Origin of the sequence: Aeromonas sp. R2-2 (genome assembly GCF_040908355.1) — a bacterium.
In the GTDB taxonomy this organism is placed as follows: Bacteria; Pseudomonadota; Gammaproteobacteria; order Enterobacterales; family Aeromonadaceae; genus Aeromonas; species Aeromonas veronii.
Genome location: NZ_JBFODQ010000002.1, coordinates 55,873 through 108,663, shown reverse-complemented (window position 1 = coordinate 108,663; position 52,791 = coordinate 55,873). Strand labels below are relative to the sequence as shown.

General features: G+C 59.0%; 51 protein-coding genes and 4 tRNA genes (1 of these 55 only partly in view). 20 read left to right on the top strand and 35 right to left on the bottom strand.

Annotated features, from left to right (window positions below):
* Positions 1–18 precede the first annotated feature (18 nt).
* The 5 genes from AB5Z09_RS00580 to orn all read right to left on the bottom strand — a co-directional run bounded on the left by AB5Z09_RS00580 (position 19) and on the right by orn (position 1,141).
* Positions 19–94: transfer RNA gene (locus AB5Z09_RS00580), tRNA-Gly, on the bottom strand.
* 25 nt (positions 95–119) lie between these two features.
* Positions 120–195: transfer RNA gene (locus tag AB5Z09_RS00575), tRNA-Gly, on the bottom strand.
* 33 nt (positions 196–228) lie between these two features.
* A tRNA-Gly gene (locus tag AB5Z09_RS00570) sits at positions 229–304 on the bottom strand.
* A 37-nt stretch (positions 305–341) separates the two neighbouring features.
* Positions 342–417: transfer RNA gene (locus AB5Z09_RS00565), tRNA-Gly, on the bottom strand.
* Positions 418–595: 178 nt separating this feature from the next.
* Complete coding sequence (gene orn / locus AB5Z09_RS00560) at positions 596–1,141, bottom strand: oligoribonuclease (RefSeq protein ID WP_368194373.1); 546 nt, start codon at positions 1,139–1,141, stop codon at positions 596–598.
* 91 nt (positions 1,142–1,232) lie between these two features.
* On the opposite strand from orn, the gene rsgA reads away from it, so the two are divergent.
* Genes rsgA through AB5Z09_RS00535 form a run of 5 tightly spaced genes read left to right on the top strand, consistent with a single transcriptional unit; the run spans position 1,233 to position 4,077 of the window.
* The gene (rsgA, locus tag AB5Z09_RS00555) at positions 1,233–2,267 is read left to right on the top strand and encodes a small ribosomal subunit biogenesis GTPase RsgA (protein WP_236293712.1); all 1,035 of its coding nucleotides are present in this window, start codon (positions 1,233–1,235) and stop codon (positions 2,265–2,267) included.
* A gap of 29 nt (positions 2,268–2,296) precedes the next feature.
* The gene (gene asd / locus AB5Z09_RS00550) at positions 2,297–3,169 is read left to right on the top strand and encodes an archaetidylserine decarboxylase (protein WP_041234352.1); all 873 of its coding nucleotides are present in this window, start codon (positions 2,297–2,299) and stop codon (positions 3,167–3,169) included.
* Positions 3,166–3,417, top strand: a complete 252-nt coding sequence (locus tag AB5Z09_RS00545) for a VF530 family DNA-binding protein (RefSeq protein ID WP_104015615.1) — start codon at positions 3,166–3,168, stop codon at positions 3,415–3,417. Before asd ends, AB5Z09_RS00545 begins: the two co-directional genes overlap by 4 nt.
* A 4-nt stretch (positions 3,418–3,421) precedes the next feature.
* A complete protein-coding gene (locus tag AB5Z09_RS00540; protein WP_033114870.1) occupies positions 3,422–3,685 on the top strand; it encodes a DUF2960 domain-containing protein in 264 nt (87 codons plus the stop codon).
* 2 nt (positions 3,686–3,687) lie between these two features.
* Positions 3,688–4,077 (top strand): hypothetical protein, encoded by a 390-nt coding sequence (locus tag AB5Z09_RS00535; protein ID WP_236293711.1) that lies wholly within the window; start codon positions 3,688–3,690, stop codon positions 4,075–4,077.
* 85 nt (positions 4,078–4,162) lie between these two features.
* Here the strand turns inward: AB5Z09_RS00535 and AB5Z09_RS00530 are convergent, their stop codons facing one another.
* The 5 genes from AB5Z09_RS00530 to gpt form a co-directional block, all read right to left on the bottom strand.
* The gene (locus AB5Z09_RS00530) at positions 4,163–5,452 is read right to left on the bottom strand and encodes a glutamate-5-semialdehyde dehydrogenase (RefSeq protein WP_368194379.1); all 1,290 of its coding nucleotides are present in this window, start codon (positions 5,450–5,452) and stop codon (positions 4,163–4,165) included.
* Complete coding sequence (gene proB / locus AB5Z09_RS00525; protein WP_139432509.1) at positions 5,452–6,555, bottom strand: glutamate 5-kinase; 1,104 nt, start codon at positions 6,553–6,555, stop codon at positions 5,452–5,454. The genes AB5Z09_RS00530 and proB overlap by 1 nt, the downstream gene beginning before the upstream one ends.
* A gap of 180 nt (positions 6,556–6,735) precedes the next feature.
* Positions 6,736–7,128, bottom strand: a complete 393-nt coding sequence (crl, locus tag AB5Z09_RS00520; RefSeq protein WP_005339003.1) for a sigma factor-binding protein Crl — start codon at positions 7,126–7,128, stop codon at positions 6,736–6,738.
* Positions 7,129–7,190: 62 nt separating this feature from the next.
* Entirely contained in the window at positions 7,191–8,459 is a 1,269-nt protein-coding gene (gene frsA, locus AB5Z09_RS00515; RefSeq protein ID WP_005349360.1) for an esterase FrsA, read from the bottom strand.
* Between the two features lie 172 nt (positions 8,460–8,631).
* Positions 8,632–9,099, bottom strand: coding sequence for a xanthine phosphoribosyltransferase (gene gpt, locus AB5Z09_RS00510; protein WP_005339007.1), 468 nt, complete (start codon positions 9,097–9,099; stop codon positions 8,632–8,634).
* 947 nt (positions 9,100–10,046) lie between these two features.
* On the opposite strand from gpt, the gene AB5Z09_RS00505 reads away from it, so the two are divergent.
* The gene (locus AB5Z09_RS00505) at positions 10,047–11,498 is read left to right on the top strand and encodes an aminoacyl-histidine dipeptidase (protein WP_265774649.1); all 1,452 of its coding nucleotides are present in this window, start codon (positions 10,047–10,049) and stop codon (positions 11,496–11,498) included.
* Between the two features lie 81 nt (positions 11,499–11,579).
* Here the strand turns inward: AB5Z09_RS00505 and djlA are convergent, their stop codons facing one another.
* From djlA to AB5Z09_RS00490, 3 genes are read right to left on the bottom strand one after another with little or no spacing between them, the layout of a single operon-like run.
* Positions 11,580–12,413: a co-chaperone DjlA gene (gene djlA, locus AB5Z09_RS00500; RefSeq protein ID WP_005358354.1), complete on the bottom strand. Its 834-nt coding sequence runs from the start codon at positions 12,411–12,413 to the stop codon at positions 11,580–11,582.
* A gap of 19 nt (positions 12,414–12,432) precedes the next feature.
* Entirely contained in the window at positions 12,433–13,101 is a 669-nt protein-coding gene (gene murU / locus AB5Z09_RS00495; RefSeq protein WP_368194370.1) for an N-acetylmuramate alpha-1-phosphate uridylyltransferase MurU, read from the bottom strand.
* Positions 13,098–14,108: an aminoglycoside phosphotransferase family protein gene (locus AB5Z09_RS00490; protein WP_368194369.1), complete on the bottom strand. Its 1,011-nt coding sequence runs from the start codon at positions 14,106–14,108 to the stop codon at positions 13,098–13,100. Before AB5Z09_RS00490 ends, murU begins: the two co-directional genes overlap by 4 nt.
* A 174-nt stretch (positions 14,109–14,282) precedes the next feature.
* On the opposite strand from AB5Z09_RS00490, the gene lptD reads away from it, so the two are divergent.
* From lptD to AB5Z09_RS00460, 6 genes are read left to right on the top strand one after another with little or no spacing between them, the layout of a single operon-like run.
* Entirely contained in the window at positions 14,283–16,727 is a 2,445-nt protein-coding gene (gene lptD / locus AB5Z09_RS00485; RefSeq protein ID WP_139428847.1) for an LPS assembly protein LptD, read from the top strand.
* Positions 16,728–16,753: 26 nt separating this feature from the next.
* Positions 16,754–18,052, top strand: coding sequence for a peptidylprolyl isomerase SurA (gene surA, locus AB5Z09_RS00480; protein WP_368194367.1), 1,299 nt, complete (start codon positions 16,754–16,756; stop codon positions 18,050–18,052).
* A complete protein-coding gene (pdxA, locus tag AB5Z09_RS00475; RefSeq protein ID WP_368194366.1) occupies positions 18,052–19,047 on the top strand; it encodes a 4-hydroxythreonine-4-phosphate dehydrogenase PdxA in 996 nt (331 codons plus the stop codon). The genes surA and pdxA overlap by 1 nt, the downstream gene beginning before the upstream one ends.
* Entirely contained in the window at positions 19,037–19,849 is an 813-nt protein-coding gene (rsmA, locus tag AB5Z09_RS00470) for a 16S rRNA (adenine(1518)-N(6)/adenine(1519)-N(6))-dimethyltransferase RsmA (RefSeq protein WP_005339016.1), read from the top strand. The genes pdxA and rsmA overlap by 11 nt, the downstream gene beginning before the upstream one ends.
* Positions 19,850–19,853: 4 nt before the next feature.
* Positions 19,854–20,216 (top strand): Co2+/Mg2+ efflux protein ApaG, encoded by a 363-nt coding sequence (gene apaG, locus AB5Z09_RS00465; RefSeq protein ID WP_204419561.1) that lies wholly within the window; start codon positions 19,854–19,856, stop codon positions 20,214–20,216.
* 6 nt (positions 20,217–20,222) lie between these two features.
* On the top strand, positions 20,223–21,044 hold the full coding sequence (locus AB5Z09_RS00460; protein WP_368194364.1) for a symmetrical bis(5'-nucleosyl)-tetraphosphatase: 822 nt from the start codon (positions 20,223–20,225) through the stop codon (positions 21,042–21,044).
* Positions 21,045–21,163: 119 nt separating this feature from the next.
* On the opposite strand, the gene AB5Z09_RS00455 is transcribed toward AB5Z09_RS00460, so the two are convergent.
* From AB5Z09_RS00455 to AB5Z09_RS00445, 3 genes are all read right to left on the bottom strand, one after another.
* The gene (locus AB5Z09_RS00455; protein WP_368194362.1) at positions 21,164–21,664 is read right to left on the bottom strand and encodes a 2TM domain-containing protein; all 501 of its coding nucleotides are present in this window, start codon (positions 21,662–21,664) and stop codon (positions 21,164–21,166) included.
* Between the two features lie 123 nt (positions 21,665–21,787).
* Positions 21,788–22,234, bottom strand: coding sequence for a bleomycin resistance protein (locus AB5Z09_RS00450; RefSeq protein WP_368194361.1), 447 nt, complete (start codon positions 22,232–22,234; stop codon positions 21,788–21,790).
* Positions 22,235–22,237: 3 nt separating this feature from the next.
* Positions 22,238–23,227 carry an MsnO8 family LLM class oxidoreductase gene (locus AB5Z09_RS00445; RefSeq protein WP_368194359.1) on the bottom strand — a complete coding sequence of 330 codons (990 nt, stop codon included), beginning with the start codon at positions 23,225–23,227 and terminating at the stop codon, positions 22,238–22,240.
* 305 nt (positions 23,228–23,532) lie between these two features.
* Between AB5Z09_RS00445 and AB5Z09_RS00440 the strand changes: the two genes are divergently transcribed.
* Positions 23,533–23,871 carry a hypothetical protein gene (locus tag AB5Z09_RS00440; protein ID WP_100646709.1) on the top strand — a complete coding sequence of 113 codons (339 nt, stop codon included), beginning with the start codon at positions 23,533–23,535 and terminating at the stop codon, positions 23,869–23,871.
* 84 nt (positions 23,872–23,955) lie between these two features.
* On the opposite strand, the gene AB5Z09_RS00435 is transcribed toward AB5Z09_RS00440, so the two are convergent.
* From AB5Z09_RS00435 to rplU, 4 genes are all read right to left on the bottom strand, one after another.
* A complete protein-coding gene (locus AB5Z09_RS00435) occupies positions 23,956–25,326 on the bottom strand; it encodes a YjiH family protein (protein ID WP_064338715.1) in 1,371 nt (456 codons plus the stop codon).
* Positions 25,327–25,692: 366 nt separating this feature from the next.
* Positions 25,693–26,895: an Obg family GTPase CgtA gene (gene cgtA / locus AB5Z09_RS00430; RefSeq protein ID WP_005339026.1), complete on the bottom strand. Its 1,203-nt coding sequence runs from the start codon at positions 26,893–26,895 to the stop codon at positions 25,693–25,695.
* A gap of 200 nt (positions 26,896–27,095) precedes the next feature.
* A complete protein-coding gene (rpmA, locus tag AB5Z09_RS00425; protein WP_005339028.1) occupies positions 27,096–27,353 on the bottom strand; it encodes a 50S ribosomal protein L27 in 258 nt (85 codons plus the stop codon).
* Between the two features lie 17 nt (positions 27,354–27,370).
* On the bottom strand, positions 27,371–27,682 hold the full coding sequence (gene rplU / locus AB5Z09_RS00420; RefSeq protein ID WP_005304210.1) for a 50S ribosomal protein L21: 312 nt from the start codon (positions 27,680–27,682) through the stop codon (positions 27,371–27,373).
* Positions 27,683–27,924: 242 nt separating this feature from the next.
* Here rplU and ispB point away from each other — a divergent pair, with 242 nt between their 5' ends.
* The gene (gene ispB, locus AB5Z09_RS00415; RefSeq protein ID WP_043822979.1) at positions 27,925–28,896 is read left to right on the top strand and encodes an octaprenyl diphosphate synthase; all 972 of its coding nucleotides are present in this window, start codon (positions 27,925–27,927) and stop codon (positions 28,894–28,896) included.
* 81 nt (positions 28,897–28,977) lie between these two features.
* Here the strand turns inward: ispB and AB5Z09_RS00410 are convergent, their stop codons facing one another.
* From AB5Z09_RS00410 to AB5Z09_RS00360, 11 genes are all read right to left on the bottom strand, one after another.
* A complete protein-coding gene (locus tag AB5Z09_RS00410; RefSeq protein WP_127007877.1) occupies positions 28,978–29,166 on the bottom strand; it encodes a DUF2065 family protein in 189 nt (62 codons plus the stop codon).
* Positions 29,167–29,271: 105 nt separating this feature from the next.
* Entirely contained in the window at positions 29,272–30,156 is an 885-nt protein-coding gene (hflC, locus tag AB5Z09_RS00405; protein WP_005339038.1) for a protease modulator HflC, read from the bottom strand.
* Positions 30,157–30,159: 3 nt separating this feature from the next.
* Positions 30,160–31,311 (bottom strand): FtsH protease activity modulator HflK, encoded by a 1,152-nt coding sequence (gene hflK / locus AB5Z09_RS00400; RefSeq protein ID WP_005339041.1) that lies wholly within the window; start codon positions 31,309–31,311, stop codon positions 30,160–30,162.
* A 91-nt stretch (positions 31,312–31,402) separates the two neighbouring features.
* Entirely contained in the window at positions 31,403–32,689 is a 1,287-nt protein-coding gene (hflX, locus tag AB5Z09_RS00395) for a ribosome rescue GTPase HflX (protein ID WP_005339043.1), read from the bottom strand.
* Between the two features lie 63 nt (positions 32,690–32,752).
* The gene (gene hfq, locus AB5Z09_RS00390) at positions 32,753–33,016 is read right to left on the bottom strand and encodes an RNA chaperone Hfq (protein WP_005339045.1); all 264 of its coding nucleotides are present in this window, start codon (positions 33,014–33,016) and stop codon (positions 32,753–32,755) included.
* A gap of 72 nt (positions 33,017–33,088) precedes the next feature.
* Positions 33,089–34,018, bottom strand: a complete 930-nt coding sequence (gene miaA, locus AB5Z09_RS00385; RefSeq protein WP_167570505.1) for a tRNA (adenosine(37)-N6)-dimethylallyltransferase MiaA — start codon at positions 34,016–34,018, stop codon at positions 33,089–33,091.
* The gene (mutL, locus tag AB5Z09_RS00380) at positions 34,008–35,882 is read right to left on the bottom strand and encodes a DNA mismatch repair endonuclease MutL (protein WP_368194377.1); all 1,875 of its coding nucleotides are present in this window, start codon (positions 35,880–35,882) and stop codon (positions 34,008–34,010) included. Before mutL ends, miaA begins: the two co-directional genes overlap by 11 nt.
* A 3-nt stretch (positions 35,883–35,885) precedes the next feature.
* Positions 35,886–36,065 (bottom strand): hypothetical protein, encoded by a 180-nt coding sequence (locus tag AB5Z09_RS00375; RefSeq protein WP_047436150.1) that lies wholly within the window; start codon positions 36,063–36,065, stop codon positions 35,886–35,888.
* Positions 36,066–36,081: 16 nt separating this feature from the next.
* Complete coding sequence (locus tag AB5Z09_RS00370; protein WP_368194356.1) at positions 36,082–37,773, bottom strand: N-acetylmuramoyl-L-alanine amidase; 1,692 nt, start codon at positions 37,771–37,773, stop codon at positions 36,082–36,084.
* Between the two features lie 23 nt (positions 37,774–37,796).
* Entirely contained in the window at positions 37,797–38,270 is a 474-nt protein-coding gene (gene tsaE, locus AB5Z09_RS00365; protein WP_368194355.1) for a tRNA (adenosine(37)-N6)-threonylcarbamoyltransferase complex ATPase subunit type 1 TsaE, read from the bottom strand.
* A gap of 10 nt (positions 38,271–38,280) precedes the next feature.
* The gene (locus tag AB5Z09_RS00360) at positions 38,281–39,792 is read right to left on the bottom strand and encodes an NAD(P)H-hydrate dehydratase (RefSeq protein ID WP_368194353.1); all 1,512 of its coding nucleotides are present in this window, start codon (positions 39,790–39,792) and stop codon (positions 38,281–38,283) included.
* A gap of 60 nt (positions 39,793–39,852) precedes the next feature.
* On the opposite strand from AB5Z09_RS00360, the gene queG reads away from it, so the two are divergent.
* Positions 39,853–41,007 (top strand): tRNA epoxyqueuosine(34) reductase QueG, encoded by a 1,155-nt coding sequence (gene queG / locus AB5Z09_RS00355; protein WP_368194351.1) that lies wholly within the window; start codon positions 39,853–39,855, stop codon positions 41,005–41,007.
* Positions 41,008–41,118: 111 nt separating this feature from the next.
* Positions 41,119–41,859, top strand: a complete 741-nt coding sequence (ppgK, locus tag AB5Z09_RS00350; protein ID WP_005339062.1) for a polyphosphate--glucose phosphotransferase — start codon at positions 41,119–41,121, stop codon at positions 41,857–41,859.
* Positions 41,860–41,963: 104 nt separating this feature from the next.
* Here ppgK and AB5Z09_RS00345 read toward each other — a convergent pair whose 3' ends face one another.
* Positions 41,964–42,419, bottom strand: coding sequence for a hypothetical protein (locus AB5Z09_RS00345; RefSeq protein WP_043822996.1), 456 nt, complete (start codon positions 42,417–42,419; stop codon positions 41,964–41,966).
* A 505-nt stretch (positions 42,420–42,924) separates the two neighbouring features.
* Here AB5Z09_RS00345 and metN point away from each other — a divergent pair.
* The 4 genes from metN (at position 42,925) to rfaH (ending at position 46,025) form a co-directional block, all read left to right on the top strand.
* Positions 42,925–43,968: a methionine ABC transporter ATP-binding protein MetN gene (gene metN, locus AB5Z09_RS00340; protein ID WP_005339067.1), complete on the top strand. Its 1,044-nt coding sequence runs from the start codon at positions 42,925–42,927 to the stop codon at positions 43,966–43,968.
* Complete coding sequence (locus AB5Z09_RS00335; RefSeq protein ID WP_005339070.1) at positions 43,949–44,602, top strand: methionine ABC transporter permease; 654 nt, start codon at positions 43,949–43,951, stop codon at positions 44,600–44,602. Before metN ends, AB5Z09_RS00335 begins: the two co-directional genes overlap by 20 nt.
* Before the next feature lie 25 nt (positions 44,603–44,627).
* A complete protein-coding gene (gene metQ / locus AB5Z09_RS00330) occupies positions 44,628–45,428 on the top strand; it encodes a methionine ABC transporter substrate-binding lipoprotein MetQ (RefSeq protein WP_005339072.1) in 801 nt (266 codons plus the stop codon).
* Between the two features lie 96 nt (positions 45,429–45,524).
* The gene (gene rfaH / locus AB5Z09_RS00325; RefSeq protein ID WP_005339074.1) at positions 45,525–46,025 is read left to right on the top strand and encodes a transcription/translation regulatory transformer protein RfaH; all 501 of its coding nucleotides are present in this window, start codon (positions 45,525–45,527) and stop codon (positions 46,023–46,025) included.
* A gap of 59 nt (positions 46,026–46,084) precedes the next feature.
* On the opposite strand, the gene AB5Z09_RS00320 is transcribed toward rfaH, so the two are convergent.
* The 3 genes in view from AB5Z09_RS00320 to AB5Z09_RS00310 are tightly spaced (at most 39 nt apart) and all read right to left on the bottom strand, a layout consistent with a single transcriptional unit that may run on beyond the window.
* Positions 46,085–48,061, bottom strand: a complete 1,977-nt coding sequence (locus AB5Z09_RS00320; RefSeq protein ID WP_368194349.1) for a methyl-accepting chemotaxis protein — start codon at positions 48,059–48,061, stop codon at positions 46,085–46,087.
* Positions 48,062–48,100: 39 nt separating this feature from the next.
* Positions 48,101–49,312 carry an EAL domain-containing protein gene (locus AB5Z09_RS00315; protein ID WP_368194347.1) on the bottom strand — a complete coding sequence of 404 codons (1,212 nt, stop codon included), beginning with the start codon at positions 49,310–49,312 and terminating at the stop codon, positions 48,101–48,103.
* On the bottom strand, positions 49,293–52,791 hold the 3' portion of the coding sequence (locus AB5Z09_RS00310; RefSeq protein WP_368194346.1) for a transporter substrate-binding domain-containing protein. 743 nt of this gene lie beyond the right edge of the window; 3,499 of the gene's 4,242 nt are visible here — the last part of the coding sequence; its start codon lies beyond the right edge, outside the window — the gene reads right to left on this strand; it ends in the stop codon at positions 49,293–49,295. The genes AB5Z09_RS00315 and AB5Z09_RS00310 overlap by 20 nt, the downstream gene beginning before the upstream one ends.

Sequence of the window (52,791 nt, the reverse complement as noted above, 5' to 3'; positions counted from 1 at the left end):
ATGTCACTTACAAATGTTTGGAGCGGGAAACGAGACTCGAACTCGCGACCCCGACCTTGGCAAGGTCGTGCTCTACCAACTGAGCTATTCCCGCATCGGAATATCACTTACAAATTTTTTGGAGCGGGAAACGAGACTCGAACTCGCGACCCCGACCTTGGCAAGGTCGTGCTCTACCAACTGAGCTATTCCCGCAACAATTTGGTTGTCTTGAGGCTGACTGATGATTGGAGCGGGAAACGAGACTCGAACTCGCGACCCCGACCTTGGCAAGGTCGTGCTCTACCAACTGAGCTATTCCCGCATCGGGCTGGTTTGCACCAGTGTCATCATCAGATTTTTGGAGCGGGAAACGAGACTCGAACTCGCGACCCCGACCTTGGCAAGGTCGTGCTCTACCAACTGAGCTATTCCCGCAACTACCTTAAAACAGGCCGTACAGCATTTGGTTGCTTGCGCTACTGTACGGGAGCCGAATTATAAGAGCAGTCATTCCAATTGCAAGGGCTTTTTTGTCTGGTTGCGCGCGTTCGCTCAAAAGCTGGCCGAACTGTCGATTTTAGCAGCCAGAGTATGACAAACCCTTGCCGGGGAATCAGATCTTGAAGACGTGGCTGCGATAGAACTGCAGCTCGGCGATGGATTCACGGATATCGTCCAGCGCCTGATGGGTGCCGCTCTTCTTGAACTGATCCAGCAGTTCCGGCTGCCATCGGCGTACCAGCTCCTTGATGGTGCTGACGTCGACATTGCGGTAGTGGAAGAAGGCTTCCAGATCGCTCATGTGCTTGACCATGAAGCGGCGATCCTGACCGATGCTGTTGCCGCACAGCGGGCTGGTACGCTCCGGCACCCACTGGCGAATGAACTCGAGGGTCTCGGCAACGGCTTTCGCCTCGTCATGCTGGCTCGCCTTGACCCGGGCCACCAGACCGCTCTTGGTATGGGTGTTGACGTTCCACTCGTCCATCTTGGCCAGCTCTTCATCGCGCTGGTGGATGGCGATCACCGGCCCTTCGGCCAGTACGTTCAGATCCTTGTCGGTGACGATGGTGGCAATCTCCAGTACCACGTTCTCTTCGGGGTCGAGACCCGTCATCTCCATGTCGATCCATACCAGGTTCTGCGCGCTGACTGTCATGATTACTCTCTCTGTTGGGAGGAATGGCGGAATTTTGCCAATTTGCATGTATCATACTGGCTTTGGATCTGTTCATAAACTGGCGAATCGAGTGGCAAAGAAAGCAAAACTCAATCTGGGTCAACAAAGACGCGTCCAGGCCAACCGCGAGCGTCGGCTGCAAAAAGAGCACACCACAGAGGTGGATGACACCCTGTTTGGCCCGGCCATCGAAGGGGTGGTGATCAGCCGTTTCGGTCAGCACGCGGACGTGGAAGCGGTCGATGGCACCATCCACCGCAGCAACCTGCGGCGCAGCAGCATCAGCAGTCTGGTCTGCGGTGACAAAGTGGTGTGGCGTCCCGGCCTCAATGCCGCAACAGCGGGCGTCATCGAAGCGGTGCATCCGCGCCACTCGGTACTGACCCGGCCGGACTTCTACGACGGGGTCAAACCCATCGCCGCCAACATCGACCAGATCATCATCGTCTCGGCGGTGATGCCCGAGTTTTCCACCAACATCGTCGACCGCTATCTGGTGGCCGCCGAGGATGTGGAGATCCAGCCGCTCATCGTGCTGAACAAGGTCGATATGCTTGATGATGTGGCCCGCGCGCGCATCGAGAGCCAGCTCGAAACCTACCGCAAACTCAATTACGAGGTGCTGCTGGTGAGCTGCGAGAGCGGTGAAGGGCTCGATGAGCTGAAAGCCAAGCTCACCGACAAGATCAGCATCTTCGTCGGCCAGTCCGGGGTGGGCAAATCCTCGCTCACCAACGCCCTGATGCCGGGGCTGGATGTATTGACCGGCGAGATCTCCGAAAACTCGGGGCTCGGCCAGCACACCACCACCACGGCGCGGCTCTACCACTTCCCGAGCGGTGGCGATCTCATCGACTCCCCCGGGATCCGCGAGTTCGCCCTCTGGCATCTGGAAGCCGACCGCATCACCTGGTGCTTCGTCGAGTTTCGCGACTATCTGGGTGGCTGCAAGTTCCGTGACTGTACCCACAAGGACGATCCCGGCTGTGCCCTGCGCGCCGCGGTCGACGCGGGCGCTATCAGCGCCGATCGCTTCCACAACTATCACCGCATCCTGGAAACCATGCAGGAAGCCCGTCACGGTCGCCAACAGGCGCGCCTGTGACCCTGTTTTAACCTACGTTGATGATGAACATGAGCATTACTGACAACCTGAAAATTGCCGGTCAATACTGTCTGCCCAAGCACGCCCTCTCCCGTCTGATCGGCAAGTTTGCCGCCGCCGAAGCGGGCAACATCACCACCAGGGTGATCGAGGCTTTTATCAAGCAGTACCAGGTCGACATGAGCGAGGCGCTGCACGAGAGCCCGGCCCACTACAAGAGCTTCAACGAGTTCTTCACCCGCGAGCTCAAGCCCGGTATCCGCCCCGTGGTAGAAGATGCCATGACTCTGGCACTGCCGGTGGATGGCACCGTCAGCCAGCTCGGCCCGATCCAGCAGGGTCGCATCATTCAGGCCAAGGGCCACGACTACAGCGCCCGCGAGCTGCTGGGCGGCTATGAGGATCTTGTGGCGCCGTTCAAGGATGGCGACTTCGCCACCATCTATCTGGCGCCCAAGGATTACCACCGCATCCACATGCCGCTGGACGGCGTGCTGGAGAGCATGGTGTTCGTGCCGGGGGATCTCTTCTCCGTCAACCCGCTCACCGCCGAGAACGTGCCGAACCTGTTTGCCCGCAACGAGCGGGTGGTGGCCACCTTCCGCACCCCGCACGGCCCCATGGCACTGGTGCTGGTCGGTGCCACTATCGTGGCCAGCATCGAGACCATCTGGGCTGGCAACATTGCGCCGACCAAAGAGAAGAAGGTGGTGCGCTGGGACTACACCGGCGACGAGGCCATTACCCTGCAAAAAGGTGCCGAGATGGGGCTGTTCAAACTGGGCAGTACTGTCGTCTGCCTGTTTGGCCCTGGCATGCTTGCCGGTTTCGAGCCGCATCTGGCCAACGGGGTTACCACCCGCATGGGTCAGCCCTTTGCCAAGCTGGCGGAGCAGGCATGAGCGAGCAACCGAACGCCTCGCAGAAGAACAACCCGCTGCACGGGCTGACGCTGGAAGCCATCGTCACCGCGCTGGTCGAATACTACGGCTGGGAAGAGCTGGGGCAACAGATCAATATCCGCTGCTTCACCCATGAGCCCAGCGTCAAATCCAGCCTGAAGTTCTTGCGCAAGACCCCATGGGCCCGGGAGAAGGTCGAAAGCCTCTACCTCTACGTTCAGCGCAAGCAAGCCAAATCAAAGGAATAACGCCATGGCGTTCAAGATTACCTACACCTACAAGAAGCAGGCCAAAACGATCGGCTATGCCAACGACAAGTTCAACAGCATCTATGATGCGGTTGCCGCTGCCGAAGGGATCGATCTCGCCAGCTTCCACGCCATGGAGGCTCAGCTGGCTCAGGTGTGCCGGCGCGACAAGAAGAGCGTGAAGGATTACCGGGAGAACTACTTCAAGGAGCTGGGGTTCTCCAACATCGTCATCGAACGGGACAACCTCGAAGAGGATCAGAAGTAAACATGCGAACCTTGACTCTGATGGCCGCCTCTCTGCTGCTGGCGGCATGCAGTACACCGGAACAACATCTGGTTGGCAGCGATCGCGACAGCCACGGCTGCATCGGCAGTGCGGGCTATCAGTGGTCAGCGCTGACCGGCAAATGCGTGCGCCTGTTCGAGGAGGGCATCCGGCTCAATCCGACCGATGCCAGCCAGACCAGCAGTGCATTCGTGCTGTTCAATACCGATCAGAGCAAGGCCGAGCTGACCCTGCCCACCGGCGAGCAGCACCAGCTTGCCCGTCAGGGCATGGAAGGCAACTGGTCGTGGCAGGGTAGCGGCTACACCCTATTCCCCTGGAAGGGCTATGTGCTCAAATCCGGTGACAAGGTGATCTATCAGGGGGAGTAACCCGAACGCCTGATATCTTCCCGATATCCACCAAATAAAATGCCGACCCAGGGGTCGGCATTTTGGTATCTGGCACAACCGGTTATCAGGCGCGGCTAAGGTAATCGGCCTGCCCCACCCACTTGTAGCTGGTGAGCTCGGTCAGCCCCATGGGGCCACGGGCGTGCAGCATCTGGGTTGAGACCGCCACTTCAGCCCCCAGCCCAAACTGGCCGCCATCGGTGAAGCGGGTCGAGGCGTTGACATAGACAGCCGCCGAACCGGCCCCGTTGACGAAACGCTCGGCGTTGGCCAGATCGTTGGTCAGGATGGCATCGGAGTGGCCGGCGTTATGCTCGCGCATATGGGCCAGCGCCTCGTTCACATCCGCCACCAGCTTGACCCCCAGAGTCAATCCCAGCCACTCGGTATCGAAATCCTCTGGCCCCGCCTCGCACAGGTTGTCGGCGCCCGCCAGCAGCGTCATGGCGTTGGCCGCAGCCACCAGCGTCACCTTGCGCTCGTTCATCAGCGCTACCAGCTGCGGCAGGAAGGTGGTGGCCACCTTCTCGTGTACCAGCAGGGTATCGAGGGCGTTACAGGCTGAGGGGCGCTGCACCTTGGCGTTGTCGATAACCGCCAGAGAGCGCACCAGATCGGCACTCTCGTCGACGAAGATGTGGCTGATGCCAAAGCCGCCGATGATGACCGGAATGGAGCTGTTCTCCTTGCACATCTTGTGCAGGCCGGCACCGCCACGGGGGATGATCATGTCCACGTAACGATCGAGGCGCAGCAGCTCGGCCACCAGCGCCCGATCCGGGTTGTCGATGTACTGTACTGCTGCCTCGGGCAGACCGGAGGCCGCCAAGGCATGCTGAATTACCCGCACCAGCTCCAGATTGGAGTGGAAGGTCTCGCGCCCGCCACGCAATATGCTGGCGTTGCCAGTCTTGAGGCAGAGGCTGGCGATGTCGATGGTGACGTTGGGGCGCGCCTCGTAGATGACGCCGATAACCCCGATGGGCACCCGACGACGGGAGAGCCGCAGGCCATTCTCCAGCACCCGGCTATCCATTTCGGCGCCGACCGGATCATCCAGAGTAATTACCTTGCGCACATCCGCCACGATACCGGCCAGCCGGGCCGGATTGAGTAGCAGGCGATCCAGCATGGCTTCTGACAAGCCAGCCTCACGCCCTGCCGCGATATCCTTGTCGTTGGCCGCGAGGATCTGTTCGCTTCGCGCCTCCAGCTCGTCGGCGATGGCGGCCAGCGCCCGGTTCTTCTGCGCCGTGCTGATGGTGGCCAGCTGATAGGCGGCTTCTCGGGCCGCCTGCCCCATTTTCTCCAGACTCATCTCGGTTCCCTTTTGTGCATGCTGTGCCGCCCTGATTAGAGCAGCACCATATCGTCTCGATGGATGGCTACTGAACCATATCCATAGCCCAGTACCTGCTCAATCTGATCCGAGTGGACGCCGCGCAGCTTCTCCAGCTCCAGATGGTCGTAACGGCAGATACCGCGCGCCAGCTCGGCGCCTTTGGGATCAAGAATGCGCACCACATCGCCCCGAATAAAGTCGCCCTTGACCGCGACGATCCCCTTGGGCAGCAGGCTGGAGCCTTTCTCCTTCATGGCGGCGACAGCCCCCTGATCCACATGCACTTCACCGTGAGGGGGCGGGCCTGCCAGGATCCAGCTCTTGCGCCCTTCCAGCGGGGACGCCAGCGCCGGGAACAGGGTGCCAATCCGCTCGCCCTTGGCAAGACGGCCAATCACCTCCGGCATCTGGCCGGTCGCGATCACCACGTTGACACCAGCTCGACGCGCCACATCGGCGGCCTGCAGCTTGGTAGCCATGCCGCCGGTGCCAAGGCCGCTGACACTGTCACCCGCCAGCGAGCGCAGGGTATCGTCGATGGTCTGCACCTCTTCAATAAGCTGGGCGTCGGGATTGGTGCGCGGATCGGCGGTAAACAGCCCCTTCTGGTCAGTCAGCAGGATCAGCAGATCCGCATCCGCCAGAATGGCGGCCCGTGCGGAGAGGTTGTCGTTGTCGCCGACCTTGATCTCGGCGGTCGCCACCGCATCGTTTTCGTTGATGACCGGAATAATGCGGTGATCGAGCAGGGTGCGCATGGTGTCGCGGGCATTGAGGTAGCGCTCCCGATCTTCCAGATCGGCGCGGGTCAGCAGCATCTGGCCGATATGCACACCGTAGAGGTTGAACAGATCCTGCCATACCCGAATAAGCTGGGTCTGACCAACCGCCGCCAGCATCTGCTTGTTGGGCAGGGTTGGCGCCAGTGGCGGGTGGCCCAGATGTTCACGCCCGGCGGCGATAGCCCCTGATGTGACGACCACGACCCTGTGGCCGTGACGGTGCAAGGCCGCACACTGTCTGACCAGCTCGACCATATGGGCACGATTGAGCTGGGAAGACCCCCCTGTGAGCACGCTGGTGCCCAACTTGACGACTATGGTTCTGTTTTCCATGGGAGCATAAAGGCTAAAAAAGTAAGGAATATCTTTATACCCACGGCCATGGTGCCCTGCAAGGCAATTAACGCCGGGGTGAGGAGATGGGGCAAAGGCCCGGATGATTGCGGTCGGAAGGGGAGATGGCTCACTGATGGCCCGGCAAACAGCGGGATGCTGCTCACCGGGCATCAGGGATCAAGCAGCGGTCACGGTCAACTCATTGGTAACCTGATCCGCTGGCGCTAACTGGCACTCCAGTGCCGTCAGTTTGTCGCTGATGAGCTTGTAGAAACGGTTGAGGGTGCGTTCCACTTCTACCTGGTGCTTCTTGGGGATCGGCTTGTCCAGCCACTCGCCATCAGCATTGTAGAAACCGAGCTGATAGTGGTAACGGAAATGGTGATCGTCCTGCTCCAGCACCAGCCACCAGCCCCAGAACTCCCGCTTGTCCGGCGCCGGCTTGGCACTGACACAGACCGACAGGCAGTCGAAACGATAACGCCCCTCTTCGCAGAGATCTTCGCGCAAATAGGGGCCAATGGCAGCAAACTGCCTCAGCAGTCGCTTGTAGGTCACTCTTTCAGACATGTTAACCTCCCTGTTAAACAAGCCGCGCCACCTCGGGATGGCGTCAGTTCTTTAGCGCAATGTCAGGTACACAAATGCTGTTTCAGCCACTCGACGATTTCGTCCAGTGCCTTGTCATACACCTCCAGCAAAGGCTGTTTGTCGAATACGATGGCCTTGCCGTTACGACTGGCCGCCGCCAATGCCCGTACATCCTGCTCGGGACAAATAAAATCTCGCTTGTGTCCAATACTCAATATCGGCACTGAAGTGCGAGTCCCCAGTAATCCTTGAGTTTTAAGTGAAAAAACCTGGCACTTGGTACGCATGCCGTCCCACTGCGCCGCATCCGCCCCCAACCGGTTGGCCAGACTGTCCCGCATCATGCGCGGGCACTTGGCAAACAGCTCCTGATTGGTAAACACCTGATTGACCCCTGCGCCGACACAAACCACGGTGCGCAGCTTGAACGGCTCGATAAAGGCCAGTCTGGCTGCGATATTACCCGCCAGCCGCATCCCCACCATGGCGATACGCTGATGATCGACCCAGGCCACTTCGGAGAGGTAATGGAGCACCGCCTGATGGAGACGGCTGGTATCCTGCACCAGCGGCCAATGCTCGGCATAGCCGACCCCAGGCATATCGAGGGAGAGCATGCCGATACCGTTGGGCTCGAGCCGTTTGAGATAGAAGTTGAGGAAATCGAGCTGCAGGGAGTCGATCCCGCCACTGATGATCACCAGCGGCACCGGTTTTTCGGTCGTCGGCAGGTGGAGATAACCCTGAATATGCTTGCCGCGAAAAGGCACCTGGATCTCTTTGAGCGGTACCTTGAACAGGCGACCTGCCTCGCGATAGGCCATGTTGCCAAGCAGCTGGGCTTGATCCGCCAGCTCGTCATCCTTGAGATGGGGATAGCTGGCGATGGAGTAGTAGCGCACCGCCTTGAGCAGCTGTTTCAAGGCGCCAGAAGGATCTCCCTTCTCGCGCAGTTCGCGGCCCTGCTTGAAATAGTTGCCAGCCACCTGGCTCCACTCGTAGATCCAGTTGCCAGGCACATAGCCCTTGATGGTATCGAGATAGCAGTCATGGGTGCGCTCGCCGGTCGCCATGGCGATGCGGGCCAGGGTCTGCTCCACTTCGATGGGGTCTGCCCCCTGCCAGGTCCAGGAGGGGCGGCGCAGCAAGCGATACCAGCTCTTTGACATGGAGCCGTCGATAAACATCTCGTCTGACTCGGCTTGCGCCAGATCAGCCGCACTGGAGTTGGAGATCTCGGATGTTTCCAATACCTTCTTGACGCGGGTAAAGAGCTGTTCGGTCAGGTTTAGGTCTTCGTTCAAGTCCAAGATAGTGTCCCATTCATATCAGGCAATAGCTCATCTTAACCACTTTTACTGCCCATCAGCCACCCTGCAACAGATTGATACACAAAAAAACAGGGCTCCAAATTGGAGCCCTGTGAAACCATTATTGCCGGTTGCGACCAATGGACGCAGTGAGCGTCACATCCCGATCCCGTTACTTTTCGTCGCAGATCGGTGTGGCGAACTCCAGCGCCATATCCCACGGCTGTTCGATCCAGGTATCCTGCGGGATCGCCACTTCGAAATCGTCCAGCAGCGCTTCGCCCATCGGCTTGGCGAAAATCGCGATGAACTTGGCTTTCGGGTAGAGCTCGCGGATCGCCTTGGCGGTAGTGCCGGTGTCGACCAGATCTTCCACCACCAGCCAGCCTTCGCCGTCACCAGCGGTGGTGGCAGCCTTCACGACCACCAGCTCGCGCTGGCTGTCATGGTCATAGCTGGAGATGCAGAGGGTTTCCACATTACGAATGCCAAGTTCACGGGCCATCAGGGCTGCGGGCACCAGGCCACCACGGCTGACCGCGATGATACCTTTCCACTGGCTGACAGGCAGCTGACGACGGGCCAGACGGCGAGCTTCACGTTGCAGGTTGTCCCACGACACATAGAACTTTTTCGGCATGTTATCGATCTCGAATAGTTATTTAAAAACAATCACTTAAAATAAAAACACCCGCAATTATCCCTGCGGATGCCAGTAAATGGCGGCCCTTGCCCGACTGAATTCAGATTGCACTTCGGCTGCCTCAGGGCTAAGCCTCGGCAGCAAATCTGATAACAATGGAAGCAAGATGGGCTTATCCGGCGATCGGTTAGATGATGTGTCCAAACCGCGGACAGGCTGTTGGGCCGATATGATAGCACCGTTTGCAGAGAAAATGCCTGGCAAACGTATGCCAAAAACAGGAAAAATCGGCATCACCCTCTCCATTCGGCACATCTAGAGCGCCAAACGACTAACCTGCCGTCCCTGCTGCCGAGTCCAAATGGGCTGTGCGGCAAATCGCAGATAAAAAAATAGCAGGGGGAGGATTTACCTCACGCACCTGCTGCTTTCTCGCCTCTGCCTGGTTGGGCAGCTCGTCTTAGCGACGAGTGACGAAGGGGTTAGGGTAGCTGAAACCCTGGGTATACAAAGAGGGGGCAAACCAATAGGTTGAGTTGCTGCCTGGCATATTGAAACTCCTGATTGCTTAACAAGTTACGTACCTTTAATGCGGGCTCAAATCCTTGAACGAACACTCGGTTCCATGGAGGCGCACTTGCTTTGCTTCGGTTCCCTGGAGGCTTTCATCGTCATCCTGACGGGTGGCGAGCCACGGGAGCTAATTTACCAGTCGGTGCGTTAAATTCAATATTTTTGTGAGATCGGTCACACATTTTCTTTTCTATCGGTCAGCGTCGTCCGAACCTGACGATCGTACTGCCTGGTTGCCATCAGCCAGCACAAGCTGCCTGCGATTTGCGCTGATTGCTCACATTTTTGTGTGATTGACTGTATTATCGTTATCCTCTTCCTCGGCCCGCTGATGGGGCCCTGTTAATTCCGTGCTGGTAAGGAGTCCCGACGTGGCACAGCTTAGCTCTCTCTCTCCCAAACTGATTTGGCATTTCTTCGAACAGATCTGCTCCATTCCCCACCCTTCCAAACATGAAGCCAAACTGAGCGCCTGGATCATCCAATGGGCTCAAGGGGAAGGTCTGGCGGTCAAGCAGGACAAGGTCGGCAACATCATCATCAAGAAACCGGCCACCCCGGGGATGGAAAACCGCAAAGCCGTGGTACTGCAGGCCCACATCGACATGGTGCCGCAGGCCAACGCCGACACCAAACACGACTTCGCGACCGATCCCATCGATGCCTATATAGATGGCGAGTGGGTCACTGCCCGTGGCACCACCCTGGGTGCCGACAACGGCATCGGTATGGCCGGTTGCCTGGCTGTGCTGGCTGACAAGACCATCAAGCACGGTCCGCTGGAAGTGCTGCTGACCACAGACGAAGAGACCGGTATGACCGGCGCCTTCGGTCTGGAAGCGGGCTGGCTGGAGGGCGAAATTCTGCTCAACACCGACTCCGAAGAGGATGGCGAGGTCTATATGGGCTGCGCTGGCGGTGTGGATGCCAATATCCGCTTCCCGCTCGAGCTGGTTGACGCCAGCGAAGGCGAAGCGTTCGAGCTGGCCGTAAAAGGGCTGCGTGGCGGCCACTCAGGTTGCGATATCCATCGCGGTCGTGGCAACGCCAACAAGCTGCTGGTGCGTCTGCTCAAAGCAGCCGAGCCGCTGGGTGTTCGTCTGGCCGAGATCCACGGCGGCACTCTGCGCAACGCCATCCCGCGCGAAGCCCGTGCCACCCTGCTGGTGCCTGCTGCCAGCGTAAACGAGTTCAAGGCGCTGGTTGACCGCTACACCGGGATCTACCAGACCGAACTGGCCGCCACCGAGCCGAACCTGACCGTGCTGGTCAACAGCGCCGCCAAACCGGCCAAGCTGATGAGCGTCTCCCTGCAGCAGCGCCTGCTGGATGCCCTGATGGCCTGCCCGAACGGCGTGATGCGCATGAGCGATGCCATGCCCGGCGTGACCGAAACCTCGACCAACCTGGGGGTCATCAAGACTCAGGATGGCGAAGTGTACGTCCAGTGCCTGATCCGCTCCCTGATTGACTCCGGCCGCGAGAGCATCGAGCAGATGACCCGCTCCCTGTTCACCTTGGCAGGCGCCAGCTGCGAATTCACCGGTGCCTACCCGGGTTGGGCGCCGAACGTCGACTCCCCCGTCATGGCGCTGGTTCGCAACAGCTACCAGACCCTGTTCGGCACCATGCCCAACGTCATGGTGATCCACGCCGGCCTCGAGTGCGGTCTGTTCAAGAGCGCCTATCCGGAGTGGGACATGGTCTCCTTCGGCCCGACCATCCGCGGTGCCCACTCCCCTGACGAGAAGGTACATATCCCGGCGGTCGAGCGTTTCTGGCAACTGCTGGTGCACGTGCTGGAAGCGATTCCGGCCAAATAACCCGGCCTGCGCCACACAGTAAAACAAAGCCCCGCACTGCTGCGGGGCTTTTTATTGTCTGTTCCAACCTGACGTTGGCACTTACCGGATGCCGCGCGCCTCGCGGATCCACTCCCAGGCTTGCTGGATCTCCTGGGTCTTCTCCTTGGCCATCTCCATCATCTCCGGCGGCAACCCCTTGGCAGCCAGCTTGTCCGGGTGATGTTTGCTCATCTCCTTGCGGTAGGCGCGCTTGATATCCTGATCGCTGTCGCTCTCGCTCACTCCCAGCAACTGGTAGGCATTCTTGAGGCGATCCGCAGAGGGTGCCGCCTGCCGATACTGCTGGCCACCGGAATGGCCCCCCTGATACTGGCCATGAGCCTGATTGAAGAAGTTCATCTGCGCTTCGGCCATCGCCAGAATGCGGGCCAACTCGATGCGGCTGAAGCCCAGCTCGTCGGCAATGGTGTGCAGAATGGCGCGCTCGCCCTCCTCCACCCGCCCGTCGGCAAAGGCCGCCTGCAGTTGTACCTCGAGGAAGAAGCGCAGAATATCGCGCTGCCCCAGACTAGCACGGCGGAACTCGGCCAGGGTCTCGCGCAGCGGGAAGTCGGCCTCCTTACCGAGACGAAACGACTCCTGCGCCCGGGCACGCTGTTCGCCCGCCAGCCGCATCCGATCCATCAGGTTGGAGGCAACCCGGATCTCCTGCTCGGTCACCTGGCCGCTGGACTTGGCGATGTGACCCATCACCGAGAAGGTGGCATGGAAAAAGACAGCTTGCTGCTCCTGACTCGGGCCGCGACGAAACGCCCCCTGCAGCCCCATGCCACGGTCGAAACGGTGGCCGATCCAGAGGCCAATCAGTGCACCGATGATATTGCCGAGCAGAAAACCGAAGAAGGCGCCCAGCACCTTACCCCAAATACGCATGGTTCAAGACCTCTTGAAGTTAATGAGTGCGGGCCTGGAGCTGGTCATCCAGCACGCGCAGACGGTCGACCGTGCCGATATCGCGCCACTCGCCAGCGAGCAGGCTGCCGCCCACCCGCCCTTGCGCCATCCAGTCACGGAGCAGGGGCGCCAGCTTGCGGGCGCCGCCCGCGAGACCAGCAAAGGCCGCCGGATCATATAGTCCGACCCCGCTGAAGGTAAACGCTGGCGTATCCATGACTCGCCCCCCTTGCAGGGCAAAGTCCCCGCTCGGGTGCTGGGGCGGATTGGGCACCAGCCAGAGGTGGGCCAGATCATCGCCAAGGGGCTGGCTGACCAGAGTGTGATAATCGAGATCGAGCCAGGTATCGCCGTTGATCACCAGAAAAGGGTCTGCGCCCAGTAGTGGCAGCGCCTGCACGATGCCGCCCGCGGTCTCCAGTGCGCTCTCCTCGGCTGACCAGTGGATGGTCACACCAAGCGCACGGCCATCACCCAGGCTCTCAACCAGCTTGTGGCCAAGCCAGGCGTGGTTGATGACCAACTCGGTCACACCGGCAGCTTTGAGTTTTTCGATGTGATGAACGATGAGCGGCTTGCCCCCCACCGCCAACAGTGGCTTGGGCAGCAGGTCAGTCAGCGGGCGCATCCGCTCGCCACGGCCAGCGGCCAGGATCATCGCCTTCATGATTTAACTCCAGCATTGGCGATCCCCGGCAACACCACCTGCTCCAGCCACTGACCAAAACGGGCCAATACCGGATAGGCGCTACCGTGAGTGCGACAGACATCCACTACGTAGCCGAGGGTGCGGGGAATATCCTTGAGATAGCCGGACTTGCCGTCGCGATGATAGAGCCGGGTAAAGATTCCGGCAGCTTTGAGGTGGCGCTGCATGCCGGTCAGGTCGGCATCACGACGGAAACTGGCATAATCGAGCTCGCCAAGCAGACCCGCCTGTTGCAGGGTGACAAAGCCGTGGCGCATCCCTTCATCGATCACCTCGTCCGGCCAGCGTACGTAGCAATCTTTCAGCAGGGAGACCAGGTCATAGGTGAGCGGCCCGATGACCATGTCTTGAAAATCGATGATGGCCAGCCGGCTGCTCTCGGGGGGATCCCCGCCACACACCATCAGGTTGCGACTGTGAAAATCTCTATGCATCACCCCCTGCGGCTGGGCCAGATTGCAGGCGGTGAGACAAGCAAAGGTCTCGTCCAGCAGTTGCTGCTCTTCATGGCTCAAGCGCAGTTGCAGATGATGGCCCAGCAGCCACTCGGGGAAAATGCTGTTCTCCCGCGCCATAAAAGCGGCATCGAAGGGTTCAAGCGCCAGTTCAACCGCCCCCAGGCGGGGCAGCAAATCAATCGCCTTGCCATACCAGGCCAGCACGTTGTTCTCGTTCAGGCAGCTGATCAGCTGGGTATCGCCCAGATCACTGACCGCCAGCAGACCCTGTTCGTAGTCCACCGCCTTCACCTCTGGCGCCAACAGCTGACGCGCCTGCAAGGCGGCCGCGTTACGAACAAACTCATGATTTTTTTCGGTTTTCGGATTGGCATCCACCCACACAAGACCACCACCACGAGAGTAGCGGCGGAAGCTGGCATCACCGGAAATGAGGGTAAGCGTGAGAGTGGCATCACCGGAAATACGGCGTGCCCACTGCAATAGCAGGGAATCGCGATCGTGCATAAGTAGAGGACCAAGGTGGAAAGCAGCACTTGGCTGTTAGCCCTGGCCGCAATAATGCTTTATCATTGCCGGCTAACATAAAGCAATGACATGCAATGTCAACTCGATGAAACCTGTCGTAAAATGCATGCCTTGGATCAACCGTATCTATCACGGATTGCACGAGTCTTTCACATGACAAAATGGACACTGGGGTACCGCTATCCCATCGCCCTGACTATCAGCCTGGCCCCCGCACTCACCTCTATGATGGTGCAGGCGGCCCCGTTCGAAGCGCCGCCAGCCACCGGCATTCTCGATAGTCTCTGCTATGACTATGTTCCCAAGATAGAGAAGCCTGCATCGGATCAGGATGCCAACGCGCAGCCGGTCGAGGTTGATGCCGACCGTCTCGAGGCCAAACAGGGCGGCACCGCCGTCTATGAAGGTGACGTCAAGGTTCGTCAGGGTGTTCGCAAGTTTGACTCCGACTATGCCCAGCTCGATCAGAAGAGCCGGGATGTCATCGCCATCGGCAACATCTATTACAACGACGGTCAGGTGACCGTCACCAGCGACAAGACCCTCAAATCCAACCTGGATACCAAGAACTCCGAACTGGAAGAGGGCAAGTATCAGGTGCATGGCTCACCGGTGCGCGGCTTTGCCAAGCGCGTGGTGATGACCAACAACAACCAGAACATCACCATGGAGGGGGCCCAGTACACCACCTGCCCCCCGGGTCAGGAAGTGTGGACCCTCAAGGCGGGCAGCATCGACATCGACCAGAAAGAGGTGTTTGGCGAAGCCTGGAACGCCAGCCTCTGGCTCTATGACTACCCGGTGTTCTACTTCCCCTATATCAACTTCCCCATCAAGGATGAGCGGAAGACCGGTCTGCTTTACCCGGGTTACAAGCAAAGCTCCAGCAACGGCATGGATATCACCCAGCCCTTCTACTGGAACATTGCCCCCAACTATGATGCCACCATCACCTCCCGTTTTATGGACAAACGCGGCCTGATGGAGCAGGTGGAGTTCCGCTATATGCCGGACCCTGCCCACACCGGCACCCTCTATTTTGAAAATCTGGCGGATGACAAGCAGTACAGCCCGAGCAATCCGAGTCTGACGGGCCTGTCCGATGGCCATCGCTACCTGATGAACGTCCGTCACGGCTCCGCCCTGATGGATGGCAGCCTGCGTTTTGGCATCGACTACACCCAGGTGCGCGACAAGGATTACAACTACTTCAACGACTTCAGCCCGCAAGTGGGCACTCAGGTCGACAGCCAGTTGCAGCAATCCTTTACCGCCGGCTATTACCAGCCTAACTGGAACCTCACCTCCGAGGTGCGCCGCTACCAGATCCTGAGCCCATATGCGCTGCTGCCCCACGAGATGCTGCCGCGTATCGACTACAACTACTATCAGCAAGGCAAGTGGTTCGATCTGGCCTGGAACAGTGAACTGACCAAGTTTGGCTATGACAGTGGCAGTGCCGCCACTCTGCAAGCAGGTGAGCGCTATACCGCCACCCGCCTGCATCTGGCGCCAACCCTGACCGTGCCCCTGGTGGATGCACCGGGTTACTACCTGACCAGTCAGTACAAGCTGATGTTTACCTCCTACAACCAGGAGGTACCCGATAATCTGGTTAGCCAGGACCGCAGCCGCTTCACCGATGCAGACAGCAAACAGCTGACCCTGAAAGAGGGCACCATTACCCGTACTCTGCCCTCCTTCCGCCTCAAGGGGGGCGTCAACTTCGATCGGCCACTCGACTGGTATGATGGCAAGGGTACCCAGACCCTGGAACCCGAGTTCCAGTACCTCTATATCCCTTACAAAAATCAGGACGAGATCGGGATCTACGACTCCACCACCACCCGTCAGGATTACTACAGCCTGTTCAGTGATCGCCGCTTTGCCGGTCTCGACCGCATCAGCGATGCCAACCGGGTCACCGTTGGCCTGACCAGCCGGGTCTATGACAATGTGGGTGATGAACGGTTGCGTCTGGCGGTAGCCCAGGCCTTTGAGATGACGCCACCCAAGGTGCGCCTCTACCCTTCAAATCCGGAAAGCACCAACGCCCGCTCCCTGCTCTCGTTCGAGGGGGATGCCCGGATCACCGATGAGTGGTTTGCCCACGCGGGGACCCAGTACGATACCTCCGAGGGCGAATTTACGGCTGGCAACGGTGCAGTCGAGTACCGGACCGGCAAGCTGACCACTCAGGTCAACTACCGCTACATCAAGGATGGCAACCTGGACTATCGCTATCCGACCAACACGGCGCTGGCAGAAGATCTGAGCCAGGCGGGTCTGGTGATGATGGCGCCGATCGCCGATCAGTGGCAGATGTATGGCGGTTACTACCGTGACATCAAGCAGGATGTGAACATTGACCGCAAGATCGGTGTCAAATACGACTCCTGCTGCTGGAGCATCAACATGAGCCTGGAGTGGCACAATCAGCCGGACAACGTCACCCTGAAGCCCACTTCGGAAAAAGTCATTGGTCTGCAGTTTGAAATGAAGGGACTTGGCAGCGTGGGTACCGGTGGCCGCAGCGTCACCCTGGATACCGAGCTGTTGCCCTATGTTCGCCCGTTTAATCTGAAAGGCCAGCAATGATGCTGGCCCAGCCTTGAGAGATGGATATGAAAAAGACCCTGATTGCCCTGCTGACCGCGGGAATGTTCGGCGCCATGAGCCAGGCCGCACTGGCTGCGCCCGAGCTGATGGACAAGGTTCTGGCCGTGGTCAACAAGGACGTGGTGCTGTCCAGCCAACAGGACGCACTGGTCAACAAGGTAAAACTCTCCGCTCAGGAGAGCGGCCAGTCCCTGCCTGACGACGCCACCCTGCGCAAACAGGCGCTGGATCGGCTGATCCAGGAGAGCCTGCAGCTGCAACTGGCGGAGCGCCAGGGGCTGAAGATCAGCGACACCCAGCTGGAACAGGCTATTCAGGGCATCGCTGCCGACAACAAGATGACCCTGGATCAGCTGCGGGCCCAGCTCGCCCGTGAAGGGATGACCTATGCCCAATATCGGGAAGAGGTTCGCCGCGAGATCCTGATGAACGAGGTGCGCCGCAACCAGGTGCGCCGCCGTATCAACATCTCCGAGCAGGAGGTGAAGCAGGTGGTGGAGATCCTGAAGAAACAGGGTCAACAGCAGAACGAATACCACGTCGGCCATATCCAGATTGCCCTGCCGGACAACCCCACCGCCGCCCAGCTGGATGCCGCCAAGAGCAAGATCGAACGCATTCTGACCGCTCTCAAGCAGGGGGCCGACTTCCGCAAACTGGCCATTGCCGAGAGTAACGGACCCAAGGCGCTGGAAGGGGGTGATTGGGGCTGGATGAGCCCGCAAGAGATGCCGACCCTGATGGCGGAAGCGGTACAGGGTGCCCAGAAGGGCGATATCGTCGGCCCGCTGCGCTCCGGCGCCGGTCTGCACATCGTCAAGGTGTTCGACACCAAGGGTCAGCAACAAGTGATGCAGACCGAGGTGAAGGCCCGTCACATCCTGATCAAGCCCTCCATCATCCTGAGCGAAGAGAAAGCCAAGGGGATGCTGGACGGCATTCTGCACGACATCAAGAGCGGCAAGGCCAGCTTCGCCAGCATGGCGGAGAAGTACTCCGAAGATCCGGGCTCTGCGGTGCAGGGTGGCGAACTGGGCTGGTCTGATCCCAACGTCTATGTCCCCGAGTTCCGCGACATGGTCAACCGTCTGCAACCGGGCCAGATCAGTGCCCCGTTCCGTACCAGCCACGGCTGGCACATCGTGCAGGTGGAAGATCGTCGCAGCCAGGATGCGACCGACAAGGCGCAGGAGCAGCGCGCCTACCAGCTGATCTACAACCGTCGCTTCGTGGAAGAGTCCCAGGCGTGGCTGGACGAGCTGCGTGACGAGGCCTACATCCAGATCGAAGGAGCCGGTAGCTGATGAGCTGCCGTCGCCTTGCCGTTACCCCGGGCGAACCGGCCGGGATCGGCCCGGATCTGGTGCTGCAGATTGCCCAGCAGGATTGGCCCCACCAGTTGGTGGTGATCGCCGATCCGGCGCTGCTGTGCGAGCGGGCAACCCTGCTTGGGCTGCCCATCGAGCTTGAGCCCTATGATGCCCGTCAACCTGCTCAACCGCAGCGAGCCGGCACCCTGACGGTATGTTCTGTCTCTCTCGGTACCTCTGTGGTACCGGGCGAGCTGAACGAAGGCAACGGCGCCTATGTGCTGGCAACCCTGCAGCGCGCCTGTGATGGCAACATGAGCGGCGAATTTGCCGCCGTGGTGACCGGGCCGGTGCACAAGGGGATCATCAACCAGGCCGGGGTCTCGTTCAGCGGCCACACCGAGTTCTTTGCACAGCAATCCAACACCGCCGATGTGGTGATGATGCTGGCAACCGAGGGGCTGCGGGTCGCACTGGCGACCACCCATATTCCGCTGGCCTATGTGGCGATGGCCATCACCGAGGAGCGCCTCGGCAAGGTGATCCGGATCCTCAACGAGGATCTCGCCACCAAGTTTGGCATCGCCAAACCCCGTATTTACGTCTGCGGCCTCAACCCCCATGCGGGGGAAGGTGGCCATCTTGGACGTGAAGAGATTGACGTGATCGAACCCGCCCTGGCCACGCTGCGCCAGGAAGGGATCGATCTGGTCGGCCCTTTGCCGGCCGACACCCTGTTCCAGGAGAAATACCTCAAGGATGCGGATGCGGTACTCGCCATGTACCACGACCAGGGGCTGCCTGTGCTCAAATACAAGGGCTTCGGCAGTTCGGTCAATATCACCCTGGGGCTTCCCTTCATCCGCACTTCGGTGGATCACGGCACCGCGCTGGATCTGGCAGGCAAGGGCCTGGCTGATCCGGGCAGCCTTGTCACCGCGATTAACCACGCCATCAAGATGGTAGAGAAAAAAAGATATGAGCAGTAAGGTGCACATGGGCCACACGGCCCGTAAGCGTTTCGGTCAGAACTTCTTGCACGACCGGTATGTGATCGATCAGATCGTCGCCGCCATCAACCCGCAGCCGGGTCAGAATCTGGTGGAGATCGGTCCGGGTCTGGCCGCGCTGACCGAGCCGGTTGCCGCCCAGATGGACAAAATGACCGTGGTCGAGCTTGACCGGGACCTGGCAGCTCGCCTGCGCGAGCACCCGACCCTCAAAGACAAGCTCACCGTCATCGAAGCTGATGCCATGCGTTTTGACTTCGGCACCCTGATGGGTGAAGGCAAGGGGCCGCTACGTATCTTCGGCAACCTGCCCTACAACATCTCCACCCCGCTCATCTTCCACCTGTGCGAGTTCGCTGATCGGGTAGAAGACATGCACTTCATGCTGCAAAAGGAAGTGGTGTTGCGTCTGGCCGCAGGCCCGGGCAGCAAGGCTTATGGCCGTCTGAGCGTGATGACCCAGTACTACTGCCAGGTGGTGCCGGTGCTGGAAGTGGGCCCGGGTGCCTTCAAACCGGCGCCAAAGGTGGACTCTGCTGTAGTTCGCCTGATCCCGCACAAGAATCCGACCATAGTCGCAAAAGACATTCGTTGTCTGAATCGCGTCTGTACCGAAGGCTTTGGCCAGCGTCGCAAGACCATCCGCAACAGCTTCTCCAACTTCATCACCGACGCCCAGCTGACCGAGCTTGGTATCGATGGCAACCTGCGCCCGGAGAATCTCTCCCTCGAGCAGTTTGTCATGATCGCCAACTGGCTGGCGGATCAGCAACAGGCCTGATCCTGTGGCACTCCCGCACATCGAGATCCGCCCATACCCCCTGTATGTGGCGGGCTCCAGAGACCCTTACCAGTTTCACTATCTGATCGAGATTGAGAATCTGGGGCCCGGCCCGGTGCAACTGCTGCATCGGCGCTGGCTCATCACCGATGCCAATGGCAAGATGCTGGAAGTGGCAGGCCCGGGCGTGGTCGGGGAGCAACCCGTCATTGCCGAAGGTGAGACCTACCGCTACCAGAGCGGCGTGCCGCTGGCGACCCCGCTTGGGGTGATGGAAGGAAGCTATACCCTGCAAGATGGCTCTGGTCAGCAATTCGAGGCGCCCATCGCCCCCTTCACGCTGGCCATCCCCAATATTATCAACTGAGGTTTCATGGCGAACTGTTTTGTCGGTGACATCCAGGGCTGTTACGACGACTTGCGCCGTCTGCTGGATCTTGCCGCGTTCGATCCCGACCAAGACGTGCTCTGGCTCTGCGGCGATCTGGTCGCCCGCGGCCCGGACTCCCTCAATACCCTGCGTTTTGTCAAAGGGCTGGGTAACCGCGCCGTTACCGTGCTCGGCAACCACGACCTGCACCTGCTGGCGGTCGCTAATGGCGTTGCACCGCTCAAGAAGAAAGACAAGCTGCAAAGCCTGATGGATGCCCCTGATCGGGATGAACTGCTGGAGTGGCTGCGCCACCGCCCGCTACTGGCCGAACATCCGGATCTCCCCATCATGATGGTGCATGCCGGGATCTCCCCCGCATGGGATGTCCGCACCGCGCGCAACTGCGCCCGCGAGGTAGAGAGCCTGCTGCGCGGTGACCAGTACAGCTGGCTGCTGCACAACATGTACGGTGACCAGCCCGATGGCTGGAAAGATGATCTGGTCGGGATCGACCGCTACCGCTACATCATCAACACCTTCACCCGGATGCGCTTCTGCTATTTCGACGGTAGTCTCGACTTCAAATGCAAGAAGGGGCCCAAGGAGTCGACCCCGGGGCTGCGTCCCTGGTTCGAGCAGCGCGAGCATCACGTGGATGATCCCATTCTGGTGTTCGGCCACTGGGCGGCCCTGATGGGCAACACCGGCAAGAGCGATATCAAGGCGCTCGATACCGGCTGCGTCTGGGGCAACAGCCTCACCCTGTGGCGCTACGAGGATGATGCCCTGATCACCACCCCCTGCCCAGTTCACGCCAGCTAGGGAGTGCGCTGCAATCTGGCGGTCGCTGCCGCACGGATGGCAACAACCCGCTCCAATAACAAAGCCCGGCAGGTTGCCGGGCTTGCTGTTTTAGGTTCCCTGTTTTCCGGCGAATGAAGTTACAACTTGCGCCCCAGCCGCTTCTCGATCTGGCGCCGCTCCCACTCGGGGCCAAACAGCTTGAAGGGCTGAAACACCCGAACAGCATGGGAGGCAAGTCCCAGCCCCCAACCCAGGGTTGGCCACCATGCCCAGATGTACTCCGGATTGCTCAGGTAGTTGATGACAAACAGCCCGCAGATCACCACCACGTAGCTGGCGACATGGTGATAGAAGCCCTTGAGCTCCTCCACATAGCGCATTGCCGCCCGCTCCTCTGCCGATACCTGCACCGCATCCTGACCCATAGTGTCACTTCCTCTCATCTCGCGCTCCTGTTGCTCTGATCCAACCAGTTGAGCCACATCGAGTTCAAAGACGGCGGCCAGGGCCTTGAGAGATTCCAGTCCGGGTTGCTGCCCCTGCTCGATCCGCTGGATAGTGCGGACACTCAAACCAGTTAACGTTGCCAACTGATCCTGAGACCAACCCCGTTGCAATCTCAACTTCCTGACGATCATCTCGAACTCCTTGTGGTAATTGACAGGGCCAGCATAGGGCTTGCGCCGCGAAAGGTGACACGACAGATGGCCGACATACATCTGACAGTCCTTTAAAATCAGATGGTTAAGATTTTGATCTTGTCAGTCAGCCGCTCGTTCCCCCAGATATTGCACAAACCGTAACAGATAACCATCGGGATCCTGCAGCAAAAATTCGCGCTGCCCGGCCAGCATTTCGCCCACTGGATACCAGACCTCAGTGGGCTGCCGGAAAAGTGCAATCCCGGCGGCCTGCAAGCGGTCGAGTAGCGGCTGGATCTCGGTCAGCTCCATCTGCAGATTGATCCCCCGGCCAAACGGTGGCTCCAGCGCCCCGACCTGCCAACCCGCCGGATGTACCTGCTCCAGCATCAGTTGTACCTGTTGCTGCTCAAGATAAGCAAAAGGAGGGTCATCGCGCCGATAGCGGACCGAGAAGCCCAACAAACCGGTATAGAAAACCAGAGCTCGAGCCAGATCGGTAACCGACAGCTCCGGTACCATGGGATTCCAATACACCTCATCCACCGCGACAATAGGGTTCGTCATGGCTTACAGGCTCTGCATCAGCTCGGCGGCAATTTCAAAGGAGCGCAGTCGGGCCTGATGATCGACGATGGGGCCATTGAACATCAGCTCATCGGCACGGGTTTCCGCCAGCAGCGCCTTGAGTCCATGACGAACCTGCTCCGGATCGCCCACCAGAGAGCGGGCCAAGGTCTGCTCCATCGCCATCAGCTCACGGGGCGCCCACTCGTCGCCAAGCTGGACGACCGGCGCGGGCAGCTTGCCCGCATCACCGCGATGGAGGCGCAAGAACTGCTGCTGCACGGTAGTGAACTGGAAGCGGGCCTCCTGCTCGCTGTCGGCGGCGATCATATTGATACAGACCACCGCATGGGGCTTGGGCCAGCTAGCAGAGGGGCGATACTGGCTACGATAGATCTCCAGCGCCTGCAGCAACATGGCGGGCGCGAAATGGGAGGCAAAACCGAACGGCAAACCCATCGTCGCCGCCAGTTGCGCGCTGTAAAGGCTGGAACCCAGCAGCCAAATAGGCAGATGCAGCCCCTGGCCAGGCACCACCTGCACCGCGCCAATCTCGTCGCCAAAGTAGCTCATCAGCTCGCGCACATCGGCCGGAAAATCATCCACCTCACCACTGCGCATTCGCCGCAGAGCCCGCATGGTGCGCTGATCGGTCCCGGGGGCGCGACCAAGGCCCAAATCGATGCGGTCGGGATAGAGAGAGGCCAGGGTGCCAAACTGTTCGGCAATCACCAGCGGCGAGTGGTTCGGCAGCATGATGCCACCCGCGCCGATCCGCAAAGTGGTGGTGGCTTCGGCAAGATGGCCGATCAGCACCGAGGTGGCAGCACTGGCAATGCCCGGCATGTTGTGATGTTCGGCCAGCCAGTAGCGCTGGTAACCCCAACCCTCGGCATGGCGGGCAAGCTCCCGCGAACGGCGAAATGACTCGGCAGGCACGGAACCTTCGGCAACAGGCACCAGATCGAGCACGGAATAGGGGATGGCAGACATGGGTCACTCCATTGATTTACAGGCCAGTAACAAGTGGGGCAATGTAGCACGGGATACCTGAATGAATCACTATCTCCTGCCACACTCTGCCTGCCAAGCGGCAGCAATCGAACGGAACAAATCTCAGGCAAGTATTGTTTGAACGCTCATCCTGCTGGCCGCACAAGCCCGTGGGTGGATCATATTTTCTTACATTTGCGGGCTGGCCTGAGCGCCCCGGGCTGGTTATAACGGTGCCCCTATAGCGAAGGGGGAGCAACAGACTCCCCCTCACTCTTTGTCACACCACACTGTTCAGGTTATCTATGTCAAAACATCTCGTTCTGCTGGGCGCGCTGACACTCTCCGGCTGCGCCCTGTTGTCTCCCCCCGCCCCCACCGTCACCCCGGTGCACCTTGCCGATACCAGCCAGCGCGGCTTCTACATCGAATGCAGCAGCATGAAAGCCTGCTTCCAGCAGGCCAACCAGACCTGCCCGCAAGGTTACAAGGAGACCGATCGTCGTCAGCAGACGCTCTACAGCACCCAGTATCTGGGGGGAAGCTATGACGACGAGAAGAAGGTGTACAAGGCAGCAAAGCCCTATCGCATCGCCAACACAATCCACTCGCTGACTATCCAGTGTCCCGTCACTACAGGCTGAGCCAACCGAAGGGGTACTCTCTCCCGTCACTGCGAAAAAGAAAACGGTCAACGGAGGTTGACCGTTTTTCACTGCGTTGCGTCCTTAGAACAGCAGGTGTGCCACCCCGGCAATAACCGGCAAGGTAACCAGAGTGCGCAGCAGGAAGATAACGAACAGCTCCCACAACTTGACCGGGATCTTGCTGCCCAGCAGCAGGGCGCCCACTTCGGACATATAGATCAGCTGGGTCACCGACATGGCGGCAATCACGAAGCGGGTCATGTCGCTCTCGATGGTCGAGGCCAGCACCGCCGGAATGAACATGTCGGCAAAACCGACCATGATGGTCTTGGACGCCGCTTCCGCCTCAGGCAGTTGCAGCAGCTCCAGCAAGGGGACAAACGGAGCACCAAGCCAGTTGAAGATAGGGGTATGTTCGGCCAGCATCAGGGCACAGGTACCGATCGCCATTACCACCGGCAGCACGCCAAACACCATATCCAGTGCATTCTTCACCCCTTCCCGTGCGACTGCGCCGAGATCAGTCATGCTGTCAGCCTTGGTCAGCGCCCGCTCGAAGCCATAGCTCATCACGCTGTGCTGGTGTGGCACGGCTTCCTGCTTGCGGCACAGGGGAGTGCCATCGGCATAGATGTCCTTCTTCCAGCAAAGTGGCGGCAAACGCGGCACCACGATAGCGGCGACCACCCCCGCAAGACAGACGGTCAGGTAGAAGGGGACAAACATGTGCTCCAGCTTCACCTGGGAGATCACCACCAGACAGAAGGTGATGGAGACCGCAGAGAAGGTGGTGCCAATCACCGCAGCTTCACGCTGGGTGTAGAACTTCCCTTCGTACTGCTTGCTGGTCAGCAGGATGCCGACGCTGCCATCGCCAAGCCAGGAGGCAAAGCAGTCCACTGCAGAGCGACCGGGCAACCGGAACACCGGACGCATGATGCGGGTCATCATGGTGCCGACAAATTCCAGCAGCCCGAAATCGAGCAGCAACGGCAGCAGCAGGCCGGCAAAAATGAAGACTGAAAACAGCACCGGCAGCAGATCGTTGAGCACCAGTCCACCGGTTGCGCCGGAGTAAAGCACCTCTGGCCCCACCTGGAAGAAGGTCAGCAGCACGAAGATACCGCCCAATACCCGCACGCAGGCCCAGAAAGGGGAGACATTGAACAAACTGTTGAGGAAAGGACGACGCACCAGAATCGCTGGCTTGAACAACCAGGCAATCAGCGTCATCAGCATGGTGGTGGTGATCACCGCACTGACCATGGCGACCAGATAATCGGCAAAAACGCGCTGTACCAGCTTGGCCAGCACGGCCACCGGGATGGTGACGTTACCGTCATAGACGACCGGCGTCATGAACAGTAGGATCCCGATGAGTGACGGAACCAGAAACATCAACAAATTACGGCGAGTATTGACCGCAGGTGCTTCGAGACTCTTTTCCAACATGATATGACTGCCCTAATGTTACTTTTCCCTAGCCCGGCCAACCTGCGTATTCATGCATTAACCGGCAAAACGGGCGCAAGAATACTCCAAAAAAATGCACAAACAAGCCCTTAAGACAGAATTTTGCGCATAAATATTTCCACAGGCAAACCTTCCATTAAAACCATAAGATACAGCGGCGCATATCGATTCAATCGACATCGCCAGATGATTGTTTCGTTATTGTTAATTTTGGTGGGCAGTATAATCGGTTATCAGTAGCAGGCAATAAGTGACATCACAAATATACCTAATGAGTTGCTGCTCGATAGACATAAAAAAACCGGAGCCTGTTCAGGCTCCGGTTTTCAATGAGAGTGACGGGGATCAGTCACGGACGTAGATGACTTCAACGCCATCATCTTCGTCGTCATCCCAATCGTCATCATCAAGCCCTTCATCGAAGGCAAGAGAGGCAGCCAGTGCTTCCGCTTCAGCCTTGGCCAACTGGTTCTTGTGGTAGTCATCCCACTTGAACTCCACCTTCTCGATGGCGTCTTTGGCATCTTCCGCCAGCTGACGGGGCATGGTATCCAGCAGATCCAGAATGTCGTAGCAGACCTTCTTGGTGCCTTCCTTGCTGATGGCAGTGATGGCATAGACCGGACCTTCGTGGTTCAGGGCCGCCTTGACGCGATCCATCACCTCCTGAGCTTCTTCTTCCAGGATCAGGTCCATCTTGTTAAACACCAACCAGCGCGGCTTGCCAGCCAGTTCCGGGCTGTACTTCTCCAGCTCCTTGACGATGGTCACGGCATTTTCAGCAGGATCGGAGCCATCAACCGGGCAGATATCCACCAGGTGGATCAGCACGCGGCAACGCTCGAGGTGTTTCAGGAAGCGGATACCCAGACCTGCGCCTTCGGCAGCACCTTCGATCAGACCCGGGATATCGGCGATCACGAAGGAGCGGGAGTTCTCACCACGCACCACACCCAGGTTCGGTACCAGAGTAGTGAAGGGGTAATCAGCTACTTTCGGGCGAGCCGCAGAAACGGCGCGAATAAAGGTAGACTTGCCTGCGTTGGGCAGACCCAGCATGCCGACATCGGCCAGCAGCAGCAGCTCCAGCTTCAGGGTACGCACTTCACCCGGAGTACCATTACTCTTCTGGCGGGGAGCACGGTTGACGGAGCTCTTGAAGCGGGTGTTGCCCAGACCGTGGAAACCACCTTTGGCAACCAGCAGCTTCTGCTCGTGGTGGGTCAGGTCCCCCAGCAGTTCACCGGTATCTTCATCGGTCGCACGGGTACCGACCGGCACACGCAGGATCTTGTCCTTGCCGCGGCGACCGGTACAGTTGGCGCTCTGGCCATTCTCACCGCGCTCGGCAGCATGGAAACGCTCGAAACGGTAGTCGATCAGGGTATTGAGGTTTTCGTCGGCGATCAGATACACGTCGCCACCGTCACCGCCGTCACCGCCGTCCGGACCACCGTTGGGAATATATTTTTCACGGCGAAAGCTTACACAACCGTTACCACCGTCACCGGCATCGACTCGAATCTGGACTTCATCAACAAACTTCATAGGTAACCGTCACCTTAATTCGAAAAACCGATACGCAATTATAGTGGTACAGACCCCTGCGGGCGATACGCATCTTGCCAATCATGCCCGTCAGAGCCAAAGTCAGCTGCGTTCCGTTTTTTCGTCAACGACATCAGAAAGACGTCAGAAAAACAAAAGCCCCGCCTGTTGGCGGGGCTTCGGATCCTTGCGGTCCGTAATTACTCAGCAACGATGCTAACGTACTTACGATTCAGCGGACCTTTAACTTCAAACAGGATTTTACCAGTCGCGGTAGCGAACAGGGTGTGATCCTTGCCCAGACCAACGTTGGTGCCAGCGTGGAACTTGGTACCACGTTGACGAACGATGATGCTGCCAGCCAGAACTGTTTCGCCGCCGAAACGCTTCACGCCCAGGCGTTTAGCTTCAGAATCGCGACCGTTGCGGGATGAACCGCCAGCTTTTTTGTGTGCCATTTATCGGACTCCTCTAATTAAGCGCTGATGCCAGTGATTTTGACTTCAGTGAACCACTGACGGTGGCCCGCTTGCTTACGATGGTGCTTACGACGACGGAACTTGACGATAGTCACTTTCTCGCCACGGCCGTGAGCCACAACTTCAGCTACAACCTTGCCACCTTCAACGAAAGGAGCACCTACTTTAAAAGTGTCGCCTGCAGCAACCATCAAAACTTCGTTGAAGTCGATGGTAGCGCCAGTCTCAACGTTCAGCTTTTCCAGACGAACGATTTGACCTTCGGCCACACGGTGTTGTTTTCCGCCGCTTTGGAATACCGCGTACATTTGATTAACTCCGTAAAGGCATGTCTTTTGCTCAAGGCTAGACATGCGCAAAAACCTATAACAATGGGCGGGCATTCTACGCAAATCGATCTGCTCAGGCAAGGCCAATTTAGCAAAAAGTTTATTTTGTGCGCATATCTGCCGCCGTGGATAAACGCCTAACTGTAACCCATTGTGAAATCGTGTAGAATCCCTGCCATTACTAAAATCGCAGTTATTGCTGCTGTCACGTTACGAGACTTATGGACCAACAGACTATCCGTGCGCTCTGTGCCGCCGACATGACGGCGGTCAATGAACTGATCCTGGCCCGACTCCAGTCCGACGTTAGTCTGATTAATCAGCTGGGTTTCTACATTGTCAGCGCCGGCGGGAAACGGATGCGCCCCATGCTGACCGTGATGGCTGCGCGTGCGCTGGGCTATGAGGGTGAGGATCACCTGAAACTGGCCGCCATCATCGAATTCATTCACACCTCTACCCTGCTGCATGACGACGTGGTCGACGAATCCGACCTGCGCCGTGGCAGGGAGACCGCCAACGCCATGTTTGGCAATGCCGCCAGCGTGCTGGTCGGTGACTACCTCTATAGCCGCTCCTTCCAGATGATGGCCGAACTCTCCAACCTGCGGGTGATGGAGATCCTATCGGATGCCACCAACACCATAGCCGAAGGGGAAGTGTTGCAGCTGATGAACTGCAACGACCCGGATACCACCGAAGAGAGCTACATGACGGTCATCTACTGCAAGACCGCCAAGCTGTTCGAGGCCGCCACTCGCCTTGCCGCAGTGCTGACCCATCAGCCCGAGCCCGTCGAGCAGGCCATGACCGATTACGGCAAGTATCTGGGCACCGCGTTCCAGATCATCGATGACGTGATGGACTACTGCTCCCAGAGCGAAGAGATGGGCAAGAACGTCGGCGACGATCTGGCCGAAGGCAAACCGACCCTGCCGCTGCTGCGCGCCATGGCAGTGGGTACGCCGGAAGAGCGCCAGCTGGTGCGCGATGCCATCGAGCACCGCAACGGCATGGAGCATCTTGAGCAGATCCTCGGCATTCTCGACCGCACTGGCGCGCTGGAGTACTCCCGCATGCGTGCCCGTGAAGAGGCTGACAAGGCCATTGCCGCCCTCGCCATTCTGCCGGACTCCCCGCACAAGCACGCGCTGGAAACACTGGCCCACATGGCCGTGCAGCGCAGTGCCTGAGTAAACGACATGCATGAAAAAAGAGGCCTTCGGCCTCTTTTTTATTGTCTGCTATCTGCTGGACAGTGCATTGCGCCAGACTCAGCGACTCAGCATCCAGAGGATCACGCTACCCGCAACCACTAGCGAACCGCCGATACGGCGCAACTGCTCCGGTGGCTGATCGCTCAGCAGCCGTAACATCTGCTGCCATGCCCTGGGCATCAACAGCGGGCAGAGCCCCTCGAACAACAGCAACAATCCCAACCCCATCAGCATGGATGTCAGCATCCGACCTCCTTGAATGCAACCAGCCCCCTGGGTTTACGGCTGGCGTTGGCACCAAAAACAAAAGGGTCTGACAATGCAGACCCTTTGAATGTGACCTCGTGGCGATTACTGCTTGGTGCCGTGAGGAGACTTGAGGTAACGGAAGAACTCGCTGTCCGGCTTCAATACCATCAGGTCGTTGCCACCGGCAAAGCTCTTGCGATAGGCCTCCATACTACGCACGAAGCTGAAAAACTCGGGGTCTTTCTTGTAGCTGTCGGCATAGATCTTGGCGGCTTCCGCATCCCCTTCACCGCGCAGCTGGCGAGCGTTACTCTCGGCGTCGGCGATCATGACGGTCACCTTGCGGTCGATATCGGCACGCAGGATTTCAGCCTTCTCGCGACCCTGAGAGCGGTGCTCACGGGCAACTGCGGTACGCTCGGCGCGCATCCGCTGGTAGATGGAGTTGGAGACTTCCACCGGCAGGTTGATCTGCTTGATCCGTACATCCACCACCTTGATACCGAGCTCGGAGGAGCGCGCCATCTTCTTCAGGGCATCTTCCATCACGGTACTGCGCTCACCGGAGACGATGTCCTTGATGGTGCGGTTACCGATCTCGGAACGCAGACCGTTATTGATCTTGCGTTTGAGCAGATCTTCAGCCTGCAGCTTGTTGCCACCACCGGTTGCCAGGTAGTACTTGGAGAAGTCCTCGATCTTCCACTTCACGTAGGAGTCGATGATCAGGTCTTTCTTCTCGGAGGTGACAAAACGGTCGGCCTGGCTGTCAATGGTCTGGATGCGGGCATCCATCTTGCGAACCTGGTCTATGAGCGGCACCTTGAAGTGCAGGCCCGGCTCATAGAGGCGGGGCTCACCGGAGTCAACCCGCTTCACCTTGCCAAACTGCACCACAATCCCCTTCTGACCTTCATCAACGATAAAGACAGAGGAGAAGCAGACCATGGCCGCGACAGCGATTGCACCAATAGCTAGCTTTTTCATCTATCAGTTTCTCCCTGAGCTGAAGCGGTCACCGCTACGCAGCGGCATTGTCGGCGTAGAGTTGGCACCCTCGTTGGAAACGGGAACCTGCTCTGTGACCGGGGCGACAGTGGCACGATCAGACTGGGCAGCCTTCGGCTTGCCAGACAGCTTGTCGAGCGGCAGGTAGATCATGCTGTTGTTGCCAGCCGGCATGTCGACCACCACCTTGTTGGCCTGCTGATAGAGCTCTTCCATCGTTTCCAGATAGATACGCTCACGGGTCAGCTCGGGGGCAGCCAGATACTGGGGCAGCAGCTCGTTGAAGCGAGCGACTTCACCCTGGGCTTTCAACACGATCTGGGATTTGTAAGCTTCCGCTTCCTGCTCCAGACGCTTCACCTGGCCACGGGCCTTGGGCTCCACTTCACGGGCATAGGCTTCTGCTTCACGAATGAAGCGCTGTTCATCTTCCTGAGCGGAGATGGCGTCATCAAAGGCGTCTTTCACCTCTTCCGGCGGACGCGCCGGCAGGAAGTTGACGTCGACGATCTGCAGACCCATCTGGTAGGGCTCGATGATGCCATCGATCACCTGCCAAGTCTCCTGACGCACTTTCTCACGACCGGTAGTCAGGACGTCATCCATCCGGGTATGACCCACTACATAGCGCAGGGCGCTATCGGTGGCCTGACCCAGACTCTCGTCGGCATTGGTCACGCTGAACAGATACTGCTCGGGATTGACCACACGGTACTGCACGTCCATCTCGACCCGTACCACGTTCTCATCCTGAGTCAGCATGAAACCGGAGGCAGGCAGGGAGCGCACGGACTCGACGTCCACCGGGATCACCTGATCGATAAAGGTCGGCTTCCAGCGCAGGCCCGGCTCGACAATATGGGAAAACTTGCCAAACCGCAGCACGGCACCACGCTCCGCTTCGCGAATGGTGTAGAAGCCGCTGACGACCCACACCACCACAGCCACAACCAGCGCGATGGAGATACCAAAGCGACCTACATCGCCGCCAGATTTGCCGCCACCAAACAAGCCACCGAAACGGCGACTCACCTTGCGCAGCATTTCATCCAGATCAGGGGGTCCCTGATTCTTGCCGTTATTCCCCCAAGGGTCACGGTCTTTGCCGTTGTTACCAGGCTCATTCCAAGCCATCAGCGTCTCCATTAATACATGCGGATGGATATCATCTCTACCGGGCCATCATACGTTGCGAAGCCCCTAAGGGTTCATCTTCATCAACGAATCAATGCCTGATAAAGCGTTGTAAACTCTCACCTTCCTGTTTCACGAGGCGGTTCCAGTCGGCCACTTGCAAGCGGACTTCCAGCACGAAATCACCCTCCTCGCTAAAACCTTCCTGCTCAATCCCTTTCAGCTGATAGAGCGCACTGCGCAATCTCGCGGCAGAAGGAGGCAACTGCAGGGTGTGATGCACCATGGAGCCAGCCAGCAATTCGGTCAGCGCCGTAAACAGATGCTCACAACCTTCACCAGTCTGGGCCGACAACCAGACGCGCAACGGGCGCCCCTCGTCATCTCGCTCCAGACCTGCCGGACGATCCGCCAGCTTGTCGATCTTGTTGCAGATCATCAGCTGGGGCCTGTCATCGGCTTCGATCTCGGCGAGCACCTGCTGCACGGAGTCGATATTCTCCTGCATCTGCTCATCGGCACAGTCCACCACATGCAGCAGCAGGTCCGCTTCACGGGTCTCCTGCAGGGTCGCCTTGAAGGCCGCGACCAGATCATGGGGCAAGTGTCGAATAAATCCAACTGTATCCGCCAAAATCACATCACCCACATCCCGGATCACCAGTTTACGCAGGGTGGGATCCAGAGTTGCGAACAATTGGTCGGCAGCATACACGCTGGCAGCTGTAAGTTGGTTGAACAAAGTGGACTTTCCGGCGTTGGTATAACCAACCAGTGACACCGTCGGCACTTCGTTGCGGTTGCGGGCGCGGCGTCCCTGCTCCCGCTGCTTGGCCACCTTGTCGAGCCGACGCAAAATCGCCTTGATGCGTTCCCGCAGCAGACGTCGGTCAGTTTCAAGCTGGGTTTCACCCGGGCCACGCAGACCGATCCCGCCCTTTTGACGCTCAAGGTGGGTCCAGCCTCGCACCAGACGAGTGGAAAGATGGCGCAACTGGGCCAGTTCGACCTGCAGTTTACCTTCGTGGGTACGGGCGCGCTGGGCAAAGATATCGAGGATCAGGCCGGTTCGGTCCACCACCCGGCACTGGAACAGACGCTCCAGGTTGCGCTCCTGGGCGGGGGTCAGGGCATGGTTGAAGATGACGACGTCGGCATCCAGCATCTGGACTTGGGACGCGATCTCTTCAGCCTTGCCACTGCCGACAAAAAATTTGGCACTGGGCGCACTGCGACTGGTGGTAATTACCCCCAGCGCATTGACTCCGGCCGAGCTCACCAGCATCTTGAGCTCTTCCAGATCCTCCCGCTCACCCTCATCACTGAAGTTGACATGCACCAGAACGGCCTGTTCGCCAGCTTCATAACGGTCAAACAAGCGCTTGCTCCTTAACAGGAATCATGATGAATCTGAGTTGGCGAGTCGACTCGCCCAGGGATATCACGCCTCGGCATCACCCTGTTCATCAGCCGCGCCACCCGGAGTGGGCTGGTGATGATTGACGGCACGGGCCGGTACGACAGTCGAGATGGCGTGCTTGTAAACCATCTGGCTCACGGTGTTTTTCAGCAGGATAACAAACTGGTCAAAAGACTCGATCTGACCTTGCAGTTTGATGCCGTTCACCAAATAGATAGAAACAGGAATCCGCTCACGGCGCAGCGCATTCAAAAACGGGTCTTGGAGAGATTGCCCCTTAGCCATTTTTCTTTTCCTTATAGTTTGTTGTTTTTAAACACCGAATATCAATATAACAACCTGATTATACAGGGAGTGTCAAGCCGCACCAGCGCGAGCAAGCACGCGGTCGAGATTGCCAGACTCACCAGATTCCAACCAGGTCACGTCGGGCCAGCCGCGCAACCAAGTCATCTGTCGTTTTGCCAATTGGCGTGTGGCAACAATGCCACGATAACGCATCTCATCATACCCCACTTCACCGCACAGGTAGTCCCACATTTGGCGATAACCCACACAGCGAATGGAGGGAAGATCCGGGTGCAGATCGCCGCGCGCCATCAGCGCACGAACCTCCTGTTCAAAGCCGCCTTGCAGCATCTTGTCAAAGCGCAGTTCGATCCGCTGATGCAGCACGGCGCGATCGCTCGGGGCGATGGCAAACTGCAGCACCCGATAGGGCAAGCCCTCCCCCTGCACCTGCGTCAGCTCGGTAAGTGTCTTGCCGCTGATGCGGTAGACCTCCAGCGCCCGGGAGAGTCGCTGCGGGTCATTGGGGTGAATTCGCGCCCCGGCCACCGGGTCAATGCGCACCAGCTCGTCGTGCAGCGCCTGCCAACCGAGGCGGGCAGCCTCTTCCTCAATCCCGGCACGAATGGCGGGATCGGCGGAGGGCAGCGGGGACAATCCCTCCAGCAACGCCTTGAAATAGAGCATGGTACCGCCCACCAGCAGCGGAATGCGGCCACGGTCGGCGATCTCTTTCATCTCCCGCAGGGCATCCTTGCAAAAATCGGCTGCCGAATAGCTCACAGCGGGATCAAGAATGTCTATCAGCCGGTGCGGAGCCCGCGCCAGTTCATCAGCGGTGGGCTTGGCCGTACCTATATCCATGCCGCGATAGATCAGCGCAGAATCGACGCTGATGATGTCGCAAGGCAATGCCTGGCACAGTTCAATGGCGAGATCCGTCTTGCCGGAGGCCGTCGGCCCCATCAGAAAAATTGCGGTCGGCAAGTCACTCGCCATGTTCAAACTCCTCCAGCACGGTCGCCAACGAAAGCGGGCGCACCATACGCATGTCACCAAGCTGGTCACTGAAATCAGTCACAAGTTCCGTCAGCAGACGACTGGCAGTTGAAAAATCGTATATCTTCTCGCGGCTTATCCCCTGCTCCACCAGCCATTGGCATAATACTTCAGCCTGCTGACCAGCATCACTGTCAGATCCGCCCTCGATAATTTGCAGCAATTCGGGTAACAGACGCACCAGATCGGTCTGGCGCAGCAGAGCCGGCACCCGAGTCAGGATCATGGTGTCGCGCCCCCCGCTTTTCAACTCCAGCCCCATCCGTTTCAGCAAACGCTCCTGCTCGGTCACCAGCGCGATCAAATTCTTCGGCAGCTTGAAGGAGACCGGCAGCAACAGCGGCTGGGCCGCCAGCCCCTGACCCCAGGTCTCCAGCAGCCAGTGGCGCAGCAGCACCCGCTCGGCGCGCACCAGCGAGAGCAGCGCCAGCTGATTATCCCGCTCGATCAACAGGTAGGCCTGATCCACCAGTGTCAGGGCGCGACATCCCCCCTGTTTGGGTGACGGCACCGTGTCGGTGGACTGTGCGGGAGCAGCCTCAGTCGCAGTTGCGATAGGCAGCGTGGTGAGCAGAGCGCCCATGCCACGCATCGCCTCCCGGCTCGGCGGCTCGGGCGGTTGATAGTTGCTGGCCCGGCCTGCCCCCCCGCAGCCCCCTTCCCGCACCTGCGCCGGCGCCCGATAGCTGTGTTCGGCGCCATACCACTCGGTACGCGGTGCCTGACCGGGATATTCGATCTGCGGACTGACCGGCAACTCGACCAGGGTTTCGGCCAGCGGCACATCCTGATGAGCGGCGCTGACTCCTTCGCGGCGCAGCGCAGTAAACAGCGCCTGAAAGATAAAGTCGTGGATCAGTCGCGCCTGATGGAAGCGCACCTCATGCTTGGCCGGATGGACGTTGACATCCACCTGACGGGGATCCAGCTCGATATAGAGCACATAGGCGGCGAAGCGGTCGGGAGGCAACAACTCGTCATAGGCCTGACGAATGGCGTGGTTGATGAGCTTGTCGCGCATCATCCGGCCGTTTACGTAGGTGTATTGCAGATCGTTTTGCGGTCTTGCCCCCTCCGGAGTCGCCAGCCAGCCCCACAAACGCACATCGCTGTGTTCGCTCTCCACCGCCAGCGCATGGTGCATGAAGGGAGTACCGCAAACAGCGGCGAGACGTCGCTCCTGCTCCGGCACGGTATTGGCTGCCTTGTACTGGCGCACCACCTTGCCGTTGTGGCGCAGGATCAGGGTGGCATCGAAGCGGGAGAGCGCGATGCGGCGCACCAGCTCGTCGATATGGGCAAACTCGGTCTTTTCGCTGCGCATGAACTTGCGCCGCGCCGGGGTATTGAAGAAGAGATCCACCACCTCCACCGTGGTGCCCACCGGATGGGCCGCCGGCTTGATGGTGACGCTCATCTCGCGCCCTTCCGCCTGGGCTTGCCAGGCTTCTGACTGCTCGGCGGTACGGGAGGTGAAGGTGAGACGGGAGACCGAGCTGATGGAAGCGAGCGCCTCGCCACGAAAGCCGAGGCTGTTGATCCCTTCCAGATCGTCCAGCGTGGCCACCTTGGAGGTGGCATGACGCGACAGCGCCAGCACCAGCTCATCTTTGGCGACACCACAGCCGTTATCACGGATGCGGATCAGCTTGGCGCCCCCCTTGTCGATGTCGATCTCGACCCGGTCGGCCCCCGCATCCAGGCTGTTTTCCACCAGCTCTTTCACCACAGAAGAGGGCCGCTCCACCACCTCTCCGGCTGCAATCTGGTTGGCCAGAATGGGTGGCAAAATACGGATCGGCATCATTTACTCCTGAATTTCTATCTTGCGGATGGTCAGTCTCTTAAGGCTCCAGGAGGGCCGCTCTACCACCTCTCCACCAACCGGAATCTGGTTGGCAAGGATAGGGGGCAATATACGGATCGGCATCGCTGACTCCTGAATTTCAATCTTGCTGATGGTATTCGCTAACAGCGGGAGCGGCATCACCCGCTCCCGCGCGTCAGTTTTGCGGAATGTAGAGCACCTGCCCTACCTGAATATTCCGCGACTTGAGCTTGTTGATCTCTACCAGCCGAGCCTGACTCACCCCATGTTTCTCGGCAAGGCGGGAGAGACTCTCGCCCCGCTTGACCACATGGCGGATCATCTGCGACTTGTCGTCACTGCGAACGGGGGCGGCAGCGCGGCTCTGCCCTTGCTGGGGAATATAGATGGTCTGACCGATCTGAATATCCCGGCTGCGCAGCTGGTTGATCTCCACCAGAGTGGACTGACTCACCCCATGCTTCTCGGCAAGGCGAGAGAGGCTCTCACCCCGTTTGACCACATGGCGGAGCATCCGCGATTTGTCATAATCCCCCACACTGCTGACCGGTGCACCGCTCTCCTGCGCTGCCGCCGAGTAAGGCTTGATCACCCCGACGCCAGAGCCGCTCCCAGCACCGCCGTCGCGGGCGGTGGCGGGCATCTTGTTGGTCACTACCGGCTGCGACTGTGCCTGCCTGGGCTGGCTCACCGGCTGCCGGGCTACCGGTGCAGGGCGAGTGGTCGCGACAGGTTGGCTCACCAGCCCCTTGCCGGTCAGCATGGCCCCCTTGGTCGGGTGGGCGCGGTAGTAGTTGCGGATCCCCTCGAAGATGGCACGGGCCAGCTGGTCCTGATAGCTGGCGGTGGCCAGCAGCTTCTCTTCCGCATGGTTGGAGATAAAGCCGGTTTCGACCAGCACGGATGGAATATCCGGCGCCTTCAGCACCGCCAGACTGGCGTGTTCCGGCGCCTTCTTGTGCAGTCGGGCGACCTTGCCCATGGAGCGCAGGATCTGGCGGCTGACGTCATACCCTTCGGCACGGGACTTGTCCATGGAGAGGTCGAGGAAGGTCTGCGCCAGATAGGGGTTGGGATCAGATTCCGCCAACACCTTGCCGACACCGCCCAGCAGTTCGCCCTGCTTCTCCTGCTTCTCCAGCCAGCTACCCATCTCGCGGTTGGCACGGTTGGTCGACAAGACCCAGACCGAGGCACCGCGCGGGGTCGAGTTATGAAAACTGTCTGCATGGATAGAGACCAGCAGATCCGCCTTCGCCTTGCGGGCAATCTCGGAGCGCTTGTTGAGGTCGACGAAGTAGTCGCCACGACGGGTCATCACGGCGCGCATCCCCGGCTCGCGGTCGATCAGTGCAGCCAGCTTCTGGGAGACCGCCAGCGTGACCCGCTTCTCGTAGGTACGACGCGGGCCAATGGAGCCCGGGTCTTCCCCGCCGTGGCCCGGGTCGATGGCAATCACCACCCCCTTGCCCTTGCCACCGACAGGCGTGGATTGCACCGCAGCCGCCGAGCGCTTCTCTTCATAAGGAAGGTCGATGACCAGACGGTGGCCATAGGGCCCGGCTGGCGCCAGCGGAAAGACCACTGGCTTGATGGCGGAGCTGAGATCCATCACCAGCCGCAAACCGCCCTTCTCCAGCGGTGTACTCTGGCGGATCTTGCGCACCAGTTCGCTGTTGTTCTCGATCCGGGCCAGATTGGCGGCGTTGCTCGCCCCTTTCAGATCGATCACCAGCCGATCCGGGCCGGTGAGGGTGAAGTAGTTGTAATTGGGGGCGCTGCTCATATCGAGCACCACCCGGGTGTTATCCGGTGATGGCCAGATTCGTACGCTCTTGAGCTGATTCGCCCAGGAGGGTAACGCCATCAAAGAGAGAGCAATAACAAGGATCAAGCGCACGTAGATGACAACCGTTCCAGAATGGCTTCGCCAATAGCAGTGCGAGCCTCTATCAGAACCTCGCGCTGCTCGCCTACATAGGTGAGGGTAATTTCCAGGTCGGGAGCCGGTAACCAGCCCTCGCCCTTCTCGGACCACTCCACCAGACAGAGAGTGTTGGCGGCAAAATAGTCCCGAATGCCCATGAATTCCAGCTCTTCCGGATCAGCCAGGCGATAGAGATCAAAATGGTAGACCTGCCAGCCATCGAGCTCATAGGGTTCGACCAGAGTGTAAGTCGGGCTTTTTACCTTGCCCTGATGGCCAAGGCCCTGCACCCAGCCGCGGGTCAGGGTGGTTTTACCGGCGCCAAGCGTGCCATGCAAAAACACTGTGGTCGCCCGCTGGCAGGCTTGTGCCAGACGGCCACCCAGTGCCACGGTTGCTGCCTCGTCCGGCAGTGTCATCATCAACTGTTTTGCCATGTTCTTCTTTTTAACTTGTAATGGTGTCGGGATTAACCAGTTTGCGGATCAGTGGCAGCAGATCTGACGCCAGCATGCCCCGCTCGCCGTCAGCGGCGGCCTGATCTGCAGCCTCGCCGTGGATCACGGCGCCCAGCCAGCTTGCCATGGTGGCAGACCAGCCCTGGGCCAAAAGGGCGGCGATTATACCAGATAACAGATCGCCCATCCCGCCACTTGCCATGCCGGGATTGCCTTCACAACAGAGAGCGACCCGCTCGCCGTCATAAATAAGTGTTCCCGCCCCTTTTAACAACACCACACCGCCATAGCGCCGCTGCAGCGCCTGCACGGCGGCAAACCGGTCGGTTTCAATCTCGGCAATGGTGCATCCCAGCAGGCGCGCCGCTTCGCCGGGATGGGGCGTGAGCACCCAATTATCCTGATGGCGGGGAGATTGCGCCAGCCAATTCAATCCATCGGCGTCCAAAACCAGTGGCTGCCGTTCGGTGAGATAACGGGCGATTTGTGCTCTTCCCCACTCATCCTGACCGAGGCCGGGGCCAATGACCCGCACCGACGCCCACCCCTCGTCATCAGCGGTAGTGAGACTCATCAGTTCGGGTTGATAGAGGCTGACCGGTGGATGAGCCGGATGCTGACACACCCGCACCAGCCCGGCCCCCGCCCGCAGGCAGGCGCGGGCCGCCAGCACGATGGCCCCCTGCATGCCGCGATTGCCCCCCACCAGCAGCACCTTGCCATAAGAGCCCTTGTGGGAAGCGCGCTGGCGCGGGGTCAGTTGCGTGCTCAGCTGCGGATAATCGATACGCCAGGCGGCGGGCAGCATAGTGTCATCAGGCGTGACGCCAAGGGGATCACAGTCGAGCTGGCCGACGCAATCCACCCCATCGCCGGTGAGCATCCCCTGCTTGATACCGATAAAGGTGAGGGTGCGAGTGGCCTGCACCACGGCCCCCATGGCACGGCCGGTATCGCCGTTGAGGCCGGAGGGGAGATCCACCGCCAGCACGGGCACAGCCAAGCCATTGATTGTTGCGACGATCTTTGTCAGTAGTGGCGAGAGGGACGTGTTGACGCCGGTGCCAAGCAGGGCATCGACCACCAGATCCGGGGCGGAGTGCTGGTCCTTATCAAACTGCTCGGCCAGCCAGACCCGGCCACCGGCCGCCAGCCACTCATCGGCGGCCCGTCTGGCATCCCCCTTCAGCTGGTCGGGTGCCCTGGCGGCAATCACCACCACCTCGATGCTAATCTGGCGGGCAAGGCGGGCCAGCACATAGCCATCACCGCCGTTATTACCGGGGCCGACGAAAATCCACCAGCAGCGACTGTCGGGCCAATGCAGGGTGGCATAGGTGCGCAGCGCGGCACCGGCTCGCTCCATCAGGGCATAGAGAGGTTGCCCCTCACGCGCGGCCCAGTTGCGCTCCAGTGCGCGGATCTGTTCAGTCTGCCACAGCCCCTGTGGTAAACTGCCCTCCTCTTTTGTGCCCAACGCGCCCCTGATGATCTCTACCATGACGGCTCCCGCCTCTTATCAATCGACCCACGCCAGCAAACGCCAGCCAGGCCAAGCCGCATGAGCGCACCTGACTTCCACCAGCTGGCCCACGATATCAAGCTCTGGGCACGGGAGCTAGGTTTTGACCAGGCGGGCATCACCGACACCGATCTGCGTATCGAAGAGCCGAGATTGCAGGCCTGGCTGGATGCGGGCCATCACAGCAGCATGGATTACATGGCGCGCCACGGCATGATGCGCGCGCGCCCCCACGAGCTGCTGCCGGGCACGGTGCGGGTGTTGTCGGTGCGGATGAACTACCTGCCGTTCGAGGCGGGTTTTGCCGCCACCCTGCGCGATCCGACCCTCGGCTATATCAGCCGCTATGCTCTCGGTCGCGACTATCACAAGGTGCTGCGCAACCGGCTCAAACAGCTGGGTGATCGCATCGAAGCGCGCTGCGCCGAGCTGTTTCAAGGCACCGAAGATACCTTGGGTGAGTGGCGCCCCTTCGTCGACTCCGCCCCCATCCTCGAGCGGCCGCTGGCAGCCAAGGCGGGCCTCGGCTGGGTTGGCAAACACTCACTGCTGCTCAACGAATCGGCCGGCTCCTTCTTCTTTCTCGGTGAGCTGTTGCTCAACCTACCGCTGCCGCTCGACCAGCCAGTGGAGAAGGAGCTGTGCGGCAAGTGCGTCGCCTGCATCAACATCTGCCCGACCGGCGCCATTGTCGCCCCCTATGTGGTAGATGGCCGCCGCTGCATCTCCTATCTCACCATCGAGAATGACGGCCCTATTCCGGAAGAGTTCAGGCCCTTGATGGGCAACCGCATCTACGGCTGCGACGACTGCCAGCTTATCTGCCCCTGGAATCGCTACGCCGATGCCAGCCCGGAACCCGACTTCAGCCCGCGCCCCAGTCTGCACCGCCCGCCCCTGCTGGCGCTGTGGTGCTGGAGCGAGAGCGATTTTCTCAAGCAGACCGAAGGGAGCCCGATCCGCCGCATCGGTTACCAGCGCTGGCGCCGCAATCTGGCAGTCGCCCTTGGCAATGGCCCGGCAACCCCCGAGGTGATCGCGGCCCTGCAACTGGGGCTGACCACCGCCGACCCCATGGTGGCCGAACATATCGAATGGGCGCTGGCCACCCTTGCCCGGCGTCAGGATGAAGAGAACAAGAAGACCCGTTTGCTGATCCGCTGCATCGAAAAAGGTCTGTCGGATCACGCATAAGTGATCTGCCCCTTGCCGGATTGCAGCACTTTTTTCATGCTCTGCCGACCTGCAGTGCCCATAACAGCGTGGTCACTGCAAACTGGTCGGCACACAACAAGGACAACACAGATGCATATGTTGGGAGTGGATATTGGAGGCTCAGGGATCAAGGGCTGTCTGGTCGATACCAAAACCGGCGAATTGATTGGCGAGCGCCATCGCATTGCCACACCGCAACCGGCCACCCCGGCCGCCATCGCCCATACCCTCAAGGCGCTGGTCGAACACTTCGACTGGAAAGGGCCGGTGGGCTGCGGCTTTCCCGCCACCATCCACAACGGGGTTGCCAAGAGTGCCGCCAATATCGACAAGAGCTGGATCGAAACCGATGCCGAGCATCTGTTTGCCGATGTCACCGGCAAGCCCTGCTATGTGCTGAATGATGCCGATGCCGCCGGTCTGGCCGAGATGCGCTTTGGCGCCGGCAAGGATCGCAAGGGGGTCATCATCCTCATCACGGTCGGCACCGGTATCGGCACCGCTATCTTCGTCAACGGCCATCTGCTGCCCAACACCGAGCTGGGCCATCTGATGCTGGAAGGAATGGTCGCCGAGCACTACTGCTCCGATGCGGCGCGCAAACGGGAGGATCTATCCTGGAACCGCTGGGGCAAGCGCTTCAACAAGTATCTGGCGCGCCTCGAGTTTCTCTTCTCCCCCGACCTCTTCATTCTGGGGGGCGGCAGCGCAGCCAAGCTGGATAAATTTGTCGATCGCATCGAGACCCGGGCGCCGCTTATTCCGGCGGCCAGCCTCAATCAGGCGGGCATTATCGGGGCCGCCCTCTACGCGGCCGAGCAGCAGGGCTGACCGACGTTCACTGCAGATCAGCAGATACCAATGGAAAGGGCCCGGCACTGCTGCCGGGCCCTTTTGTTTTGCGGTCATCTTGCGTGTTTGGTGCTTATCACCCGTTACATGTCGTCGAGTCGGTGCACCCCGTGCACCAGTCGAGTCAAGCGGGTCTGCTCCAGCCCGGCCAGATTCTCGAGCAAAGCGGTGGTGGCCGGTGTCGGGCACTCCCGGGCCAGATGGCTCAGCTCGCCCACCAGCTGCTCTTCCCAGCGGCATACCTGAGTGACGATATCCTGAGTCTGGACTGATGCCGGCAGCTCGAAGCGGGTAATGGCAGGCAGCATATCCTCGCTGAAACTCTGGTTCAGCCAGGTCTCCCTGACCGCCTCTCCCAGCTGAGCAGCATATTCGTGCAGATGGGCACTGGCCGCATCCTCACGCCCTTGCAGATAGACCAGCAACATCCGGCTGCGTTCGCTGTCCACCTGACTGGTCAAACGCCCGTAACAGAGTCCGAGCTGGTGATGAACCTGTTCAAGATAGTGCAGCAACTCTTTGATCTGTTGGAATCTCATCGCACTGCCCTCCATGCTTGTCGACAACATCAGTATAAAAAACCGGCGCCACCGACCCAATCCCTATCCGAGCACCCCTTGCGCTGCATCAAGGTTGACACCGACAAAGTGGCGATCAGGTGATCCGGTCACGAATAGGGAACGATTTGTGCAGCAATTTGTGTAACGATGGAGGAGCATCAGGCTCGATAGCCAATGTGGACAGAAACGGGCTGACACACTAATAAAACCAGCATTTACCCGATATAAACCATCTTTAATTCGGTTATATGCCGCAGGGACGAAACAGGATCTGGAAGAGCAACAATATCATCCTGATCGTTATCCGCCTGACAGAAATCCTTATCACTTTTTTAGACGTCTAGACGTAAAAACATGCGTTGACATGGCCATCCAGACATCTTAGCATCATCCTCCATGATGACAGAGTAACCCAGTGGAACCTCTGCCCAATTTCCCCGCCTGTAGCGCCCTGTGCTTTAAGGCTGTTAGCACGGAAGAATCCATGATTAAGTTGATCGGTCTCAACAAAGTCTACGGTACAGGCAGTGACGCCGTGCACGCCCTGCGTGATGTGAGTCTGCATGTACCCCAAGGCAAAATTTTCGGGGTGATCGGTGCCTCCGGTGCCGGCAAGAGTACCCTCATTCGTTGTGTCAACCTGCTGGAGCGCCCGACAGAGGGTCAAGTCATCGTTGATGGCCAGGATCTGGTCGCTCTGAGCGAACGGGATCTGACCCAGGCTCGCCGCCAGATCGGGATGATTTTCCAGCACTTCAACCTGCTTGCCTCCCGCACCGTGTTTGCCAACATCGCCTTTCCGCTGGAGCTGGCAGGCTGGAGCAAAGAGAAGATCCAGCAACGGGTTGCCGAGCTGTTGGCGCTGGTCGGGCTGGAAGCCCGTGCCCAGGCCTATCCGTCCGAGCTTTCCGGCGGTCAGAAACAGCGCGTCGCTATTGCCCGCGCACTGGCACCGGCCCCCAAGGTACTGCTCTGTGACGAGGCCACCTCTGCTCTCGACCCGCAGACCACCCGCTCGATCCTGACCCTGCTCAAGGAGATCAACGTCAAGCTGGGGCTCACCATCCTGCTCATCACCCACGAGATGGACGTGGTGAAGGGGATCTGTGACGAAGTGGCCATCATCAGCGACGGCCGTCTGATCGAACAGGGCGAAGTGGCCTGGTTCTTCAGTAATGCCAAGACCCAGCTGGCCCGTGACTTCATCCACTCCACCATCCATCTGGAGGTACCGCAGGAGTATCAGGATCGGATGAGCAGCGAGCGGGTGCCAGGCAGCTACCCGCTGGTGAAGCTTGGCTTTACCGGCAGCACGGTCGATACGCCGCTGATCTCCGAGGCGAGCCGCCGTTTCAATATCGACATCAGCATTCTGAGCGCGGACATCGAGTACGCCGGTGGCGTCAAATTCGGTTTCCTGCTGGCCGAGCTGTTCGGGGATGAAGCCCAGTGCGAGGCGACCCAGCAGTTCCTTATCGACAACCACATTCAGCTGGAGGTAATGGGTTATGTCCGAAGCCATGATTAATCTGCTCATCACGGCCCTGGGCGACACCCTGATCATGGTGTTTGCCTCCGCCCTGTTTGGCTGCCTGCTGGGTCTGCCGCTCGGCGTGGCACTGCATGTGACCAAGGCGGGCCAGATCCTGGCCAACCCCTTGCTCAACCGTACTCTGGGCATGGTGGTCAACGTGGGTCGCTCGGTGCCCTTTATCATCCTGCTGGTCGCGATTATTCCGCTGACCCGGCTGATTGTCGGCACCAGTATCGGCACCATCGCCGCCATAGTGCCGCTGACCGTCGGTTGCATCCCTTTCATCGCCCGTCTGGTGGAAGGGGCCCTGATGGAAGTGCCGGACGGCCTGCTGGAAGCGGCCAAGGCGATGGGCGCCAAGCCGTTGCAAATCATCACCAAGGTGCTGCTGCCCGAGGCCCTGCCCGGCATCCTCAACAGTGTCACCATTACCCTCGTCACGCTGGTGAACTACTCGGCCATGGCCGGGGCTATCGGTGGCGGTGGTCTGGGGGATGTGGGTATTCGTTATGGTTATCAACGCTTTGACCCGACCGTCATGCTGGTGACCGTGGTTATCCTGGTAGTACTGGTTCAACTTATCCAGAGCGCGGGTGAGCGCCTGGTCAACAAATGTGATCATCGTTAATCGTCGATTTCTGACAGGAGGTTTTATGAAATTTGGCATCAAATCCGTTGCGGCTGCCCTGCTGGCTGGTCTGGTTCTGGCCGGTTGCGGTCAAAAAGAAGAGAGCAAGGTTCTGAAAGTGGGCGCTATTGCCGGCCCCGAGACCGAGCTGGTTGAAGTGGCTGCCAAGGTCGCCAAAGAGAAATACGGTCTGACAGTCGAGGTGGTCAACTTCTCCGACTATGTCACCCCGAACGTAGCGCTGAACGATGGCAGCATCGACGTCAACGCCTTCCAGCACAAACCCTATCTGGATGCGCAGGTGCGTGATCGCGGCTTCAAGCTAGTGCCGGTTGGCAACACCTTCGTCTACCCGATTGCCGGTTACTCCAAGAAGATCAAGGCGCTGAGCGAGCTGCAAGATGGCGCCCAGATCGCGGTACCGAACGATCCGACCAACCTGGGCCGCTCCCTGATCCTGCTGGCAAAACAGGGTCTGATCACCCTGAAAGATGGTGCCGGTCTGGAAGCGACCGTGCTGGATATCGCCAGCAACCCGCGCAACTTCAAGATTGTGGAACTGGAAGCAGCCCAACTGCCGCGCTCGCTGGAAGACGTGGACTTGGCCATCATCAACAACACCTTTGCCGGTCAGATTGGTCTGACCCCGACTGAAAACGGCCTGTTTGTTGAAGACAAAGAGTCCCCCTACGTCAACCTGATCGTCGCCCGCGACAACAACAAGGATGACGAGAAGGTCAAACAGTTCGTACAAGCTTTCCAGACCGATGATGTCTACAAGAAAGGTCTCGAGCTGTTCAAAGGCGGCCTGGTAAAAGGTTGGTAATTGCTCACTCGGCAAAAAAGGCCACGCAATGCGTGGCCTTTTTTATTGGCGCCGCTATCATATCCACGAGCACGGCAACACGAACATACTCATAACATGAAAAAATGGTATCTGGCCTACTGCAAGCCAAAAGAAGAGGCCCGCGCCCGCGCCCACCTCGATGCCCAGGGTATCGAATCCTATTACCCCATGGTGGAGATCGAGAAGCTGCGCCGGGGCAAGCGAGTTCCGGTACGGGAACCCATGTTCCCCAACTATCTGTTTATCTTTGTCGATTTGGAAGAGGTAACACCGGTCACCCTGAAATCGACCCGCGGCATCAGCCGGATCATCCACTTTGGCAGTGAATGGACCCCCATCAGCAGTAAGCTGGTCTATCAGCTGATGAGCCGCGATGATAGCGACGAGGCGAGAGCCAGCTACGCCAGCCTGCCCTGCTCGGGCGACAAGGTGCTGATTGAAGAGGGGCCGTTGGCTGGATTCGAAGCCATCTATATGGAGCCGGATGGAGAGAAACGGGCGATTTTGCTGGTCAGCCTGCTCAACCGGGAGACCACCAGCAGCTTCGACAACCACACCTTCAGACGTCTGGATTAAACCCACGGGCCAGACGAATCGGTGCATGACAGTAGCAATGGCGGGATGATCCCGCCATCTCACGTATCAAGATCAAAGCGGGTGATGACCGCCTTCAGCTTGCCGGTATCACCAGCCAGTCTGGCTACGATCTCCTCCCCCTGCTGACTACGCTGACAGGATTGCCGACTGAGCGCGGCAATGTCGTCGACCGTCCCGGATACCTCGGCGGCCACCCTCGACTGCTGCTCGGTGGCCACCGAAATGGCCTCCAGCTGGCCCGACAGCGACTGAACCAGCTGGTTCATGGCACTCAGGGTATCGGTCACCAATCCAACAGCATCCCGCCCTTGCTCTACCAACCGGGTACCGCTGCTGACGGTACTTACCGTCTGGCGAGTCTGCTGGGAGATGGCCGCAATAGTCTGGCTGATCTCGGCGGTTGATTGATGGGTGCGGGTCGCCAGCTGGCGTACCTCATCGGCCACCACCGCAAAACCGCGCCCCTGCTCACCTGCCCGTGCCGCCTCGATCGCCGCATTGAGGGCCAGCAGGTTGGTCTGCTCCGCAATGGTGGCGATCACCTCGGTGATCTGCCCCACCTGTTCACTCTGATGCTCCAACAGCCCCATGGCCTCGTTGGCCTGCCCAATCATGGTGGCAATCTGCTGCATGGTATCGCTCATTCGTGCCAGCGCGGCCTCTCCCTGACGGGTCTGCTGCCGCACCTGATGGGCTCCATCCGCCACACCGGCAATGTTGCCAGCCACATCACGAGCACTCACTGACATCTGATCGATAGCCGCCGCCACCGCATCGACCCGCTGATCCTGCTCCGTCAGATCCGCCACTATGGCTCTGGTAGTGCTGCCCACATCGAGACAGGCCACCTCGACCTGCCCCACTGCGCCCTGCAACTCCCCGACCAGATGATGTAACTGGGCAGACATCCGGTTGATGGAACCGGTCAACTCTCCCAACTCATCCTGCCCTGTGATTGGCAAGGGCTCAGCCGCCAGCCGGCCATCCGCAACCTGCCCCGCCCGGGTCACCAGACAGGCAATGTCACGGGTCAGACGGCGACTAAAGAACCAGGCGACCACCATGCCAAGCACGATGGCGCTGCCGGTAGCCAACAGCAGTGTCTGGTTGATAGCCCTCCCGGCTCCGGTCATCTGCGCCGAAATCTGATCCACCTCGGCACGGGTTTTCCCCACCTGCTGGACCAGCTGCTCGCTGAGGCTGGACTGCATCGGCTCGATGTCGGTGGCCATCAGGTAGTTTGCCTGATCCCAATCCGGCGCCTGGCGCTTCTCGATCACCTGCCCCACCAGCTCGGAGAAGGGGGTAGCCATCTCTTCAAACAGCTGCCAGAGGCTCTGCTGGGTGTCGGTAAAGAGCGCGGCTTGCTGTTTAACCTCAGCCACACGCTGCTGATGAAACTGGTAGTAATCCTGATACTTGCTGCGGTATTCGGGGTCGCCTGAGATGAGAAAATCCCGCAGGGCTGAGAGAGAGTTGGCGAGGCTGTTGTAGGCATCCCCCACCTGTTTGAGCAGCATGCGGCGATCGCCGGAGAGTTGATCCTGCGGAGTGCCAACTTCTTCATTGGCAAAGGATTGCAACTGATCGAGCGCCGCCTCCGCCAGCGGACCCGCCTCCTGCAGCATCAGGGTGTGAGCGGGCAGATTCTCTTCACTCTGGGCGATGGTCCACACCTTCTCCTGATGGCTTTTGAAGGTCTCGAGAGACTTGGCGAGCGCCGGACTGAAGGCCTGATGGGCGATGGCCTGCCAGGCCGACTCCCACTCCTGCTTGAGGCGGGAAGCCTGAGCCGGATCCTTGCCGAGGATCAGATAGCCACGCAAGGCAGAAACGGTGGCAACCAGCGCCTTCTGGCTCGCCTCATCCCGCTGCAAAGCGGGCAGCGCCTGCTCCAGCAGGGTGTGTTGGGCCTGATTGATCTGGGTCAGCCGGTAATAGACCAGCGTGGAGGAGAGCAGGATCAGCAGGTTGATAAAACCGAAGCTGAGCAGCAACTTGCTTGAGATTTTCATGAACATCCTTGTTCAAACGGAGGGATCCAGCCAACAGAATCAGATAGATATCAGTGTAGGCAATCTATCTTGCCAAGTCCGGTGCCAATTAGCCAATTCACTGCGCGGCATCGGGCGGGCAGAGAAAAATCCCTGACAGAGGTCGCAACCGAGTTGGGCCAGCACTCGCCAGGTCGCCTCATCCTCTACCCCTTCCGCCACCGACTTCAGCCCCAGCTTGCGGGCCAACTCGATACTGGACTCGATGATAGCCAAACGTGACGGATCGGCATGGCAGCGATCGACGAAAGAGCGATCCAGCTTGAGTTCGGTGAACGGCAACAGTGCCAGCTGCTGCATCGAGGAGTAGCCGGTACCAAAATCATCGATGGAGAGGCCAAAACCGTGCATACGCAGCCGGGTCAGCACCTCCAGAGACTTGCCCAGATCCTGCACGAATGCGCTCTCGGTCACCTCGAGGGTGATGAGCTCAGGATTGATACTCCAGCGCTTGCACTGATCAATCAATAAGTTGCAAAGATCCCCTTCAATGAGTGAGGTGGTGGAGAGGTTCATCGACAGATTGAGTGACAACCCGGTTTCCTCCCATAAATGGCCATCACTCAGAGATTTGCTGATGATCACCTCGGTCAACGGATCGATAAGTCCGTTGCTCTCCGCCAGTGAAATAAAACGCCCGGGCGGGATCAGGCCAAACTCGGGGTGTTGCCAGCGGGCCAACGCCTCCATCCCGACCCATGCGCCGGATGCAAAACTCACCTTGGGCTGATACCAGGGCAATAATTGATCTTGTTCGATCGCCCGACGCAACTCATCGAGTCCTATTCTTTGCCCCTCTTCCTCCCTGACTGGTTCCTGCCGGGGTGACCAAGCCTGGATAAGCCGCTGGAGCTGCTGCGGCGTTGAGGGTTTCTCTATGCGACCGAGCACCTGCAAGCCATAAGCGTTACTCATACGCAATACGGCTTCGACCACATCCCCCTCAAGCGCGCTGGAGAGGATAATGCCGCCCTGAAAACCACCCAGCGACAGGCGGCGCAACAGCGCCATACCATCCATTCCGGGCATTCGCAGATCACAAAACAGGATATCGACGTTGTGTTGCTGGCTAAGCGCCAACGCCTCGATACCATCAACCGCTTCCAGCAGATTCTGGTAACCCAGGCTGCGGATCTGGTGCAGCAGCGCCTTGCGCTGAAATCCATGGTCTTCCACGACCATGATGACCAACTCATGTTGTGCTTTTTTCATCGAGCCATAATCCAATGTCGTGGGCAATCGCCGTCATCAACCTCTGCACTGTGCTGACCAGATCGTCGAGCTCGTCGAGCCGCTTCAATCGCGCTGCCGATTCCAGCATGGCAGCCTGGCTGGCAAGCTCCTCCAACCCGACCATTCGGGCAGCCCCCTTGATCCGGTGGGCTGTCTCTACCAAAGCGCTGGCATCATGACAAATAAGCGCTGCCATCATGGCCTCGCCATCCTGCCGGTTGGAATCGAGATACTCCACCGCCATGGCTCGCGCGGTCAGCTCGTCACCAAACAGCGCCAACCAGCGCTCAGCCTGCATGCCTGTAGCCCCAACAACGGGCGCAACCGCGCTTCTGGTTGGCGTCTTCTCTGCCAGCCAATGGGCCAGCATCTGGCGCAAGATATCCAGCGGGTAGGGCTTCAGTAACATGTCACTCATGCCAGCCTCTACCATACGAGCACTCGCCTCTTCCGACGTATCTGCCGTTACCCCTATGATGGGGGCCGTCACTCCCGCAGCCCGCAGCGCCTTGGTCAGGGCATAACCATCCATCACTGGCATATGGCAATCAGTCAGCAGCAGAGAGAATTGCTGTCCCTGCCAAGCCCGCAGAGCCTTCTCGCCATCTTCCACGACCTGAGCCTCGATACCAAGAATGGCCAACTGCCGTGCCAACAAGGCACGATTGACCGGATGATCATCGGCCACCAATACTTTGCCACCCAGCTTCTCTGCAAGCGCAGGGAGGATTGGTGTGACCCGCTCCTGTAGCAATTCGTGGCAGCTCTCCAGCAGAAGATCCGGATAGAGAGGAGATAGACCCAGACGCCACCATTTCTGTTCACCAATCCGCCCCCGTAACGCCTCATCGGGTGACGCTATGATCCCCTTCAGCGCAGAGTGTTGCAGCCAGCTTTGCCATTCCCCCCCAAGCGCTTGCTCAAGCCACCGTTGATCGGCCAACAGCAACCCTTCCAGTGAGCGACTGAGCTCATTGGCCCCCAAGTACCTGAGCTTGGCCCCCTGCCGCACCATGGCCGCTTCGAGGTTGGTGTCATCGCTGAAAAACCACCATTCTGTGTCTGCCAGAGCAGGGGGATCCCACTGCGGATTGGTTAGCGGCACGGTGAAGCGGAAGCAGGAGCCCTCTCCTGCCTTGCTGGTCAGTGTCAGTGCCCCCCCCATTTTGCATACCAGCTGCTCACAGATTGCCAACCCCAGTCCGGTGCCACCAAAACGACGGTTGATATCTGACTCCACCTGCTCAAAAGGCGTGAACAGCAGCGCCTGCTTCTCTTCGGCGATCCCGATACCGGTGTCACTGACACTGATGGTCAGTTGCTCACTCAGATAGCTGACCCGGATAGTAATACCCCCTTGTTCGGTAAACTTCACCGCATTGTTGAGCAGGTTGGAGATGACCTGACCAATACGCACCCCATCGATGTCGGCCCAATCCGGCACATGATGCCCCCACTCCAGCACCACGTGGAGCCCCTTGTTATGAGCCAGTGCCGCGTGGCCACGAATGGCATCGCAGATCACCGTTTGCAAGCGGCTGCTCTGGTAATTCAACTGCAACTGACCCGCTTCTATCTTGGAAAAATCGAGGATGTCATTGACCAGATAGAGCAGGTTATTGGTCGAGGTGACCACATTGCGCACCATAAAACGCTGGTCGTCGTTGAGCTCGCTCATTTGCAGCAATTCGAGCATGCCATGCATGCCTGAAATGGGAGTGCGCAGCTCATGGCTCATCGTTGCCAAAAAGCGGCTGCGAGCCTGCATCGCCTGCTCGGCATAGGCGCGAGCTTCGCGCAGCTCGTATTCCTGTTGCTTGAGGGCCGTAATATCCTGAATGACTCCATTGAGGATCAGTGCCTGCTGCTCCTGTCTGACAAAGTTGCCACGCACTTGCAGATAACGATCTCCATCAGGCCGCTCCACCTTGACCTCCAGATCGAGGGGCGCCAGGGTCTCGGCATGATTGGCCACCTTGCTGACAAAATCCTGCAGCGCCTCTTCGGTAAAACCGAACACCTCACCACCCGATTCCGCATTGAACAGATCCTGCCGGGAAGCCCCGAGGATCTCGCTGGCCCCCTGAGAAGCATACAAAAACCGCCCCTTGCCGGGTCCTTGCCACAAATACTGATAGACCACCCCAGGCATGCTGTCGGTAATCTGGGTAAGGCGATTTTCAGCCTGACGGGCGCGCTCCTCCGCCTCTTTGATCCGGCTGACATCGGTCAGTACTGTCAACACCCCCAGCATATTGCCATCCGGATCTCTATAGGGACGTTTGGCATAGATAACATGGCAGGGCGTGCCATCTGCTCGCAGGTTGCTCCCTGCCCCCTCCAGATCCTGTCCTGTCTGCCACACCAAACGCTCTTCTTCCAACACACTGTTTCTGAGTGTCTCTGGCATGTTTTGCAGCTCCTCACTGCTACTGCCAGCACCGAGGAAAGCATCGCGGTAGGCCTGATTGCACAAGGTGATCCGCTGCTCGCTATCACGTAGCGCCACCATGGTTGGCAGTGAGTTGAGCAAGGTCTGCACAAACAGCAACTGTTCGTTCAGCTTGTCCTCTGCGATTCTCCGCTGCGCAATCTGACGACGCAAACTGCGAGCCCAGAACATCACCAGCAAACCGCTGACGAGCAAGGCGCCCCCCCCTATGGCCAACCATTTGTAAATCAGGGTGTAATCAGACTCGATATTGACCGACACATTGAGCCAGCGTCGTTCCAGCAGTTGCCACTCCTCATCCGTGATGGTCAGCAGCAACTTGTCCATGATGCGGAGCAACTCGGGCTGAGCATTGTCGACAGCCATACTGATAGGTACGGAAAATTCGGGAGAACTCAGCACCACCCGATACTTCTCATTGAAACCCTTCATTGCCTGCTGTCCCAGATTGGTCATGGTCAACAGCACATATTCAGCTCGCCCAGTGTCAAGCAAGGTCAGTAAATCGGCATCCTTGCCCACTTCGATAATATTGGCGCCCAGCGCGTGAATGAGAGAGGCTTCGTAAGAACCCGTCACACCACCAATCAGACGCCCTTTCAGCTCGACCAGCGACTTCAGCGGGCGAGCACCGTGTCTGGCTACGACATAGCTGTCGAACTTCAGATAGGAGGAGGTAAAAGAGGCAAAGGACTGACGATCCTTGAGCGGTGTCATCAAGGGAATAAGGTCCACTTTGTGCTCTTTCAGCAGTTTTAGTGACTCCTGCCAGGTATTTGTCGACGCCAGCTCAAAGCGGATCCCGGAGCGCAAACTCAATAACTTCATCAGGTCTGCCGTATAGCCATGCAATTCACCTTCGTCATCGATTTCACTGATGCCGGCAAATCCGGGGGCAACGGCGAACTTGATCACCTTGTTTCTCTGCTTCAGCCAACTAGCCTCATCAGGTTCCAGCAACAGACCAGCGTTGGCGCGCTCATCTTCCTGATGCAACCGTAGTCGT

Coding starts and splice junctions, on each gene's coding strand:
- orn (WP_368194373.1), bottom strand. CDS start 1,141: ATGACAGTCAGCGCGCAGAACCTGGTATGGATCGACATGGAGATGACG.
- asd (WP_041234352.1), top strand. CDS start 2,297: ATGAGCATTACTGACAACCTGAAAATTGCCGGTCAATACTGTCTGCCC.
- AB5Z09_RS00545 (WP_104015615.1), top strand. CDS start 3,166: ATGAGCGAGCAACCGAACGCCTCGCAGAAGAACAACCCGCTGCACGGG.
- AB5Z09_RS00540 (WP_033114870.1), top strand. CDS start 3,422: ATGGCGTTCAAGATTACCTACACCTACAAGAAGCAGGCCAAAACGATC.
- AB5Z09_RS00535 (WP_236293711.1), top strand. CDS start 3,688: ATGCGAACCTTGACTCTGATGGCCGCCTCTCTGCTGCTGGCGGCATGC.
- proB (WP_139432509.1), bottom strand. CDS start 6,555: ATGGAAAACAGAACCATAGTCGTCAAGTTGGGCACCAGCGTGCTCACA.
- crl (WP_005339003.1), bottom strand. CDS start 7,128: ATGTCTGAAAGAGTGACCTACAAGCGACTGCTGAGGCAGTTTGCTGCC.
- gpt (WP_005339007.1), bottom strand. CDS start 9,099: ATGCCGAAAAAGTTCTATGTGTCGTGGGACAACCTGCAACGTGAAGCT.
- djlA (WP_005358354.1), bottom strand. CDS start 12,413: ATGCGTATTTGGGGTAAGGTGCTGGGCGCCTTCTTCGGTTTTCTGCTC.
- murU (WP_368194370.1), bottom strand. CDS start 13,101: ATGAAGGCGATGATCCTGGCCGCTGGCCGTGGCGAGCGGATGCGCCCG.
- AB5Z09_RS00490 (WP_368194369.1), bottom strand. CDS start 14,108: ATGCACGATCGCGATTCCCTGCTATTGCAGTGGGCACGCCGTATTTCC.
- lptD (WP_139428847.1), top strand. CDS start 14,283: ATGACAAAATGGACACTGGGGTACCGCTATCCCATCGCCCTGACTATC.
- surA (WP_368194367.1), top strand. CDS start 16,754: ATGAAAAAGACCCTGATTGCCCTGCTGACCGCGGGAATGTTCGGCGCC.
- pdxA (WP_368194366.1), top strand. CDS start 18,052: ATGAGCTGCCGTCGCCTTGCCGTTACCCCGGGCGAACCGGCCGGGATC.
- rsmA (WP_005339016.1), top strand. CDS start 19,037: ATGAGCAGTAAGGTGCACATGGGCCACACGGCCCGTAAGCGTTTCGGT.
- AB5Z09_RS00460 (WP_368194364.1), top strand. CDS start 20,223: ATGGCGAACTGTTTTGTCGGTGACATCCAGGGCTGTTACGACGACTTG.
- AB5Z09_RS00455 (WP_368194362.1), bottom strand. CDS start 21,664: ATGATCGTCAGGAAGTTGAGATTGCAACGGGGTTGGTCTCAGGATCAG.
- AB5Z09_RS00450 (WP_368194361.1), bottom strand. CDS start 22,234: ATGACGAACCCTATTGTCGCGGTGGATGAGGTGTATTGGAATCCCATG.
- AB5Z09_RS00445 (WP_368194359.1), bottom strand. CDS start 23,227: ATGTCTGCCATCCCCTATTCCGTGCTCGATCTGGTGCCTGTTGCCGAA.
- AB5Z09_RS00440 (WP_100646709.1), top strand. CDS start 23,533: ATGTCAAAACATCTCGTTCTGCTGGGCGCGCTGACACTCTCCGGCTGC.
- AB5Z09_RS00435 (WP_064338715.1), bottom strand. CDS start 25,326: ATGTTGGAAAAGAGTCTCGAAGCACCTGCGGTCAATACTCGCCGTAAT.
- cgtA (WP_005339026.1), bottom strand. CDS start 26,895: ATGAAGTTTGTTGATGAAGTCCAGATTCGAGTCGATGCCGGTGACGGT.
- rpmA (WP_005339028.1), bottom strand. CDS start 27,353: ATGGCACACAAAAAAGCTGGCGGTTCATCCCGCAACGGTCGCGATTCT.
- rplU (WP_005304210.1), bottom strand. CDS start 27,682: ATGTACGCGGTATTCCAAAGCGGCGGAAAACAACACCGTGTGGCCGAA.
- ispB (WP_043822979.1), top strand. CDS start 27,925: ATGGACCAACAGACTATCCGTGCGCTCTGTGCCGCCGACATGACGGCG.
- AB5Z09_RS00410 (WP_127007877.1), bottom strand. CDS start 29,166: ATGCTGACATCCATGCTGATGGGGTTGGGATTGTTGCTGTTGTTCGAG.
- hflC (WP_005339038.1), bottom strand. CDS start 30,156: ATGAAAAAGCTAGCTATTGGTGCAATCGCTGTCGCGGCCATGGTCTGC.
- hflK (WP_005339041.1), bottom strand. CDS start 31,311: ATGGCTTGGAATGAGCCTGGTAACAACGGCAAAGACCGTGACCCTTGG.
- hfq (WP_005339045.1), bottom strand. CDS start 33,016: ATGGCTAAGGGGCAATCTCTCCAAGACCCGTTTTTGAATGCGCTGCGC.
- miaA (WP_167570505.1), bottom strand. CDS start 34,018: ATGGCGAGTGACTTGCCGACCGCAATTTTTCTGATGGGGCCGACGGCC.
- mutL (WP_368194377.1), bottom strand. CDS start 35,882: ATGCCGATCCGTATTTTGCCACCCATTCTGGCCAACCAGATTGCAGCC.
- AB5Z09_RS00375 (WP_047436150.1), bottom strand. CDS start 36,065: ATGCCGCTCCCGCTGTTAGCGAATACCATCAGCAAGATTGAAATTCAG.
- AB5Z09_RS00370 (WP_368194356.1), bottom strand. CDS start 37,773: ATGGCGTTACCCTCCTGGGCGAATCAGCTCAAGAGCGTACGAATCTGG.
- tsaE (WP_368194355.1), bottom strand. CDS start 38,270: ATGGCAAAACAGTTGATGATGACACTGCCGGACGAGGCAGCAACCGTG.
- AB5Z09_RS00360 (WP_368194353.1), bottom strand. CDS start 39,792: ATGGTAGAGATCATCAGGGGCGCGTTGGGCACAAAAGAGGAGGGCAGT.
- queG (WP_368194351.1), top strand. CDS start 39,853: ATGAGCGCACCTGACTTCCACCAGCTGGCCCACGATATCAAGCTCTGG.
- ppgK (WP_005339062.1), top strand. CDS start 41,119: ATGCATATGTTGGGAGTGGATATTGGAGGCTCAGGGATCAAGGGCTGT.
- AB5Z09_RS00345 (WP_043822996.1), bottom strand. CDS start 42,419: ATGAGATTCCAACAGATCAAAGAGTTGCTGCACTATCTTGAACAGGTT.
- metN (WP_005339067.1), top strand. CDS start 42,925: ATGATTAAGTTGATCGGTCTCAACAAAGTCTACGGTACAGGCAGTGAC.
- AB5Z09_RS00335 (WP_005339070.1), top strand. CDS start 43,949: ATGTCCGAAGCCATGATTAATCTGCTCATCACGGCCCTGGGCGACACC.
- metQ (WP_005339072.1), top strand. CDS start 44,628: ATGAAATTTGGCATCAAATCCGTTGCGGCTGCCCTGCTGGCTGGTCTG.
- rfaH (WP_005339074.1), top strand. CDS start 45,525: ATGAAAAAATGGTATCTGGCCTACTGCAAGCCAAAAGAAGAGGCCCGC.
- AB5Z09_RS00320 (WP_368194349.1), bottom strand. CDS start 48,061: ATGAAAATCTCAAGCAAGTTGCTGCTCAGCTTCGGTTTTATCAACCTG.
- AB5Z09_RS00315 (WP_368194347.1), bottom strand. CDS start 49,312: ATGAAAAAAGCACAACATGAGTTGGTCATCATGGTCGTGGAAGACCAT.